General features: G+C 63.0%; 44 protein-coding genes and 2 pseudogenes (2 of these 46 only partly in view). 20 read left to right on the top strand and 26 right to left on the bottom strand.

Annotated features, from left to right (window positions below; translation table 11 throughout):
• Positions 1-4,257, bottom strand: partial view of a DUF637 domain-containing protein gene (locus QCL65_RS18150; protein WP_407311137.1) — the 5' portion only. 2,385 nt of this gene lie to the left of the window's left edge; only the first 4,257 of its 6,642 coding nucleotides appear in the window; it begins with the start codon at positions 4,255-4,257; the stop codon falls past the left edge of the window.
• 24 nt (positions 4,258-4,281) lie between these two features.
• On the bottom strand, positions 4,282-5,994 hold the full coding sequence (locus QCL65_RS18155) for a ShlB/FhaC/HecB family hemolysin secretion/activation protein (RefSeq protein ID WP_407311139.1): 1,713 nt from the start codon (positions 5,992-5,994) through the stop codon (positions 4,282-4,284).
• Positions 5,995-6,204: 210 nt separating this feature from the next.
• Between QCL65_RS18155 and QCL65_RS18160 the strand changes: the two genes are divergently transcribed.
• Positions 6,205-7,446, top strand: a complete 1,242-nt coding sequence (locus tag QCL65_RS18160; RefSeq protein WP_407311141.1) for an exonuclease SbcCD subunit D C-terminal domain-containing protein — start codon at positions 6,205-6,207, stop codon at positions 7,444-7,446.
• Positions 7,443-11,075 carry an AAA family ATPase gene (locus QCL65_RS18165; protein ID WP_407311143.1) on the top strand — a complete coding sequence of 1,211 codons (3,633 nt, stop codon included), beginning with the start codon at positions 7,443-7,445 and terminating at the stop codon, positions 11,073-11,075. Before QCL65_RS18160 ends, QCL65_RS18165 begins: the two co-directional genes overlap by 4 nt.
• A gap of 196 nt (positions 11,076-11,271) precedes the next feature.
• Here the strand turns inward: QCL65_RS18165 and QCL65_RS18170 are convergent, their stop codons facing one another.
• The 5 genes from QCL65_RS18170 to QCL65_RS18190 form a co-directional block, all read right to left on the bottom strand.
• The gene (locus tag QCL65_RS18170) at positions 11,272-12,444 is read right to left on the bottom strand and encodes a lactonase family protein (RefSeq protein ID WP_407311145.1); all 1,173 of its coding nucleotides are present in this window, start codon (positions 12,442-12,444) and stop codon (positions 11,272-11,274) included.
• A 67-nt stretch (positions 12,445-12,511) separates the two neighbouring features.
• Positions 12,512-12,778 (bottom strand): DUF5629 family protein, encoded by a 267-nt coding sequence (locus QCL65_RS18175; protein WP_407311147.1) that lies wholly within the window; start codon positions 12,776-12,778, stop codon positions 12,512-12,514.
• A 58-nt stretch (positions 12,779-12,836) separates the two neighbouring features.
• Positions 12,837-14,417, bottom strand: coding sequence for an aldehyde dehydrogenase (NADP(+)) (locus QCL65_RS18180; protein ID WP_407311149.1), 1,581 nt, complete (start codon positions 14,415-14,417; stop codon positions 12,837-12,839).
• A 13-nt stretch (positions 14,418-14,430) separates the two neighbouring features.
• Positions 14,431-15,423 (bottom strand): AraD1 family protein, encoded by a 993-nt coding sequence (gene araD1, locus QCL65_RS18185; protein ID WP_407311151.1) that lies wholly within the window; start codon positions 15,421-15,423, stop codon positions 14,431-14,433.
• A 22-nt stretch (positions 15,424-15,445) separates the two neighbouring features.
• Positions 15,446-16,756: an MFS transporter gene (locus tag QCL65_RS18190; protein WP_407311153.1), complete on the bottom strand. Its 1,311-nt coding sequence runs from the start codon at positions 16,754-16,756 to the stop codon at positions 15,446-15,448.
• Between the two features lie 169 nt (positions 16,757-16,925).
• Here QCL65_RS18190 and QCL65_RS18195 point away from each other — a divergent pair, with 169 nt between their 5' ends.
• Entirely contained in the window at positions 16,926-18,665 is a 1,740-nt protein-coding gene (locus QCL65_RS18195; RefSeq protein WP_407311155.1) for an IlvD/Edd family dehydratase, read from the top strand.
• A 206-nt stretch (positions 18,666-18,871) separates the two neighbouring features.
• Positions 18,872-19,585: a FadR/GntR family transcriptional regulator gene (locus QCL65_RS18200; RefSeq protein ID WP_407311157.1), complete on the top strand. Its 714-nt coding sequence runs from the start codon at positions 18,872-18,874 to the stop codon at positions 19,583-19,585.
• 14 nt (positions 19,586-19,599) lie between these two features.
• On the opposite strand, the gene QCL65_RS18205 is transcribed toward QCL65_RS18200, so the two are convergent.
• The 8 genes from QCL65_RS18205 to QCL65_RS18240 form a co-directional block, all read right to left on the bottom strand.
• Positions 19,600-21,933, bottom strand: a complete 2,334-nt coding sequence (locus QCL65_RS18205; protein WP_407311159.1) for an efflux RND transporter permease subunit — start codon at positions 21,931-21,933, stop codon at positions 19,600-19,602.
• Positions 21,930-22,874 (bottom strand): WD40/YVTN/BNR-like repeat-containing protein, encoded by a 945-nt coding sequence (locus tag QCL65_RS18210; RefSeq protein WP_407311161.1) that lies wholly within the window; start codon positions 22,872-22,874, stop codon positions 21,930-21,932. The genes QCL65_RS18205 and QCL65_RS18210 overlap by 4 nt, the downstream gene beginning before the upstream one ends.
• A 68-nt stretch (positions 22,875-22,942) precedes the next feature.
• Positions 22,943-25,600 carry an aminopeptidase N gene (gene pepN, locus QCL65_RS18215; protein ID WP_407311163.1) on the bottom strand — a complete coding sequence of 886 codons (2,658 nt, stop codon included), beginning with the start codon at positions 25,598-25,600 and terminating at the stop codon, positions 22,943-22,945.
• A 13-nt stretch (positions 25,601-25,613) separates the two neighbouring features.
• Positions 25,614-26,444, bottom strand: coding sequence for a DUF2797 domain-containing protein (locus QCL65_RS18220; RefSeq protein ID WP_407311165.1), 831 nt, complete (start codon positions 26,442-26,444; stop codon positions 25,614-25,616).
• On the bottom strand, positions 26,441-26,701 hold the full coding sequence (locus QCL65_RS18225) for a YeaC family protein (protein WP_407311167.1): 261 nt from the start codon (positions 26,699-26,701) through the stop codon (positions 26,441-26,443). The genes QCL65_RS18220 and QCL65_RS18225 overlap by 4 nt, the downstream gene beginning before the upstream one ends.
• A gap of 14 nt (positions 26,702-26,715) precedes the next feature.
• Positions 26,716-27,591 carry a rhomboid family intramembrane serine protease gene (locus QCL65_RS18230; RefSeq protein WP_407311169.1) on the bottom strand — a complete coding sequence of 292 codons (876 nt, stop codon included), beginning with the start codon at positions 27,589-27,591 and terminating at the stop codon, positions 26,716-26,718.
• Positions 27,588-28,559, bottom strand: a complete 972-nt coding sequence (locus tag QCL65_RS18235; protein WP_407311171.1) for a metallophosphoesterase — start codon at positions 28,557-28,559, stop codon at positions 27,588-27,590. Before QCL65_RS18235 ends, QCL65_RS18230 begins: the two co-directional genes overlap by 4 nt.
• A complete protein-coding gene (locus QCL65_RS18240; RefSeq protein WP_407311173.1) occupies positions 28,559-29,449 on the bottom strand; it encodes an NAD(+) kinase in 891 nt (296 codons plus the stop codon). Before QCL65_RS18240 ends, QCL65_RS18235 begins: the two co-directional genes overlap by 1 nt.
• Positions 29,450-29,592: 143 nt before the next feature.
• On the opposite strand from QCL65_RS18240, the gene QCL65_RS18245 reads away from it, so the two are divergent.
• Positions 29,593-30,549 (top strand): DUF1853 family protein, encoded by a 957-nt coding sequence (locus tag QCL65_RS18245; protein WP_407311175.1) that lies wholly within the window; start codon positions 29,593-29,595, stop codon positions 30,547-30,549.
• A 22-nt stretch (positions 30,550-30,571) separates the two neighbouring features.
• Here QCL65_RS18245 and QCL65_RS18250 read toward each other — a convergent pair whose 3' ends face one another.
• Positions 30,572-31,507, bottom strand: coding sequence for a helix-turn-helix domain-containing protein (locus tag QCL65_RS18250; protein ID WP_407311177.1), 936 nt, complete (start codon positions 31,505-31,507; stop codon positions 30,572-30,574).
• Positions 31,508-32,074: 567 nt separating this feature from the next.
• Between QCL65_RS18250 and QCL65_RS18255 the strand changes: the two genes are divergently transcribed.
• The 10 genes and pseudogenes from QCL65_RS18255 to QCL65_RS18300 all read left to right on the top strand — a co-directional run bounded on the left by QCL65_RS18255 (position 32,075) and on the right by QCL65_RS18300 (position 42,044).
• The gene (locus QCL65_RS18255; RefSeq protein WP_407311179.1) at positions 32,075-33,133 is read left to right on the top strand and encodes a phenylacetaldoxime dehydratase family protein; all 1,059 of its coding nucleotides are present in this window, start codon (positions 32,075-32,077) and stop codon (positions 33,131-33,133) included.
• Between the two features lie 83 nt (positions 33,134-33,216).
• Entirely contained in the window at positions 33,217-34,083 is an 867-nt protein-coding gene (locus QCL65_RS18260) for a transporter (RefSeq protein WP_407311181.1), read from the top strand.
• 180 nt (positions 34,084-34,263) lie between these two features.
• Complete coding sequence (locus tag QCL65_RS18265; protein WP_407311183.1) at positions 34,264-35,778, top strand: amidase; 1,515 nt, start codon at positions 34,264-34,266, stop codon at positions 35,776-35,778.
• A 71-nt stretch (positions 35,779-35,849) separates the two neighbouring features.
• Positions 35,850-36,443, top strand: coding sequence for a nitrile hydratase subunit alpha (gene nthA, locus QCL65_RS18270; RefSeq protein WP_407311185.1), 594 nt, complete (start codon positions 35,850-35,852; stop codon positions 36,441-36,443).
• 53 nt (positions 36,444-36,496) lie between these two features.
• Positions 36,497-37,159, top strand: coding sequence for a nitrile hydratase subunit beta (nthB, locus tag QCL65_RS18275; RefSeq protein ID WP_407311187.1), 663 nt, complete (start codon positions 36,497-36,499; stop codon positions 37,157-37,159).
• Positions 37,156-38,412: a GTP-binding protein gene (locus tag QCL65_RS18280; RefSeq protein ID WP_407311189.1), complete on the top strand. Its 1,257-nt coding sequence runs from the start codon at positions 37,156-37,158 to the stop codon at positions 38,410-38,412. Before nthB ends, QCL65_RS18280 begins: the two co-directional genes overlap by 4 nt.
• A 393-nt stretch (positions 38,413-38,805) precedes the next feature.
• A pseudogene (locus QCL65_RS18285) lies at positions 38,806-39,429 on the top strand (PAS domain-containing protein); the annotation flags it as partial.
• Between the two features lie 24 nt (positions 39,430-39,453).
• Positions 39,454-39,714, top strand: a pseudogene (locus QCL65_RS18290) (methyl-accepting chemotaxis protein); the annotation flags it as partial.
• Positions 39,715-39,899: 185 nt separating this feature from the next.
• Complete coding sequence (locus QCL65_RS18295) at positions 39,900-40,460, top strand: cytochrome b (RefSeq protein WP_407311191.1); 561 nt, start codon at positions 39,900-39,902, stop codon at positions 40,458-40,460.
• Between the two features lie 381 nt (positions 40,461-40,841).
• Positions 40,842-42,044 (top strand): MFS transporter, encoded by a 1,203-nt coding sequence (locus QCL65_RS18300; RefSeq protein ID WP_407311193.1) that lies wholly within the window; start codon positions 40,842-40,844, stop codon positions 42,042-42,044.
• Here the strand turns inward: QCL65_RS18300 and arfB are convergent.
• The 7 genes from arfB to QCL65_RS18335 form a co-directional block, all read right to left on the bottom strand.
• Complete coding sequence (gene arfB / locus QCL65_RS18305) at positions 42,041-42,454, bottom strand: alternative ribosome rescue aminoacyl-tRNA hydrolase ArfB (protein ID WP_407311195.1); 414 nt, start codon at positions 42,452-42,454, stop codon at positions 42,041-42,043. The two genes, QCL65_RS18300 and arfB, sit on opposite strands and share 4 nt — an antisense overlap.
• Positions 42,455-42,465: 11 nt before the next feature.
• Entirely contained in the window at positions 42,466-43,665 is a 1,200-nt protein-coding gene (gene rluB, locus QCL65_RS18310; RefSeq protein WP_407311197.1) for a 23S rRNA pseudouridine(2605) synthase RluB, read from the bottom strand.
• 114 nt (positions 43,666-43,779) lie between these two features.
• Positions 43,780-43,965 carry a DUF1289 domain-containing protein gene (locus tag QCL65_RS18315; protein ID WP_407311199.1) on the bottom strand — a complete coding sequence of 62 codons (186 nt, stop codon included), beginning with the start codon at positions 43,963-43,965 and terminating at the stop codon, positions 43,780-43,782.
• Positions 43,966-43,972: 7 nt separating this feature from the next.
• Positions 43,973-44,758 carry an SMC-Scp complex subunit ScpB gene (gene scpB / locus QCL65_RS18320; RefSeq protein ID WP_407311201.1) on the bottom strand — a complete coding sequence of 262 codons (786 nt, stop codon included), beginning with the start codon at positions 44,756-44,758 and terminating at the stop codon, positions 43,973-43,975.
• Positions 44,755-45,516, bottom strand: a complete 762-nt coding sequence (locus QCL65_RS18325; RefSeq protein WP_407316921.1) for a segregation and condensation protein A — start codon at positions 45,514-45,516, stop codon at positions 44,755-44,757. Before QCL65_RS18325 ends, scpB begins: the two co-directional genes overlap by 4 nt.
• A gap of 68 nt (positions 45,517-45,584) precedes the next feature.
• Complete coding sequence (locus QCL65_RS18330; protein ID WP_407311203.1) at positions 45,585-46,214, bottom strand: L-threonylcarbamoyladenylate synthase; 630 nt, start codon at positions 46,212-46,214, stop codon at positions 45,585-45,587.
• A gap of 13 nt (positions 46,215-46,227) precedes the next feature.
• Complete coding sequence (locus QCL65_RS18335) at positions 46,228-47,088, bottom strand: PHP domain-containing protein (RefSeq protein WP_407311205.1); 861 nt, start codon at positions 47,086-47,088, stop codon at positions 46,228-46,230.
• Between the two features lie 66 nt (positions 47,089-47,154).
• Between QCL65_RS18335 and QCL65_RS18340 the strand changes: the two genes are divergently transcribed.
• From QCL65_RS18340 to QCL65_RS18360, 5 genes are all read left to right on the top strand, one after another.
• Positions 47,155-47,751, top strand: a complete 597-nt coding sequence (locus tag QCL65_RS18340) for a septation protein A (RefSeq protein ID WP_407311207.1) — start codon at positions 47,155-47,157, stop codon at positions 47,749-47,751.
• Between the two features lies 1 nt (position 47,752).
• Entirely contained in the window at positions 47,753-48,052 is a 300-nt protein-coding gene (locus QCL65_RS18345; protein ID WP_407311209.1) for a YciI family protein, read from the top strand.
• A gap of 18 nt (positions 48,053-48,070) precedes the next feature.
• On the top strand, positions 48,071-48,748 hold the full coding sequence (locus QCL65_RS18350) for a response regulator transcription factor (RefSeq protein WP_407311211.1): 678 nt from the start codon (positions 48,071-48,073) through the stop codon (positions 48,746-48,748).
• A 130-nt stretch (positions 48,749-48,878) separates the two neighbouring features.
• A complete protein-coding gene (locus tag QCL65_RS18355; RefSeq protein WP_407311213.1) occupies positions 48,879-49,313 on the top strand; it encodes an LTXXQ domain protein in 435 nt (144 codons plus the stop codon).
• Positions 49,314-49,382: 69 nt separating this feature from the next.
• Positions 49,383-50,723 carry an ATP-binding protein gene (locus tag QCL65_RS18360; protein WP_407311215.1) on the top strand — a complete coding sequence of 447 codons (1,341 nt, stop codon included), beginning with the start codon at positions 49,383-49,385 and terminating at the stop codon, positions 50,721-50,723.
• 12 nt (positions 50,724-50,735) lie between these two features.
• Here QCL65_RS18360 and QCL65_RS18365 read toward each other — a convergent pair whose 3' ends face one another.
• From QCL65_RS18365 to QCL65_RS18375, 3 genes are all read right to left on the bottom strand, one after another.
• Complete coding sequence (locus QCL65_RS18365) at positions 50,736-52,238, bottom strand: YdgA family protein (RefSeq protein ID WP_407311217.1); 1,503 nt, start codon at positions 52,236-52,238, stop codon at positions 50,736-50,738.
• A gap of 220 nt (positions 52,239-52,458) precedes the next feature.
• On the bottom strand, positions 52,459-52,671 hold the full coding sequence (locus tag QCL65_RS18370) for a hypothetical protein (protein ID WP_407311219.1): 213 nt from the start codon (positions 52,669-52,671) through the stop codon (positions 52,459-52,461).
• A 199-nt stretch (positions 52,672-52,870) separates the two neighbouring features.
• A protein-coding gene (locus tag QCL65_RS18375; RefSeq protein WP_407311222.1) for an NAD-glutamate dehydrogenase crosses the window boundary here: on the bottom strand, positions 52,871-57,671 show its 3' portion. Its footprint extends 59 nt past the window's final position; 4,801 of the gene's 4,860 nt are visible here — the last part of the coding sequence; the start codon falls outside the window, past its right edge; it ends in the stop codon at positions 52,871-52,873.

Here is a 57,671-nt window from a genome sequence, read left to right on the forward strand (position 1 = left end):
GGTTTGGCTGGCGCTCCAACGGGCGCGTTTTTGTTGGCCGCTGCTGCTGTCGACTTCTGCGGCGGCGGCGATGGCCAGGTCGCGGCCGGCGGTCAGGGTGGCGTTGTTGCCGGCCTGCAAGGCGCCGCCGATGTTGAGCAGGTCGCGGCCGGCGTTGAGGGTTAGATCGCGACTGGCCTCGATGCGCGCCGCGTTATCAGCCCCGGCCTGGCTCCAGCTGTATTGCCCGGTGTGTTCGCTGTAGCCGATGGAGCGCTCGTTGACGATATCGCCGTTCATGGCCACCAGGCTGACGTCTTGGCCGCTGATCACGCCGCCTTTGGCGTTGCGGATGCTCTCGCTGGCCAGTAGGGCGATGCGTTGGTTGGCTTGCATCAGGCCGCTGTTGTCGATGTTTTTCGCGGTGGCGCTGAGGCTGGCGCTGGCGCGCAGGGTGCCGCTGTTTTCCAGGCGTTCGCCGCTGATCAGGGCGACGTCGCTGCCTTGGATCAGCGCGCCGGTGGGCGCCAGGCGGTCGTTGGCGTGGGCCAGGTAAAGCACCGGGACCAGCACGGCCTGGCCGTCGACTTGCTGTTCTTGCATCCAGACGATGTCGTGGGTCAGGGCCGCGACCTGTTCGTCGCTCAGGGCCACGCCGGGGCTCAGGTTCAAGGCGGTCTTGCTGGCGACGGCGTTGTCCATCAGGTACTTGAACTGCGCTTCATCGCTGGCCAGGCCGTCGAGCAGGCGCTTGCCGGTCTGGGCCACGATCGCCTCGCGCACCAGGCGCTGCTCGTAGAGCCCATCGCCCAGGCGGCGCTGGGTTTGCGCGGGGTTGTAGCCGATGCGCTCGAGCAGGTAGCTGGAGTTCATGAATGAATTGAGGTTGGTCAGCGCCGGGTTGGTCTCGACCAAATAAGGGTGGCTGGCGTCAGTGTTGACGTGGAACAGGCCGTTTTGCCCTTCAGGCAGGCTGAAGCCGGGCAGGTCCAGGGGGTTGACGCCTTGTTGTGCCAGGTCGGGGGGCAATTGCGCGTTCAAGGTGGCGATGGGTTTGGCGGTGCTGCTGACGGCGGTGGCTTGGACTCGGCTGGTGCCGGTTTCAATCGCCTGGTCGGGGCGCAGCACGGCGTTTTGCACGGTCTGCGAACCTTCGATGGTAATGCTGCCGCCGGCTTGGACCACCGCGTTGATCACCTGGCCATCCCCCGAGGTCTGGGTGACGCGCGAGCCGCGCAAGCTGCCGATGGCGATGCTGCTCAGCGGCATGGCTTTGGGGTCGTAACTGGGAGAGGACGGGTTGTGGTAGGCGTTGTAGCGGTCGATGTTGGCGACGAGGCCGTAGTACTGGCCCTCGTCCTTGGTGTAGACGTAATAGTCGTAGAAGCGCTTCTCGCCGCCGGCTGCACCAGTGTTGAAGAACTGTTGGGTCTTGAGGCTGATGGGGCCGTTCGCTGAGACCGTACTGAGGCGGTTGTCGAAGGTGCCGCCGACAAAGCTCAGGTTACCGCCAGCGATAATGTTGCCGCGGGCCGAATCTTGGGTGATGTCGAGGCCGAACTCTTCGTTGACCACGTAGGAAGCTTCGCAGTGTTCCCCTTTGCAGTTGTCGGTGCCGGTGAGCTGCATCTGGCCGCTGGTCTGGCGGGTGGTGGCTGTGAAGACTTCTTTGCGGTTGATCAGCGAGACGGCGGCCAGGCTCATGTCCCCGGCGCTTTCCAGGGTGGCGGAGATGTTTTCCAGGCTGGTCAGTTGCGCGCCGGTATCGTCTTTTGCAATGTCGAGTTTGCCGAGGCTGTAGACATCGCCCTTGAGGTTGGTCAGCCGGTCGCTGCGCAGCGTCATGTCGGCGCCGCTGAAGATCAGGCCCTGGTTGAGCAACGTCGGCGCTTCGATGCGCAGTTTCTGGCGACTGCCCAGGGTGCCTCGGTTATCCAGGTCACCGGCGATCACCAGCAGGTCGCCTGCGGCGCTGAGCTTGCCGCCGTTGGCCAGCCGTTCGAGCACGCGCACGGTGCCCTGCCCGGCGCTTTGAATGCTTGCCTGCTGGCCAAGTTCGACGTTCTGGGCGCGCAGGTCTAAATCGCCCTGGCTCTGCAGCGCACCGTTGCCTGTGTAGTTGCCCGCCAGGGTGAGTTTCAGTTTACCGTCGGTTTCGATGCGGCCGTCGTTGAGCCAGTTGTGCCCAGTGGCTTCGATGTCTTCGACTGAAATCAACTGGCCGCTGGCCGTCTGGGTGAAGGTACCGACGTTGAGGTTGAGTTTTTGTGCTTGCAGCAGGCTGCTGTTGGACCAGGTGTCGACGTCGAGGGTCAGTTCGCCCAGGGTGGTAAAGGTGCCACCGGCCTGGCCCGCGTCGGCCAGGCTTACGGCGAAGCGTTGCGCGCCGGCATGGCGCAGGGTGCCCTGCTGGTTGCTCAAGCCGCCGCTGACCAGGCCGAAACGGGCATTGCCGATTTCCACCAGGCCCTGGTCATTGTTCAGCAGCCCGCTCACGCGCAGGGTGCTTTCGCCGTCGCGCCCCAACGCACGCAATTTACCCTTGGCGTTGCTGGCGGAGCCCAGGTCGAGGGCCATGGACTGGCCCACCTCAAGCAAGCCGCCGTCATTGTCGAAAGCACCGCTCAAGGTGATGTCGGCCTGCTCGGCACTGACGGTTCCCGAGTGGTTTTGCAAACTGGCGGCGTCGATGCGCAGGGTTTTCTCGGCAATCAGCAGGCCGCCGTCGTTGACCAGGCGGCCACCGTTGAGCTGTAAATCGGATTCGGTCGCGACGATCTGCCCCAGGCTGTTGTCCAGGCCCGTGACGCTGGTGAGGGTGACGCTGTCGCCCTGCAGCCGGCCCTGGTTGTTGACCACCGGGGCAGTGATGGTCAACCCGCCGGACTCGGCCAGGAGCAAACCGTCGGCCGTGTTGGTCAGGGTATCGGACGCCTTGACGGTGAGCGCCTTGCGGCTGGCGATAGTGCCGCCCTGGTTGTTCAGCACCGCCGCGTTGATCTCGCTAGCCGCAACCGCCACTATCGCCGCGCCACGGTTGTCGAGCTGGGCCAGGTCGGTGCGCAAGGTGCCTTGGGCGAGTACTTTGCCGCTGTTTTCCAAGCGCCCGCCCTTGAGGGTCAAGGTGCTGGCTGGGTTGGCGCTGCCATCGGCACGGGCGCCGGCTTCCAGGTGGCCGCGGTTGTCGATATGGCGCGCGGTTATCTGCAGGTCGCCACCTGCGGCGAGGCGTTCCTGTACGGTTACGCTGCCGTCTTTAGCGGTCACCCGGGCGTCGCCGGTGGCATACACGCTTCGGCTGAGGTCCACGGCTTGGGCCTGAATGTCGATGTTGCCCGTGGCCGTGGTGCGCGCCAGGCTCAGCACGCCATTGCTGTCGATCTGGATATCGCCGCCGCTGGCCACCATGTCGCCGGCCACCTTCACGCCCACCCCGGCTTCGGTGCCGACCAAACGGATCGCACCGGCATACATACCGCCAAGCGCCGTGGAGTCGATCGCTACCTGCGGCGCGTCGGCCGCTGTGGCCAGGCGTGGAGTGGCGTTCAGCGTGCTGGCGTCGACATCGTTGGCCCCGGCGACCACGGTGAGGTCACGCGCCTGGATCCGGGCATTGATGCGCGTGGCGCGGGTGATGATTTCGAAGCGGTCGACGTTGCCTGCGTTAAGCCCAGCGCCGTCGATGTCGATGCTGCCGCCGTCGACCTGGTAATGGTCGAGGCGGCCGTGGTCGAGCACCGGTTTGCCGGTGGTCAGGGTCGCCTGCGGGGTGTTGATAAAGCCACAGCCGTTGCAACTGACCCCGTAGGGGTTGGCCACGATGACATGGGCCGATTGCCCCGCCACTTCGGTGTAGCCGCGCAGCTGGCTCGGGCTGCCGCCGCTGACTTCGTTGAGGATGATGCGCGCGGCGGTGCCATTGAGGTTGGCGTTGCCGAGGATCTGCCCAGCCAATTGGGTCGATTGGGTGGCCTGGGTGGCGTTGTTGAGAATCAGCCCCTGGCTGCCGACGTTGTAGTCTTTGAAATGGTTGTGCGACAAGCCGCTGCCGTTGGGGGCCGCAATGTTCACGATCGGCACGCCGTTGGCGGCTTGATCCACACGGGTGGAACCGCCGCTAACCACAATGCCTTCAGCCTGGGCCCACAGCGGTTGCCAGAACATCGCATTGGCCAGAATCAGCGCCACACCGCGCTTGGGCAGCCCGCAGAAACGCGCCCGAGCCTGCACCTGGGCAGACGGTTGGCGGGCGAGAAAAGCGAAGTGTTTAACGTCCATTTTAGGCAGTCCTGGTGACGAATTTCAGAGCAAAAAGTCGAGCCGGAAGTAGATCGGTGCTTCGCGTTCACTGAGGGCCCGGGGGCGCTCCAGCGAATGGGCCATGGTCACGCTGGCGGCCACATGCTGGCCGCGGGCGAACAGCTCCAGCGAATGGCTGGAGACGCGTCCGCTCTGGCCTTTATTGTGGCGGTCGTGGCGGATCACCCCTTGGTCGTAGCCGACCCCCAGGCCATATTGCTGCACCACCGGGCGCAACCAGGCCCAGCCCACCTGGCGGGTCCAACGCAGGTCGTTGCGCCAATAACCGCCGCTGTCGCCGGAGAGGTACTGCTCCTTGTAGCCACGTACCGCCGACTGGCCGCTGAGGCTCAGGCGCTGGCTGGGATAGAGCATGTCTTCGCTGCGCTGGCCGGTGGCCAGGCTGCTGAACGTGAAGTTCTCGCCCCACCACTGCAACGGCTGCAAATAGCTCAGGGTGGCGGTGTACTTGCGGTAACGGGCAGTGGGGGAGTTGCCTCTGGGGCGGTCTTCATCCATGGCGTCGAGGGCGCCGAGGCCCTGTTGCATCCCCAGTTCCAGGTTGGCAAACGCGCGGCCCACCAGGCGGCCGTGGTTAACGCCGAACTGCGCTTCGGTGATGCGCTGGGTGCCTTCGCGCAGTCGGCTGTTGTTGACAAAGTTACGTGCGCGCATGTGACTCAGGCCGGCGCTCAGCGAGGTTTTGCCCTGGCTGTCGCGCTGGATCACGCGTTCGGCAAGCCCCCGGTGGCTCTGGCTCTCGCCGCTGTACCTGAAATTCACACCGGTGCCCTGGCCACGGGTGCGGTATTCGCTGTCGCTGTAGCTGTAGCTGAAGTTCCACCAGCCCCAGGGCACGTTGTAGCTGAGCATCTGGCTGCGCGAGCTGTGCTGATGGTCGCTCAAGGCATCGCGACCGCCGCGCAGGCTCAGTTGGTCAGCCAGGCCCAAGGGGCTGTCCCACGCCAGGCCAGCGCCCCACTGCTGCTCGCCGGTGCTGCGTTGGCCATCGTTATGCCGGCTGAGGGAGGCGCGCCAGGGTTTTTGCCAGTCGTTCTTGACCAGCACCTGGCTGCCGCCTATCGCCTGGCCGGGGGCCAACTCCATTCGCGTACGGTTGGAAGGCAGGCGGTTGAGCTGCTCGAGCAACTGTTCGATCTCGCGTAGGTTGAGCAGCTCGCCTTCGCGGCCAGGAAAGCCCATGGCCAACTCCCTTGGCGATAGGCCGCTGCCGGGGGCGGCCTTCAGGCTTTCCAGGCGCCCTTCCACTACTTGGATAATCAGCGTGCCGCTGGCCAGGTCCTGCTGCGGCAGGTAGGCGCGGCTGGTCACCAGGCCCAATTGCAGGTAACGGTCGGTGACCGCCTTGAGCAAGCCATTGAGCTGCGTGACCCCCAGGCATTGGCCGTTGTAGGGGGCTAGCAGGCTGGCCTGCTCGGCGGCGGACAATTGCTCGGCGCCACGCAACTGCACTTCGCGGATAGGGAAGCAGCGGGTGTCGGCCGGGTTCGCCGGGGCGCTGGATTGGGCGGGATTACCCGGCAGTTGCTGGAGTTCCTGCAAGCGCCGTTGCTGGTCGTCGAGCAAGCGGTTCTGACGTTCGCGGATGAGGTCTTGGTCGCCGGGGGTGGGGATGGGGGCGCTGTGCACGTTAAACGCTAACAGACCAAGCAGCAGAGCGAGTGCACACCTTGTCCCTAAGGTAGAGCTGTCCATGGGAATAACCTGAAATAACAGACGTGTTGTCCTCGCACCGTAAACAGTCATTTTGTTGGCGTCAAATTTTATTTTTCAAGCTGCGGAACTTTTCCTACATTCTGTAAAACGCTGTTTAAGCCGCCAGCTAGCAACCCTGCAGCGCGTCAAACCGCCCAACCAGTTACCATGCGCCCTATTGATTGCCACCCCCGCGCCCAGAGACCCTCCATGCGATTGCTGCACACCTCAGACTGGCACCTCGGCCAAAGCCTGCATGGCCAAGACCGCGACTACGAACACGCCTGTTTCTTGCGCTGGCTATTGGGCCAACTGGACAAACGTCGGCCCGATGCGCTGCTGATCGCCGGTGACGTGTTCGACACGGTCAACCCTACGGTCAAGGCCCAAGAGCGCCTGTATGACTTTATCGTGCAGGCCCACGAACGCCTGCCGGCGCTGACCATTGTGATGATCGCCGGCAATCACGATTCGGGTTCGCGCATCGAGTTGCCTGGGCCGTTGATGCGGCGTTTGCGTACCCATGCGCTGGGCCGGGTGATGTGGCTGGACGACGGTGTACTCGACAGCGAACGCCTGCTGATCGGCCTGCCGGGCGCCAATGGCGAGGTGCAGGCTTGGTGCCTGGCCCTGCCCTTTCTGCGCCCCGCCGAGGTGACCGGTGCCCATCTGGGCGACGACTATTTGCAGGGCATCGGCCAAGTGCATGGGGCGCTGATTGCCGCCGCTGAAGCCAAACGCACGCCCGACCAAGCCTTGATTGCCATCAGCCACGCCCACATGGCGGGCGGCTCGGTGTCGATGGACTCTGAGCGCAGCCTGATTATCGGCAGCGCCGAGGCCCTGCCGGCCAGCCTGTTTGGCCAGAGCATCAGCTACGTGGCCCTGGGGCATTTGCACAAGCCGCAAAAGGTCAACGGTGAAACCCGCATTCGTTATTGCGGTTCGCCGATTCCGTTGTCGTTCTCGGAAATCGACTACCCACACCAGATTCTGGAAGTCGAACTGCAAGGCGCTGAGCTGCTCAGCGTCGAGCCACTGCTGGTGCCGCGCGCGGTCGGCCTGCTGCGCCTGGGCCCTGCCCCGCTGGCTACACTGCTGGCGCGCATCGCTGAGTTGCCGGAAGTGGATCTGCTGGCCGATGCCCTGACCCAACCCTGGCTGGAAGTGCGCGTAGTGCTCGACGAACCTCAGCCCGACCTGCGCCAGCAACTGGAAACCGCCTTACAGGGCAAGGCCGTACGCCTGGTGCGCATCGGTGCCGAGTATGCCGGGCGCCAAGGCCAGGATGAAGAAGACGGCCTAGCCTTGCTCGACCTCGATCAACTGACCCCACAGGAGCTGTTCAGCCGGGTGTGGCTGGACAATTACGGCACGGCCGTGGATGCGCCCACCCTCGAGGATTTCGAGCAATTGCTGCAGGAAGTCCACAACGAAGAGGCGCAGCCATGAAGATCCTCGCCATTCGCTTGAAAAACCTCGCCTCCCTGGCCGGCCCGTTCGAGCTGGACTTTACCGCTGAGCCCCTGGCCAGTGCCGGCCTGTTCGCCATTACCGGGCCCACTGGCGCAGGCAAAAGCACCTTGCTCGATGCCTTGTGCCTGGCCCTGTTCGGTGCGGTGCCGCGCTTGAGTAAAGCTTCGCAAAGCGCCAAGGTGCCGGACGCCGACGGCGAAATCGGCAGTTATGACGCGCGCACCCTGTTGCGCCGAGGCACCGGCTCGGGCTATGCCGAAGTGGATTTCGTCGGCGTCGACGGGCGCCGCTATCGCGCGCGCTGGGAAGCCAACCGCGCCCGCGACAAGGCCGCCGGCAAACTGCAAAGCAGCCGCCAGTCGCTGCGCGACCTGGACAACGACCAACTGCTGGCCAGCCAGAAGAACGAATACAAGGCCGCGCTGGAGGCGCGCCTGGGCTTGAACTTCGAACAGTTCACCCGTGCCGTGCTGTTGGCCCAGAGCGAGTTCAGCGCCTTTCTCAAAGCCGACGACAACGAGCGCAGCGAACTGCTGGAAAAGCTCACCGACACGGCGCTGTACACGCGCCTGGGCAAGCAGGCGTTCGACAAGGCCCGGCAGGCGCGCGAGCGCTTGCGCCAGTTGCAGGAGCAGTCGGGTAACGTCGCGCCGCTGGCTACAGAAGAGCGCCAGGCGCTGGAAGAGCAATTCGCCGAGGCGCAACTGCAGCTGAAAAACAGCCAGTTGCAACTGCGTGAATTGGAACGGCAACAGCAGTGGCATGTGCAGGCCGCCAGCCTGGCCGAAGCGGTGCACGCGGCGCGCAGCGAAGGCCAACAGGCCGGACAGGCCTGGCAAGCGCTCAGTACCGAGCAGCAGACCCTGCAGCAACTCGAACAACTGGCCCCGCAACGCCACCTGTTCAGCCAGCAGGCCGAGCTGCGCAGCCAGTTGCAACCCTTGGCGGCGCAAATCACTGGCCAGCAAGCACAACACCAGCAACTGGAAGCCGAACAGCGCCGCCTGCACACCCAAGTGGAACACGCCAGCCAGGCCCTGCAAGGGGCGTTGAGCGAACAGGCTGACAGCGCCGACCTGTTGCGCCAAGCGTTCGACGAACACAGCCATCTGGGCCGCCTGGCCGAGCAACTGCTGCCGCTGCAAAACAGCCTTGAAGCCGCCGAACAGGCTGACCAACAGGCTCAGCAAGCTTTGCAGCAACTCAGCGAGCAACACACCCAGGGCGAGCAAGCCCGCCAGGCGCTGGTTCAGGCCCTGACCCGCAGCGAGCATTTACAGGCCCTCGACGAGGCCTGGACGGCCCACCGGCCACGTCTGCAACAGAGCGTGCTGGTGAGCAACCGCTTAAGCCAGGGCCAGGCCGAATGGCCGGCGCTGGAGCAACGCCTGGCCCAGGCCAACGCCCAGGTGGACGCGTTGCGCAACCAATTGAACGAGGCCCATCGGCACGCCGACTGCCCGCCTGCGGCGCTACCCGAACGCCTGCATGAATTGACCCAACGCTTGCACAGCCATCGCCAGCAGCAGCGTGCGCTGGAGAGCCTGCAACGCCACTGGCAGCAACGCCAACAGGGCGAACAGCAAAAGCTCGCCCTGGCGCAACGTCACCAGGACCTCAGCAGCCAACTGCAACAGCGCACCGACGCCGGCCTGCGCTTGAAAGCCGAACATGACCAGGCCCGGCAAGCCCTGGACGTTACCCTAAAAGTGCTGGAGCGCCAGCGCCTGGCCCGTGGCGCCACGGTTGAGCAATTGCGCGCTAGCTTACAGCCCGAGCAGCCCTGCCCCGTGTGCGGCAGCCAGGAGCACCCCTATCAGCACGCCGAGGTGCTGCTGCAGGCGCTCGCGGGCGATGACGAGCAAGCCGCCGCCGAGGCGCGCCAGCACGTCGAACAACTGGCCGAACAACTGGGCCAATTGCGCGAAGTCTTCAGCGCCCTGCGTGAGCAGCTCAAGGCTGTGACGCAGCAGCAGGCGCAGTTGCAGGCTGAGCAGCAGGACACCCACCTGCACGACCACCCGCTGTACGCCCAGCTTCAGGCCCAAGCCGAGCCCGACCAGTGGCTGCACGACGAGCTGGCGCGCCTCGCCCAAGCCCTGGCCGAGGACGAGGGCCAACAGCAACGGCTACTCGACCTGCAACGCCAGGCCGGCCAGTTGCAACAACAACTGCAACTGGCCGAGCCTGAGTATCAGGCCGCCAGCCAAGTGCTGGATAAGCAACGCAGCCAGCTGCAGCATGACCGCGAGCGCCTGGATGAAGACCTGCAAGCTTTCGCCAGCCTGCTGCCGTCGGCGCTGCTGGACGGCTTGCGCGAGCAACCGGGTGCCACCTTCATGGCCTTGGACCAAGCCATGGGCGAGCGCGCAAGCCTGCTCGATGACCTGCACGAGCAAGGCCAGGCACTGGAGCAGCGGCAACGCCAGATCGAACAACAGCGGCACGTCAGCGTGGCCCGCGCCCAGGCCCTGGAAGCCGCGCGCCAGCGGCATGCCGAGCTCGCCAGCCAGCACCAGGCGGTCGCCCTCAGCTTGGGCCAACGCCTGGGCGAGTATCCCGACCCAACCAGCTGGCAGCGCGCCCAGCAACAGCGCATCGACACCGCCCGCAGCGAACAGGCCGATGCCCAACAGGCCCTGCAAAACGTGCACACCCAAGCGCTGCAACTGGCGGCCGAATTGCACAGCAGCAGCGCACAATCGAGCAGCCTGCAGCAGGCGCTGGCCCAGGTAGATACACGCATTCAAGCCTGGCGCGAGCGCCAGCCGCAGGTCAGCGACGAAGCCTTGAACAGCTTGCTGGCCTACACCGAAGAACAGGTGGCCGCCTTGCGCCAGCGCTTGCAGGCCGCGCAAAAAGCCATCGAACAGGCCCAGGTGCGCTTGCAAGAACGCGAGCAGCGCCAAGCCAGCCACCAGGCCGACGCCAATGGCGTGCTCGACGCCGACGCCTTGCAAACCGCGCATGCCACCCTGCAAAGCACATGCGCCGCCGCCGAACAGCGCTGCGCCGAACTGCGCGCGCAGCAGGCCGAAGACCAGCGCCGGGTGTTGGCGAGCCAGGCGTTGCTGGCCTCGATTAGCCTGGCAGAGGCCGACTACCGGCGCTGGGCACGCCTGTCAGACCTGATCGGCTCGGCCGATGGCGCCCAGTTCCGCCGCCTGGCCCAGGCCTACAACTTGGACCTGCTGGTGCACCACGCCAATGTGCAACTGCGCCAGTTGGTCAAACGCTACCGGCTCAAACGCGGCGGCAGTACCTTGGGCCTGTTGGTGCTGGACACGGAAATGGGCGATGAACTGCGTTCGGTGCATTCGTTGTCGGGGGGCGAGACGTTTCTGGTGTCGCTGGCCCTGGCGTTGGGGCTGGCATCGATGGCATCGAGCACCTTGCGCATCGAGTCGTTGTTTATCGACGAAGGCTTCGGCAGCCTCGACCCCGAGTCGCTGCAATTGGCCATGGACGCTTTGGATGGCCTGCAGGCACAAGGGCGCAAAGTGGCGGTGATCTCCCATGTGCAGGAAATGCACGAGCGTATCCCGGTGCAGATCCAGGTGCGGCGCCAGGGCAATGGGTTAAGTACGGTTGAGGTGTGCGGTTGATTTTGGCAGTTGGCTCGGCGGCGCGTTTGAAACCGGCCGCGTTGCGGCCTCTCGGGGCCAAGGCCCCTCCTACGATTGGCGACATGTTTGAATCGCAAACCGGCCGCGTTGCGGCCTCTCGGGGCCAAGGCCCCTCCTACACGATTGGCGACATATTTCAGTCGCAACGTGTAGGAGGGGCCTTGGCCCCGATCTTTTAACCGTTGGGCTGCAAAAATTTCACGTCCGAAGGCGAGTCCATCGGAAACTTCTGCACCGTCTCGCCCAGCACGCCTGTGCGTGGGTCGCGTTTGATCACCACGATTTGGTTGCTTTTCTGGTTTGCCACCAGCACGAACTGGCCACTGGGGTCGAAGGTGAACTCCCGCGGGTGGTCGCCTTCCACGGAGCGCCGCTGCACGAAGGTCAACTGGCCGTTGCCCGCGTTCACGGCGAACACCACCAGCTCATTGGCCTTGCCGCGGTTGCTGACATACAGAAAGCGCCCGTCCGGCGACAGGTGTAACGCGCCCGCCGCCTTCTGCTCGGCCGCCTGCCGGTCGGTGAGGTCAACCAACTGGCGGCGCACCAAAGTGCCGTCCTGGTAATCGAACACCGCCACTTGGGCACTCATTTCCATGCTCAGGTAAGCGCGTTTGGCGTCTGCGCTGAACAGCAGATGGCGTGGGCCACTGCCGGCCGGCAGGTCGACTTGTGCCGGGTCGGCGGCGGTCAAAGGCGCTGCGCTGGCCGCAGCGTCGTAGCGGTAGGCGAATACCTTGTCGGCACCCAGGTCGGTGGCGAACACGCGATCGCCTGCGGGCGCTACCACCACCGAGTGCACGTGGCCACCAGCCTGGCGCTCTGGGTTGACCTTGCTCGGCGTGTAGCGCATTTGCTGGGTCACCTGGCTGGCCAGACGGCCTTGGGGGTCCACCGCGATCACCGCCAGGCTGCCGCCTGGGTTGGGGCTCACGCCGTAGTTGGCGATAAACAGAAAGCGCCCATCGTGGCTCAAGCTTGAATGGGTGGGCTCATCGCCCTGGGTCTGCACTTGGTTGATCGGGCTGATGGCGTGGGTTTTGGGGTCGAGGGCAAAGCTACTGACTTTGCCCACCACGTCTTTCTGCCCAGGGCCGTTCTCGTTTACCACGAACAGCCGGGTTTGATCCGGGGACAGGGTCAGCCACGATGGGTTGTCGCTTTTCACCACTTGCAGGGTTTTATGCTCGATCAACCCGCTCTGGGCGTCGAAGCGGTAGCGGTACAGGCCTTGGCTGTTGGCCTGGGTGTAGGTGCCAACCAGCAGCTCGTACTGCGGGGCGGCGGCGTGGGCATTCAGGGCGCCGAAGGCGCCAGCAAACAAAAGGGGCAAAATAATACGCTTCATGGTCGGTTCCTGCGCCACCGGCTCGTTGGGGTCCGCAAGGACGTTGAGTGAACTCAACAGACAGCGTTCAGGCAGGGTCGGTTTCGTCGTCGCTGGCAGAAAAGGCATTCAGGCAAACAATCTTCTGCTGCCCGGCTTCGCCTTCTACGCTCCAGGTATCACCGTCGAGCGTCGCCGCAGCGACCGCCTGCGCGCTAAACGACCAGCGCTTGGGCTCGCGGCCGTCCATGGCCTCAGCGCGCAGGGCGCCCGCTTCGTCCAGGCTGAAGTCGAACACATGGAGGCCGTCGATCAGCAGCATCGGGTGGGTTTGCAAGGTTTCGAGAAAGGTCATGGGGCACCGGTTACCAAGTCAGGGGCCGCAGATGATAGCAGCCCTGACCTGGCAAGGCTTACAGCGCCTCGCGTGTGCTGACGCCATCGACCAAGCGCTGGATCGCCAATGGGTTGGCGTTGCGCAAGGCTTCCGGCAGGGCTTCGTCGGGGTAGTTCTGGAAACACACTGGGCGCAGGAAGCGATCGATGGCCAGGGTTCCCACCGAGGTGCCGCGGGGGTCGGAGGTCGCCGGGTAAGGCCCACCGTGGACCATCGCGTCACACACCTCGACCCCGGTGGGGTAGCCGTTGAGCAGAATCCGCCCAACCTTTTGCTCTAACAGCGCACTCAGCTCCGCGAACTGGCGCAGGTCCTGGGGCTCGGCGATCAAGGTGGCGGTCAGTTGGCCATGCAAGCCGTGCAGGGCTGCGCAAAGCTCGGCCTGATCGGCGACTTCGATCACCACCGTGGTTGGCCCAAAGACCTCTTCCTGCAAGACCTCGTGGCCTTCGAGCAACAGCCGCACGTCAGCCTTGAACAGCTGAGGCTGAGCCTGGTTGCCCTGCTGCTGGCTACCGGCCAAATGCGCGATGCCTTGTTGCTCGGCCAGGGCCTGCAAGCCGCGCCCATAACTGCGCAGGGTGCCGGCATTGAGCATGGTCTGGGCGGGCTGTGCGGCCAGATTGTCAGCCAGCTGTTGGACGAAAGCGTCAAAAGCCGGCGAGCGAATACCTAGGACCAGACCGGGGTTGGTGCAGAACTGCCCGCAACCCTGTACCACCGACGCACACAAGTCGCGGGCGATGGCCTCGCTGCGGGCGGCCAGGGCCTGCGGCAAGACGATCACCGGGTTAATACTGGACATCTCGGCGAACACCGGTATCGGCTGCGGGCGTGCGGCGGCCATGTCACACAATGCGCGGCCACCCTTGAGCGAACCGGTGAAGCCGACCGCCTGAATCGCCGGGTGTTTGACCAACCACTCACCCACGCCACCGCCATAAATCATATTGAACACACCGGCCGGCATGTCGGTGCGCTCAGCGGCGCGCAGCAAGGCATCGGCCACCCCTTCGGCGGTCGCCATATGACCGCTGTGGGCCTTGAACACCACCGGGCAACCGGCTGCCAGCGCTGCGGCGGTATCACCGCCGGCGGTGGAAAACGCCAAGGGGAAGTTGCTCGCGCCAAACACCGCCACCGGCCCCAGGCCAATGCGGTACTGGCGTAGGTCCGGGCGCGGCAATGGCTGGCGCTCGGGCAAGGCCCGGTCGATCCGTGCGCCATAGAAGTCGCCACGGCGCAGGACCTTGGCGAATAGGCGCATTTGCCCACTGGTGCGAGCGCGCTCGCCCTGGATACGCGCGGCGGGCAACGCCGTTTCGCGGCACACCGTGGCGACGAAATCGTCGCCCAGGGCGTCCAGCTCATCGGCGATCGCTTCAAGAAACTCAGCCCGGCGCGCAGCGCTCAGGCTGCGATACTCCGGGTAGGCCGCCGCTGCGGCAGTGGCCGCCTGGTCGACCTCCTGCTCGGTGGCTTGGTAAAACGTATAGGGCAAATTCTCGCCGGTGCTGGCGTCAACGCTGTAGACCAGGGTCGAACCGTTGGCGCTGCGTTGCCCGCCGATGTAGTTATGGCCTTGGATTTGGGACATGAACTGCCTCCTCTTAGAGTGTGCCAACCGTACCCGGCGCAAATGCCGCCGCAGCCGAACCTACGCTGTTGATCAATGGCGCGCCGAACTCGTTCAGGCTGATTTCAAAGCGGTCGCCCGGCTGCGTGGCGATGCCGTCGGCAAAAGACAGCGTCGCAGTGCCGAAGAAATGAATGTGCACATCGCCAGGGCGCAAGAACTGCGCGTACTTGAAATGGTGGTACTCCAAGTTGTCGAAGCTGTGGCACATGTTCGCTTCGCCACTGAGAAACTCTTTTTCCCAGAGCAATTCGCCGCCCCGATGAATACGGCTAGTCCCGGCCAGGTGCGAAGGCAATTCACCCACCCGCAGCTCCGGCCCATAGGCACAAGCGCGCAATTTCGAATGGGCCAGGTAGAGATAGTTCTGGCGCTCCATCACGTGGTCGGAAAACTCGTTGCCCAAGGCGTACCCCAGTCGATAGGGGCGTGAATCCGGGCCAATCACATACAAGCCCGCCAGCTCCGGTTCTTCGCCGGCGTCTTCGGCGAAGGGCGGCACCGGGAACGCGGCACCGGGTGCCACGACAATGCTGCCGTCGCCTTTGTAGAACCATTCGGGCTGCACACCGGCCTGGCCAGCGGCGGGTTTACCGCCCTCCACGCCCCATTTGAATATTTTCATGCTGTCGGTAATGGCCGCTTCGTCGCCCAGCTGCTGGTGCATCTTGTCGCGCGTGGCGGCGCTGCCCAGGTGAGTCAGGCCGGTGCCGGTGATCAGCATGTGCGCCGGGTCGCTGTGGTCCAGGGGCGGCAAAATGCGCTGTTGCTCCAGCAACTGCGGGTAGTCGTAATGGGTGCCCAAGCCCAGGGCATCGACCTGGCGAGCCAAACCACCACCGGCGGCAATCGCGGCCAGGGCCAGTTCGCGGACACTCTGGGTGCCCAATACTTCATGCACACGGTCGCCGTCGACCAGGCCGACCCGGCGCTCGCCGTTTTCCAACTGAAACTGTACTAAACGCATAGCAAAGCTCTCTCTGGCTAATTCAGGAACGGGCGCTGGCGGCGAACTTGTCGGCAGGCAGCACGTGGCGCCGTTCCAGCAATTGATAGACCACCCCGGTCAGGATGAAACCGAACACCAGCACCCCTGACAGGAAGTACAAACCACTGGCCAGGCTGCCGGTGTATTCCTTCAGCGCACCAATGACGAACGGGCCGATGTAGCCACCCAAGTTGCCCACCGAATTGATCAAGGCAATCCCGGCCGCCGCGCTGGCGCCGGCGAAAAAGCGCCCAGGCAGGGTCCAGAACACCGCCGTGCAGGAAAACAGCGCGAACGCCACCAGGCTTAGGGCCGCCAATTGCAGCACCGGCGTGCTCAACCAGGCGCTGAGAAACAGGCCCACGGCGCCCAGCACGTACAGCACAGCCAGGTGCCCGTAGCGGTCGTTGAGGCGGTCGGAGCTGCGCGGGATCAGCAGCAGGCCGATGATGCCGAACACGTAAGGCACGGCCGAGACAAAGCCGGTGGTCAGGTCGCTACCGCCGAATTGTTTGATCAGCGTCGGCAACCACAAGCCTAGCCCATAGATGCTCAAAGTGACGGGCAGGTAGAACAGCGCCAGCAGCAGCACGCGTTTGTCTTTCAGCGCATGTAGAGGGTTGCCATGGCGGGTCTGGCCGTATTGCTCCAGGTCCTTGTTCAGCTCCGCGGCCAGCCAGGTTTTTTCCTCGGCGCTGAGCCAGGTGACCTGCTGCGGGCTGTCGGGCAGCCAGCGCAGCACCGGCCAAGTCAGCAAAATAGCTGGGGTGCCGATGACGATGAACAGCCACTGCCACCCGTGCAGGCCGAAAATACCTTCCATGCCGAGCAAGCCGCCCGACACGGGGCCGGTGATCATCATGGCGATGGGTTGCGAAAGGATGAACAAGCCCAGGATCTTGCCGCGATGGCGCACTGGGAACCATTGGGTAATGTAGTAGAGCACGCCGGGAAAGAACCCCGCCTCGGCCGCGCCCAACAGAAAGCGCATCACATAGAAGCTGTGCGGGCCCTGCACGAAGGCCATGCCGATGGTGATCGCGCCCCAGGTCAGCATGATGCGGGCGAACCAGCGGCGCGCACCGAAGCGGTCGAGCATCAGGTTGCTGGGGATTTCGAAGAGGAAGTAACCGATGAAAAACAGCCCGGCGCCCAACCCGTAGGCGGCGTCGCCAATGCCGATGTCGGCGCCCATGTGCAGCTTGGCGAAGCCCACGGCGGAGCGGTCGACGTAGGCGATGAGGTACAGCAGGATCAAAAAAGGGATCAATTTCAGGGTGATGCGGCGTATTAACGCCAGTTCCTGGCTCATGGTGCGGTCTCCATATTGTTGTTGTTATGGAAGTACCAGGAGGTCTTTGCCGCCTGTGAATCGACTATATAGTAATACTATTTAACCGACAACGACTTCACACGGCGGCTTTTTAGGCCTATTTTATCCATCGGCGCCATAATTAAGTCTTACAATAAGAGAGCCTCCCATGCCAGATAAGAAACCCGTCCTGCGCTCAGCCGAATGGTTCGGCACGGCCGACAAGAACGGCTTTATGTACCGCAGCTGGATGAAAAACCAAGGCATTGCCGACCACCAGTTCCAAGGCAAGCCGATCATTGGCATTTGCAACACTTGGTCTGAGCTGACGCCGTGCAACGCCCACTTTCGTACCATTGCCGAGCACGTCAAACGGGGTGTTCTCGAAGCGGGTGGCTTTCCTGTCGAATTTCCAGTGTTCTCCAGCGGCGAATCGAACCTGCGCCCCACCGCCATGCTCACCCGCAACCTGGCCAGCATGGACGTCGAAGAGGCGATCCGCGGCAACCCCATCGACGGCGTGGTGTTGCTCACCGGCTGCGATAAAACCACCCCCGCCCTGTTGATGGGCGCCGCCAGTTGCGACGTGCCGGCCATCGTGGTCACCGGTGGGCCGATGCTCAACGGCAAGCACCATGGCAAAGACATCGGCGCCGGGACGATCGTCTGGCAGATGCATGAATCCTATAAAGCCGGGCAGATCAGCCTCGACGAATTCCTCTCGGCCGAAGCCGGCATGTCGCGCTCGGCCGGCACTTGCAACACCATGGGCACCGCCTCGACCATGGCTTGCATGGCCGAAGCCCTGGGCACCTCGCTGCCGCATAACGCGGCGATTCCGGCGGTGGATTCACGTCGCTATGTACTGGCCCATATGTCCGGCATGCGTGCGGTGGAAATGGTCCGCGAAGACCTGCGGCTGTCGAAAATCCTCACCCGCGAAGCGTTTGAAAACGCCATTCGGGTCAATGCCGCGATTGGCGGCTCGACCAACGCCGTGATCCATCTCAAGGCTATCGCCGGGCGCATTGGGGTTGATCTGGAACTGGACGACTGGACCCGCATTGGCCGCGGCACACCGACCTTGGTCGACCTACAACCGTCAGGGCGTTTCCTGATGGAAGAGTTTTACTACGCCGGTGGGCTACCCGCCGTGCTGCGCCGCCTGGGTGAACATCAGTTGATCCCCCACCCCCATGCGTTGACGGTGAACGGTAAGAGCCTGTGGGACAACGTCAAGAGCTCGCCTATTTATGGCGACGACGAAGTGATCCGCGCCCTCGACAACCCGCTGGTGGCGGACGGCGGTATCTGCGTCCTGCGCGGCAACCTGGCGCCACTGGGCGCAGTGCTCAAACCTTCCGCCGCCACGCCTGCATTGATGCGCCATCGTGGCCCGGCGGTGGTGTTCGAAAACTTCGACGAGTACAAGGCGCGCATCAACGACCCTGAGCTGGACGTCACGGCCGACTCGATCCTGGTGATGAAAAACTGCGGGCCCAAGGGCTACCCCGGCATGGCCGAGGTCGGCAACATGGGCCTGCCCGCCAAGCTGTTGGCCCAGGGCGTCACCGACATGGTGCGCATCTCCGACGCGCGCATGAGTGGCACGGCCTACGGCACCGTGGTCCTGCACGTGGCCCCGGAGGCCGCTGCGGGCGGGCCGTTGGCGGCTGTGCGCGAAGGGGACATGATCGAACTCGATTGCAGCACCGGGCGTCTGCACCTGGACGTAACCGATGCCGAGCTCCAGGCGCGGCTGGCGGATTGGCAACCCCCGGCCCCCGCGTTATTGGCGGGCGGCTACCGCCAGCTGTACATTGACCATGTGATGCAGGCCGACCAAGGCTGTGATTTCGACTTCCTGGTGGGCTGCCGGGGTTCGGAGGTGCCGCGGCATTCCCATTGACCTCCCGAGGGGCCTCAGCCCTGTAGGAGGGGCCCTGTAGGAGGGGCCTCAGCCCCGAGCTCTTAACGTTCAATGGTGAAGTGAAGAAAGAGCAAAAGATCGGGGGCAAGCGGAACGCCGCCCGGCCCCCTCCTACGCGTTGCCGTAGGGGGGGCTTGCCCCCGATCTTTTTGCTATCATCGCTGCTCCCCGCGACAGGATCACCCATGGACTACCGCCAACCCTCCGAACGCAAAAGCATGCACGCGCGCATCGTTCAGGACCTCGGCATGCAGATCGTCTCTGGGCGCTTCAAACCGGACGATAAGCTACCCGCCGAAACCCTGTTATGCGAAGAGTACGCGGTCAGCCGGCCCGTGCTGCGCGAGGCCACGCGGGTTTTGGTGGCCAAGGGCTTGGTCTATTCCAAGCCGAGGGTCGGCTCAGTGGTCAAGGCCCGGCGCGAGTGGCACATGCTCGACCCCGACGTGCTGCACTGGCTGATGCAGAGCTCGCCGCAGAACGAATTTTTCGCCCTGCTCACCAGTGTCCGCAGCATTATCGAGCCGGCAGCCGCAGCGCTGGCCGCGCAGCACGCCAGCGACGCCGAAGTGGCCTCGATCGGTGAAGCCTTCGCGCGCATGGAAGCGGCCGACTCGCCCGAAGCCATCTTGCAGCCCGACCTGGACTTCCACAGCCGTATTGCCGATGCCACCCATAACGACCTGCTGGCGCACCTGTGCAACATGCTCTCGCTGGCCCTGCGCGAAGCGCTGAAACACTCCAACCGGCGGCCGAACCTGCATGAATTGGCGCTGCCGCGGCACAAGGCGATCCTTACGGCGATCGAAAACCGCGATGCATTGGGCGCCCGCCATGCCACCCTGGTGCAGTTGGACGACGCCCGCAATGCCTTGAGCGTGGTCTTGGGCCGTGACTGAAGCGCCCACGGCCGCTAGCGCTTGTGCAGCAGCCACGCCAAAGCCGGCAGTAACCACAAGGCCCCCAGCATGTTCCACAGCAACAAAAAGGTCAGCATCAGGCCCATGTCAGCCTGAAACTTGATCGGTGAAAACACCCAGGTCGCCACGCCTGCGGCCAGGCACAAGCCGGTGAACAGCACCGCGCGGCCGGTGGAGCGCAGCGCCTGATAATAGGCTTGCTGCAGGGGCAACCGGCTGCGCAGCAAGCCTTGCAGACGGCTGTACAGGTAGATGCCGTAGTCGACCCCAATGCCCACGCCCAAGGCCACCACCGGCAGGGTCGCCACCTTCACGCCGATACCCAGCCACGCCATCAGGGCGTTGCCCAGCACCGACGTCAGCAGCAACGGCAACACGATGCATAGCATGGCCGCCAGTGAACGAAAGGTTACCAGGCACATCAAGCCCACACACCCGTACACCCACAACAGCACCGCCCACTCGGCGTTTTTGATCACCTCGTTGATGGCGGCTTCGATGCCGGCATTGCCTGCCGCCAGCATGAACGCCAGGCCCTCGCGGTCATGGCTGGCGGCGAAGGTTTGCACGACCTGCACCACCCGTTCCAGGGTGTCGGCCTTGTGGTCATCGAGCAATACCAACAGCGGCGCCAGCGAACAGTCGCTGTTGTACAGGCCATCGGCGCGGGCGACGGCGCTATCGAGCAAGGCTTGGTTGCGCGACAGGCTTTGCCATTTCAGGTTGCCCTCGTTCAGGCCTTTGATCGCCTGCTTGGCGACCGTCACCAGGGACTGGGTCGACTGCACGCCGGGGGTGCCTTCCAGCTCCGCCATTAGCTCATCCATGGCCGCCAGGGTGGCGTACTGCGAACAACCGTCGGCCGCCGTCTTGACCATCACCACCAGCACATCCGAGCGGGTCGAATAGTGCTCGAGCATAAAGGCGTTGTCTTGGTTATAGCGCGAGCTTGGACGCAGCTCCGGGGCCCCTGGGTCGAGGTCACCCACCTGCAACCGCTGGCCGTACCACAGCCCCGCGCCCAACGCGAGCAATGCAATGCCCAGCGACCACGGCGCTACCCGTGGGCTGGCAGCGTGAGCCAAGCCCCGCCAGAACGGCTGCTCACGCCCGGCGTCGCGCTGGCGACGGGCGATGGCGCGGTGGCTGATGCCCACATAGGAGATCGCCACCGGCAGCACGATCAGGTTGCTGAGGATAATCACGGCGACGCCCATCGAGGCCCCCAAGGCCAACTCACGGATCACCCCGATGTCGATCACCAGCAAGCTGGCAAACCCTATGGCGTCCACCAGGATCGCCACCATTCCCGGCCAGAATAACTGCGCAAACGCCTGCCGAGCGGCCGTCAGCGGGCTGTCGGCAGTGCCCGCCTGCAGGGTGATGACGTTAATTTTTTGCACACCGTGGGAGATGCCGATGGCAAAGATCAGAAACGGCACCAGCATCGAGTACGGGTCCAGGCCCAAACCCGCCAGGTGCATCAGGCCCAATTGCCAAACCACGGCCATCAGCGTGGTCGCGAGCACCGCGACGGTACTGCGCAGGCAGCGGGTAAACCCATAGAGCAACGCCAGGGTAATCAAGACCACGCCAGCAAAGAACAGCGTGACCACAGCCAGGCCATCGATCAGGTCGCCGACCTTTTTCGCAAAGCCGGTAATGTGCACTTCAACGTTGGGGTTCTGCGCCTGGGCCCGTTGGCGGATGCGGCTCTCCATCTGCTGCGATAACCTCTGGTAGTCGAGGGTTAGCAGTTGCCCTGGGGATTGCGGGTCTGGGTAAGCCTCCAGCAACGGCACTTCGACGATGCTCGAGCGCAAATCATTGGCCACCAGGCGGCCGACCTCACCCGACCTGAGCAGGTTATCGCGCAGCTGTTGCAGGCTGTCCGGGGAGCCGTCGTAGGTGTGGGGAATCACCGTGCCACCGGCGAAACCGGCCTCGGTCACCTCGTTCCAGCGCACGCCGGGGCTCCACAGCGAACGCAGCCCTGCGCGTTCGGCCCCAGGCAGGTAAAAGGCCTCGTCGTGCACCTGGCGCAGGGTCTCCAGGTACGCAGGGTCGAACATATCCCCCTGGCGGGCCGCTACGCCGATACGCACGGTATTGCCTAGGTTGGCCAAGTCGTCGCGGTGCTCCAGCATGCGCTGGATGAACGGATGCTGCAGGGGGATCATTTTTTCGAAACTGGCAGACGGCCGAAGCAAACTGGCCTGGTAAAACAACAACAAGCTGAGCACACCGCACAGGGCGATCACCCAAAGCCGATGGCCGAAGATCAGCCGCTCCAGGGCTGAACCGCGCGGGTCGTGGGCCGCGCTCATGGTGGGCTGGCCTGGCCGGCGGTCACCTGCACCCCGCCCTCCCCGGCCAGCGCCAGCCCACCCGCAGGCAAGCCCACCACGGCGGCCAGGGCGCGGCGGTCCGAGCGCTGCACGGCGGTAAAATGCACGCCGTCGTCGTCACTGCGCAACAGCGTGCCTGCATTGCCCACCACCACCAGGCTACCTGCAGCCAGACGGGTAGCGCCTGCCAGGCTGGCTGTCGCGCTTCCCTCTACCCTCACCGGCTGCCAGCGGTCGCCGAAATCATCGGAGCGCCACAAGTTGCCCTGCAAGCCGTAAACGAGCAACGTGCGCGGCCGCCCTGTGGCGATCACGCCAAACAGCGAGCCCGCATAGGGGCTGGCCACGGCGACCCAGCTGCGCCCGGCGTCGCGGGAGCGGAACAGGCTACCCTGCTCACCCACCAACACCAGGCCGGCGTCCTTGACCTCAGCCAGGCCGTTGAGGTGCAGTTGCTCGGGGTTGTCGAGGCGCTCACTGACGTCCTGCCAATGGGCACCGCCGTCGTGGGTTTCCAGCAACGCCCCATAGGCCCCCACGGCCAGGCCGTGGTGAGCATCCTGAAACCACACGTCGAGCAGCGGCGCCTCACGCTGGCGGTCTTCGTATTGGCGCGCCCAGGTGGCGCCGGCATCGGCGCTGTACAAGATTTGCGCGTCGTGGCCCACGGCCCAGCCGTGTTGCCCATCGACAAAATACACCGCCGTGAGCATCTGCCGGGTCGGCACCTGGGCCGCCTGCCAACTGGCGCCTTGGTCGTCAGAGTAAAGAATGCGCCCACGCTCGCCCACCGCCACCAGGCGCTCGCCGACCACGGCGAGGTCCAATAGCAGGGTATGGGCGGGGGGTGGTGCGGCGAGGTTGGGTAGGCTGACCAGGGCCAGGGCCAACCCCAGTACGGCAATCAGGGCCCTGGCCATAGCTGTCCTCGGGCATCGGGTTTATCGAGACAAACCCTCGCGAGCGGGCGCCCGCGAGGGTTCAGACGTCACGCCAAGCTCTTGCTCACCACCTCAAAGACATCTGCCGACAGCTTGCCGGACGCCAGAATGCGTTCCAGCTCGCCCTTCATCAACGCCTGTCGAGCGCTGTCGTACTTGCGCCAGCGGGTCAGCGGCGACAGTTGCCGTGAGGCGATTTGCGGGTTGAGCGCGTTGAGCTCGATCACCAGGTCGGCGAGGAAGCGATAACCCGAACCGTCGGCGGCGTGGAAGTTGATCAGGTTTTGCCCGGCAAAGGCGCCGATCAGGGCACGTACTTTGTTGGGGTTCTTCAGGGTGAAGGCTGGGTGTTGCATCAACGCCTTGACCCGCTCCAAGCCACCTGGCAAGCCGCTGGCGGCTTGCACGCTGAACCACTGGTCCATGACCAACGGGTTGGCCTTGAAGCGCTCGGCGAACTCGGCCAGCACCTGGGCGCGCTCGGCTTCGAACGGCGAGTTGACCAACACCGCCAGGGCGGTCAGGCGCTCGGTCATGTTGTCGCAGTGTTCGTATTGGTCGAGGGTAGCCGCCACGACCTCAGCCTTGCCGGTGAGCATCAGGTACGACAGCGCGATGTTCTGCAGCGCGCGGCGGGCAAAGTGCTCGGCCTCGGCCACGTACGGGGTCACCTTGGACACCTCGCGGTTAGCCGTGTAGCGCGCCCACAGCGGTTCGAACAACTGTTCGGCGAGTTGCTGGCGGGCGAATTCGCGGGCCGCGTGGATGGCCTCGACATCGGCCACTTCGCTGATTTCCGCCAAGTAGGCTTCGCTCGGCAACGACAGCATTTCAGCCACCATCGCCTGGTCCAGGCTGGCATCTTCGAGCAGGGTGCGCAGCGCGGTCGCCAGGCGTGGGTCGAACACCAAGGCTTCGCCGCGCTGGTGCTGGCCGATCAGTTCTTGCAGCACCTGCACCGACAACTGCTGGCCAGCGTCCCAGCGGTTGAAGCCATCGCTGTCGTGCTGCATGAGGAACATCAACTGGTCGCGGTCGTAGGGGAAGCTCAAGCGTACCGGTGCGCTAAAGCCACGCAGCAGGGACGGCAACGGCTGCTCGCGAACGTCGACAAAGGTGAAGGTTTGCTCGGCCTCGGTCACCGAGAGCACCCGGCTGGTGCCGCTGGCGCTGGCTTCGCCTTGCAGGCGCAACGGGATCTCCCCGCCCTGGGCGTTGAGCAGGCCCAGTTCCACCGGGATCACCAAGGGCAGTTTTTCGCCGTTGTCCGGGGTCGGTGGGCAGCTTTGGCGGAAGGTCAGGCGGTATTCGCCCTGGGCCGCATCGTACGCCTCACTGACCGCCAGGCGCGGTGTGCCGGCCTGGCTGTACCAGCGCTTGAACTGGGTCAGGTCAGCGCCGTTGGCGTCTTCCATGGCCTTGATAAAGTCGTCGCAGGTCACGGCCTGGCCGTCATGGCGCTCGAAGTACAGGTCGCTGCCGCGGCGGAACCCGTCGGCGCCCAGCAGGGTGTGGAGCATGCCGACCACTTCCGAGCCCTTCTCATACACAGTGAGGGTGTAGAAGTTGGAAATCTCGATAAAGCTGTCCGGGCGCACAGCGTGGGCCATGGGCCCGGCGTCTTCGGCGAATTGGTGGGTGCGCAGGTAGGCAACGTCCTGGATCCGTTTGACCGTGGCCGAGTTCATGTCGGCCGAGAAGCCGGCATCGCGGAACACGGTGAAACCTTCTTTAAGCGACAGCTGGAACCAGTCGCGGCAGGTGACGCGGTTACCCGACCAGTTGTGGAAGTATTCGTGGGCCACGATGGCCTCGACCCGCTGGTGCGCCGCGTCGGTGGCGGTTTCGGCGCGGGCCAGCACGGCACTGGAGTTGAAGATATTCAACCCTTTGTTTTCCATGGCGCCCATGTTGAAGTCGTTGACCGCGACGATCATAAAGATGTCCAGGTCGTACTCGCGGCCGTAGGCTTGTTCATCCCAACGCATGGATTTTTTCAGGCTGTCCATGGCGTGCTGGCATTTGTCGATGTTTTCTGGCTCGACGTAAATGCGCAGCGCCACTTCCCGCGCGGACTGGGTGGTGAAGGTGTCTTCCACGCACCAGAGGTCACCGGCTACCAGGGCGAACAGGTAGGCAGGCTTCTTGAACGGGTCTTCCCAGGTCGCCCAGTGCCGGTCTTCACCTTCTGGCCCACTGGCCACCGGGTTGCCGTTGGAGAGCAGGATCGGGTAAGCCTGCTTCGCCGCACTCAGGGTGGTGGTGAAGCGGCTCATCACGTCGGGGCGGTCAAGGTAGTAGGTGATCTTGCGAAAGCCTTCGGCTTCGCATTGGGTACAGAACATACCGCCAGACTTGTACAGGCCTTCGAGCGCCGTGTTGGTTTCCGGGTGGATACGCACGCTGGTGTCGACCGTGAAATTCTCGGCCGTAGGTTGCAGGGTCAGGTGGCTGTCATCCAGCTGGTAGTCGGCCGGTTGCAGTTGCACGTCGCCCAGGCTCACCGACAACAGCTCCAGGGCTTGGCCGTCGAGCACCAAAGGTGGCAGGCCAGCGCCGCGCTCCGGGTTGCGGCGCATCACCAACTGGGTGTGGACCAAGCTGTGGTCGTCGAACAACTCGAAGGTCAGGTGGGTTTCGTCGATCAGGTAGTCGGGCGCCTGATAGTCTTTGAGGTAAATCATTTTCGGCTGGTCGGTACGCATGGGGGCATCCTGTTTAGTGATGCACGGCGAGCTGGTACGCCGTGTATTTGCGAATATTGATCACGCCGGTATCGAAGATCAGGTACTGGCCCTTGATGCCCAGCAGCGTGCCTTCGGCCACTGGATTTTTATCGAGATTGAAGCTGACGATCTTGCTCGGGTACGCCGCCACCGGGTAGCGGATATCGAGCGGCGCCACCTCGACAATGGGCTGAATGGCCTGCAGGCCGAAACGCGCTTGCAATGCGCTGACGCCCTGGGCACAGCTGTCGAAGAGTTGCTCGCGCACCGCTAGCAGGTCCACCGCCGCCGCGTCGCCCTTGAGCAAGGCCCGCCAGTTGGTGCGGTCCGCCACTTGCGAGCGAAACAGGTCTTCGACCAGCCCGGACTGCTGCCGAGTGGCGACGCGCATGATCGGTAGCGCCTGGATAGCGCCCTGGTCGAGCCAACGGGTCGGCAGTTGGGTGGCGCGGGTAATGCCCACTTTGATACCCGATGAATTGGCCAGGTACACCACGTGGTCCGTCATGCAGAACTGCTCGCCCCAACTCGGCTCACGGCAGGTGCCGTGCTCGTAGTGGCAGCGTTCGGGGCTCATGATGCACAGGTCGCACTGGGCCAGCTTGGTCATGCAGGGGTAGCAATAGCCCTGGCTGAAACTGGTTTTGGTGCGGCGCCCGCAATGGCTGCAATGGATCGCACCGAGAAATTCCAGGCGTAAGGTTTGGCCGATCAGCGGGTTGACCGCCACTTCGCTGTCGCCCACGCGCAGGGTGTACTGCACGGTGGGGCCTTCCAGGCGGGTCGACATTTTGCTAACCGCGCCGCGAGCGATCTCGTTCAATGGATCGCATCCGACTTGAACAGAATATTGGCCACCGGCGCAGATTTTGAGCTGCACTCCTGCGGGCCCATATACCCGGTGCGCTGGTCTTCCGGCAGGTTCTTCGCTTCCCAGGCGATCAACGCCTGCAACGACAGGGCTTTCTGCTCGGCGGAGAGCTTGCGGCCGTCGGACCATTTACCGATTTCCACCGCCAGTTTCAGGCTTTCGTAGATCTCGGGGGTGATGTTTTCGATCATGTGAGCAAACGAGGTCATGGCGACTCCAGAAATTAACGGCTTAGTCTACGGCGTGCGAGGGCGCCACCCAAGAGGCCAGTCAAGCAACCGGCCAATAATCCGCCGACGTGGGCGGCATTGGCGATTTCGCCGAAGCCCAGCGCCCCCACCACCCCACTCATGCACACCAGCAACCACACCAACATCATAACCAACACGCCACGGGGCAGATGGTAATGGGCATTGGGCGCCAACCATTGGTACAACCAGCAGTGCCCGAGCAGGCCATACAGCACACCCGACAAACCGCCGAACAGGCTTGGCCCGCCCACCGCATACTGGGCATAGTTGGACACCAGGCTGAATATGAGGGTCAGCCCCACCAAGCTCAAGTGGCCCTGGCGTTGCTCGATGCGCCTGCCCAGCTCCCAGTACCACAGCCCATTCATGGCCAGGTGGAGGATGCCGAAATGCACCAGCATCGGCGTGATCAGGCGCCACCATTGGCCGCCGGCCAGGCTACTGGCCAGGCTGTCGAAATAGATGTATTCACCTTCGACGTGGAAGTCCAGAAACGTCAGCCAGCGCAAATGCGCCAGGTCTTCACCGAGCCAGGTGAGGGCCGCCACCACCACACTGAGCAACAGCACCACCGCCGTGACCGGGTTGCTCCGGGCCTGGGCGAGCAAGCTCGGCCGCGCCGCCGGGGCCAAGGCCGGCAAGGCGCTGGTGTCGACCTCGGCGTTGCCGTCGGGGTAGCGCTGGTACAGCTCGCGCACGCTGTCGGCGCTCCAGCGCGGGTCGATCCACAGCACTTGGGCGTCGCCCTCTTCGGTGACCCGGTGCGGCACCTGCAGGCGGCGTAACAGGCCAACGAAGCCGCTGAGGTCGATACTTAACGGCTGACGAAATACTTCTAACTTGCTCATCGCAGGGCTTCCGGGCGTTCAACGTCGACCCAGACGAATTTACCAGGGTCGATACGGGTTTCCTGGTCCAGCCGGTAGGCCACCAGCTTGCCGTAGAGTACGGCGCTGTAGTCGAGGCAGGCCAGGTTGGGGCGAATCGGTGCAGGCCGGCCGCTGCGCCAGTAGTGGCCGACGAATAACAGCGGCTCATCGACGCCATAGCGCAGCAGCGCGTTCTTCTGCCCGGTACTCAGCGGCGTACTGGCCACCGCTTCCGGCAGCGCGTCGGGCTGGAAGACAATGTCGCCATAGGTCTGCGGGTTGTCTTCCCAGAACTTAGTGCGGAAAAACGAGCGGGTCAGGCCATCGCCGCCGGTTAGGGTCAGGCCATCGGGCAGGCGCATATCGGTGCCGCGCAGCAGGCGGTCAAACACATTGCAGGCGTAACTGCCCGGCACTGCAGCGGCCTGGACGAAATGCTCATCGACGCAGCCACTGGGGAACGGCCCGCGCAGGCTGGCGATCAGGGTGTTGTCCCAGCAGGCATGAACCACACGAAAGCGCCCGGCGTCGATGAACAGCGGCATCTGGTAAAACCATTGCACGAACTCGTCCCATTCCAGCGGGTGATGGGCGAACTGGGTCAGCGTGGCTTCGATCAAGCGCTCATGGCGTGGCGTGTGTTCGCGCACGTACTGCTTGCCACTGCCCGGCGGCGCGGGGGTCGCCCAGCCCAGGGCATTGAATTCATGGTTGCCCATGATGCAATGGGCCTGGCCGGCCTCGGCCATGTCGTGGACGATGTGCAACGCTTCGCGAATGCGCGGGCCGCGGTCGATGATATCGCCGAGGAACAGCGCCTGGCGCCAGGGGTGCCGCCACACCCCGGCCTGGCGCCGATAGCCGAGGGTGTCCAGCAGGTGCTCGAGGGTGTGCGCACAGCCGTGCACATCACCGATCAAGTCATAACTGCGTGCCGGGTCGAGCATCAGTCGCCCCCGCCCCCGAGGCGGCTGCCCCAGCCGAGTTTGGTGCGGCACACCTCATAGTAGTTGTGGTCCAGAGGGTGAATCAGGCGCAGTTTCTGCGGTTTTTTGCTGACGGTGATGGTGTCGCCGGGGGCACAGGTGAAATGGTTCTGGCCGTCGCACGAGACCTGCGGGTAGATGGTCATGTCGCGGGCAACAACGATCTTCAGTTCACTGTTGCCGTCGACCACGATGGGCCGGCCCGATAAGGTGTGCGGGTACATCGGCACGATGACGATGGCGTCCAGCTTGGGGTGCATGATGGGGCCGCCCGCCGACAGCGCATAGGCGGTGGAGCCGGTCGGGGTGGCGACGATCAGGCCGTCGGCCTTCTGGCTGCAGACGAACTGGCCATCGATGTAGATCTCGAATTCGATCATGCGGGTCGACTTGCCGGGGTGCAGCACCACATCGTTCAAGGCATCGCCCTGGCCGATGGCCTCCCCGTGACGGCGCACTTCGGCCTGAAGTAAAAAGCGGTTTTCCACCAGGTAGTGGCCGTCGAGCACCTCAGCCACCTTGACTTCCAGTTCGTCGGGGCGAATGTCGGTGAGAAAACCCAGGCTGCCGCGGTTGATACCCAGCACCGGAATATTGTGCCGAGCCAACGCGCGAGCGGCCCCGAGCAAGCTGCCATCACCGCCGACGACGATGACCAGGTCGCACACCTCGCCGAGCATTTTGCGTGACGAGGTCTGCAGGCTATGGCCTGGCAACACTTCGGCAATGGTGTCCTCGAGAATCACGTGCAACTGACGCTCCAGCAGAAACTTTTTCAAGCGCCGGATGGTGTCGAGGACCTGGGAGCTGCCGAGGCGGCCAATGATGCCAATATTGCGAAACTGCTCCATGGGGCTCCCGCCTAATTCTGGAATACGGTTGAAAGGTATTAACCCGTACTCTTTTTGCATTCTGATGTGACAGCGATTATGGGGTAAAGCGCCAGGCAGGACAAAAAGCTTTGCACCGGCGAGCAAACCGTTATGCTCGCAGCATGAACCTGTTCCCTACCCTGCACGCCCTGCCCCGCCTGCTGCACCAGCCTGAAGTGCGCGATTTGGCGTGGGCGATCCTGGCCCCACCGATGCTGGCCCAGGCGCCGTGGCGGCAACGCCACCCGCTGGCCGCCAGCGACTGGGCCAGCGCGCCTGAAGCGCTGGAGGCCTGGCTCTGGGCGCTGGACGCCGAGCCGCAACCGCTCCGCGACTGGCTGGCCCGTGGCCCGACCCGGCGCCTGGGGCTGTATTACGAGCGGCTGTGGCAGTTCGCCTTGGACCAGGCCCCGGGGGTGGAGCTGCTGGCGGCCAATCTGCCGATCCGCCAAGGCAACCTGACGCTCGGCGAATTGGACATCCTGCTGCGCGACCGTGAAGGCGAGCACCATATCGAGCTGGCCATCAAGCTCTATTTGGGCCCGCTGGTGGGCGGCGAGGACCCCGCCCAGTGGCTGGGGCCGGGCTGCCAGGACCGCCTGGGGCGCAAGCTGAGCCACCTGGCCGAGCATCAGTTGCCCATCTCGGCGCGCCCGCAAAGCCGCGCAGCCCTGGCAGGGCTAGGCCTCGAACAGCCCCAGGCGCACCTGTGGCTGGCGGGCTATCTGTTTTACCCCTGGCCTGGCGCTGGTGCCGCTGCCCCCGCGGGCGCTCACCCTCAGCACCTGCAAGGCGCCTGGTTGTTCCAGCGGCAATGGCGGCAGTTCGCCGGGCAATGCCCGCCCGGGCGTTGGCAACCCTTGCCGCGCCAGGCCTGGCTGGCGCCTGCGCGGTGCAGCGCGGCAGAGGTTTGGACAGCTGAGCAATTCGAGGCCTGGCTAACCGAACTCGACCCGCTGGCCCCTGCGCAACTGTTGGTGCGGCTGGTCGAGGGCAAAGACAGTGACTGGCACGAGGCCCAGCGATTGTTTTTAGTCGCCGATGTGTGGCCGAATCTACCGGGTAAGCCTCGCCATTAGTGGCGCTGAGGCCTGGGCAAAGTCAATTGCGGCGTAAAAGCGTATTCGGCGCCACACCAAATGCTTTGCGAAACGCATGGCTGAAATGGGAAAAGTCAGAAAACCCGAAATCCAGGGCCGCCTCGGACACGCTGCGCACCTGGCCGCGTTCGATCGCTTCTCGGCTGGCATTCAGGCGCTCTTTCCAAATCTCTGCAACGGGGGTTTTCTGGTAGCGGGCGAAGGCCCGCGTAACGGTCCGGGTGGACACATTGTGCGCCTTGGCGATGGCATCGATCGACAGGTCGGGCTCGCTCAAGTGTCGTTGGATGTACTTCATGATGCGGCCGTAGAGGTCCATCTCTTGGTGGCTGGTTTTCAGGTCCTGGAGTTCCAGGCTGATCACCAGCAGATCCAACAAAGCACTTGAGTACCGATTCGAGATCCGCTCGTTCTGCAGCGATGCAGGCGTGCTCGCGGCCTGATGCAGCAATTCGCGTAAGGGAACGACACCCGGGCGCCGGTCGTCGAGGACCAGCGCGGTGTACTCGGCAATACGCGGCAGGCGCTCGGTGAGCAACGCTCTGGGAATACGGATCAAGTGGTTTTCGGTACCGCCCAGGCTGAAACGAAACGTCTGAGTTGCGTCATAAAGAAACAAATCGCCCGTTGCCAGGCTTGCTTTTCTTGAGCCTTGTTCTATCTGCCCGTGGCCATTTCGAGCGAAACCCAACCATAAATCTTCGGCCGGGCCGCTGCGCAGGTGCTGCGCGGAACGCTCCCAGTAATGCAACGGCGAAGACAGCGAGCAGATGTCCAGCTCGCCGACGGTATTAACCGTGAGCGAGCCATCGAAACTGCCCTGGGACAAGTGTTTGCTATCGGCCGCCAGGCAGTGGCGACAGACCACTTCTTTCCAATAATCAAACCGACGGGGTGGCGAAACAGCTAGGGTCGAATACTGAGAGCTTGGGTTCATGACACTGACCTCGACAATGATCCAAGAGACGCTCGAGAAGTTGTAGCGTGCGACCAGTTTTCACCCATGAAAAGCAATTAACAGGCCAAGCGCAGTGGCAGGCCTGCTCGAATACGCTGCCATGGCATTTGCAGCGCAACTTCCAGCTGCCTTCGGCGGCTGTGCCCCGCCGCATCCGTCACCATTTAAGGGCACAGCACATTACTCAGGCGGCTCACGCGCACCAGCGCGGTTCACGGTGGAACTTGCGCCTGGGCCATGTCTTTTCCAACCAAATGGTTGTCTCGCCGAACAAAGCGCACCCTCCTCGCCCAGCCTAATTTCCACCCCACAGCAGCTCAATCCCCGCTGATGAGGTACGCCATGCATCGACACTATTCCCAACGATTCGCTGATTCCTACTGGTTTCTGCAACGGCGCGACCTTGCACCTGAAGAGTCGGCTTATTGGCTGATTGAATGTTGTGCCATGCATCTGCTGCAGCGCCGGCAGATCGCCAAACGCAACCTCCCAGCGCCGCGCTGACGCCCACCCGTAGGCCTGAACGATAATAACCAGGAGCTCAATATGGAATCTGCAATCGACACACATCTCAAATGCCCACGCACCCTGTCCCGCCGTGTACCGGACGAGTATCAACCGCCGTTCCCTATGTGGGTCGCGCGCGCTGACCAGCAGCTGGAACAAGTGGTGATGGCTTATCTGGGCGTGCAATATCGCGGCGACGCCCAGCGCGAGCCCGCATTGCAGGCGATGCGTCACATCGTTGGCAGTTTCAGCCTGCCAGATGGCCCGCAGAGTTATGATTTGACCCACCACACCGACAGCAGCGGCTTTGATAATTTGATTGTGGTCGGCTACTGGAAAGACCCGGCCGCCCACTGTCGCTGGTTGCGCTCACCCCAAGTGAATGACTGGTGGAGTTCGCCGGATCGGCTCGCTGAAAGCCTGGGTTATTTCCGCGAAATCACCGCGCCGCGCAGCGAGCAGTTCGAGACGCTGTACGCGTTTCAGGAGAACCTACCGGGTGTCGGCGCGGTAATGGACACAACCAGTGGAGAGATCGAAGAACACGGCTACTGGGGTTCGATGCGCGACCGTTTCCCGATCTCCCAGACTGACTGGATGAAGCCCACCAGCGAGCTGCAAGTGATCGCGGGTGACCCGGCCCAGGGCGGACGGGTTGTGGTTCTGGGGCATGACAACCTTACCCTGATTCGTTCCGGCCAGGACTGGGCAGATGCTGAAGCAGAGGAGCGCTCGCTCTACCTCGACGAAATCTTGCCGACGTTACAGGACGGCATGGACTTCCTGCGGGACAACGGCCAGGCGTTGGGCTGCTACAGCAACAGGTTCGTGCGCAATATCGACCTGGACGGCAACTTTCTCGACCTGAGCTACAACATCGGTCACTGGCGCTCGGTGGAGAAACTCGAGCGCTGGGCTGAATCGCACCCGACCCACCTGCGTATTTTCGTAACGTTTTTCCGGGTGGCCGCCGGTTTGAAGAAGTTAAGGCTGTACCACGAAGTGTCCGTGTCAGACGCCAAGAGTCAGGTGTTCGAGTACATCAACTGCCATGCGCAGACCGGCATGTTACGCGACGCGCTGCCGCCAACCACCTGATCGCCATCGGCGCTTACCTCCCCCATCTCTGCCGCCTTGCCACCCTCGTCGGGTGGCCGGCTTCCCTGTGCGAGGAATAAATGATGCATAAGATCCGCCTGCTGACCCTCTCTACCCTATTGCCCGCGCTTCACGCCAACGCCGGCGAAGTGGCGCCCGGCGATTATGAGCAATACCCAATCGGCGCGACTATCGGGGCGATTTATTACCAGCACGCCACCACGGACTCGGCCTATAACGATGGACGCAAGATCAGCTCTGACTTCAAGGTGCGCTCTGACGTCGGCATCCTGCGTCTGCTGCATGTGTACGCACTCTCTGACACCGTCACCATCGACCCGCAGTTTCTGTTGCCTTTCGGGTACGTCTCCGGCGCAAGCGACGCCTCAGCGCTGGGTAGTACCCGCGGCGTTGGCGACTTGATCCTCACCGCGCCGGTCAAATGGCGGCTCAACGAAGCCCGCGACACCCTCAGTATCGCCCCCTATCTGTATGTGCCTACGGGTACGTACGACAAGGAGGACGCGCTCAATCTCGGCGAGAACCGCTGGAAATTCGAACTGCAGAGTGCCTACGTCAAACACTTCGGCGAAAAATGGGCGGTGGACCTGGTTGGCGGCGCGACCTGGTATGGCGACAACACGGATTTCGGTGCAAATGCCGACCGTATGGAGCAGGACGTTTCTTACGCAGCACAGATCATGGGGCGTTACATGCCAGACGCCAGCACCGCGTTGGGTATCGGCTTCGGGCGCACCTGGGGCGGCGAGACGAACGTTGAGCAGGTCGATCAGAACAACGAGCTGGGCACCACCAACTTCCGCCTCACCGCGACTAAATTCGTCACCCCCCAAGATCAGCTCCAACTGCAACTGGGTAGGGACCTCTCGGTGGACAACGGCACCAAGGAAGACTTGCGCATTAACCTGCGTTACGCGCGCATTTTTTAACCCAAGGTGCTGCGGCTACCTGCCCTTTGCGGCTTTACCCAGCGGTGTCCGCCTCAGCCAAATCGATGTCTTGCTCAACCAAGCCCGCGACTGGCAGCGCGGACTATCTTGAGCGCCAGGCCCACTTGTATTGATGAGCAGCAGTGCTCTTCGGCCATTTACGATAAGGACAGCCCAACCATGCCCATTGTTCGCCCCAGCCTTGAACAGCTATTGGACGTATCGAGCAGCCTGCACATGCAGATCACTGCCGAGCAAGCCCACGAATACCTGGCGCTCATGCAGCCTAGCTTCGATGCTTATGACCTGATTGACGAGCAGCCTGACTTCATTCCACCGGTGCGTTACCAACGCAGCTCGGGCTATCGACCCTCGGCTGCCAACAACCCGTTGAACGCCTGGTACTACCGAACGGAAGTCTGCGGTGCCGGTGAAGGCAAGCTGGCCAATAGAACAGTCGCACTCAAGGACAATATTTCACTCGCGGGCGTACCCATGATGAACGGTGCAAAGCCCCTTGAGGGCTTCGTCCCATCATTCGATGCCACGGTTGTCTCCCGATTGCTCGATGCCGGCGCAACCATTCTCGGCAAGGCCACCTGCGAGCATTACTGCCTATCCGGTGGTAGTCACACGAGTGATCCGGCGCCGGTGCACAACCCCTATCGCCACGGATTTGCCTCGGGAGGGTCGTCTTCCGGCAGCGCAGCACTGGTTGCCGCGGGCGAGGTCGACCTGGCAGTCGGCGGCGACCAAGGCGGGTCAATCCGAATTCCTTCGGCCTTCTGCGGCACGTACGGGATGAAGCCGACCCACGGCCTGGTGCCTTACAGCGGGATCATGGCCATCGAAGCGACTATCGATCATGCCGGGCCCATTACGGCAAACGTACGGGACAACGCTCTGATGCTGGAGGTCATGGCGGGAGCCGATGGCCTCGACCCGCGCCAGGCCGCGCCTCAGGTCGACGCTTACAGTGATTACCTGGAACGCGGTGTAAGCGGGCTAAGGATCGGCGTCCTGCGCGAAGGCTTTGAATTGGCCAACCAGGACCCGCGTGTCGCCTCCTCTGTACGCAATGCCATCGATGCATTGGCTCGGCTGGGCGCGCACGTCGAAGAGGTGTCGGTGCCTGAGCACAAGCTGGCAGGTTCGTTGTGGCACCCCATCGGCTGTGAGGGCCTGACGATGCAGATGATGCACGGCAATGGAGCCGGCTTTAACTGGCAAGGGTTATATGACCTGGGGTTGTTGGACAAACAGGCCGGCTGGCGCGATCAGGCCAATGACCTGTCCGCCTCGCTCAAGCTGTGCATGTTCGTCGGGCAATACGGTCTGCAGCGCTACAACGGCCGTTTCTACGCCAAGGCACAAAACCTCAGACGCCTGGCCCGTGCCGGTTATGACGCGGCATTGGCGCGCTACGACCTGCTGGTCATGCCGACCGTGCCGATCATTGCCCAGCCGCACCCGCAGCCCGGTTGCTCGATCACCGAGTACGTGGCCCGGGCGCTGGAAATGATCGGCAATGCCTCTGCACAGGACATCACGGGCCATCCGGCCATGTCGATTCCCTGCGGCCTGGTAGACGGTTTACCTGTCGGGCTGATGCTGGTGGGCAAACACTATGCCGAAGGCACGATTTACCAGGCTGCCGCAGCGTTCGAGGCGTCTGTCGACTGGAAAAACTGTTAGCCGGCCCTGCAGCGCAAAAAAGACCAAGCCGCCAGGCGCTGCCTTGAAGCTCAACGATGAGGAACCCACCGATGACCACCGCAGAAAAAAAACCATCAACCCCAGGCGAACGCGCGCAGGCGCTACTGCAAGTGCTCAAGCAGAAGGACCTGATCCCCGATGGCTATATCGAGCATATGACACAGCTGATGGCACACCAATGGAGCCCGGATAACGGCGCCCGGGTTGTGGCCAAGGCCTGGGTAGACCCGCAGTTTCGTGAACTCCTGCTCAGAGATGGCACCGCCGCGTGCGCCCAATTCGGTTACACCGGCCCGCAGGGTGAATACATTGTTGCGCTGGAGGACACGCCCAGTGTGAAAAACGTGATTGTGTGCAGCCTCTGCTCCTGCACCAATTGGCCCGTCCTGGGCCTGCCGCCGGAGTGGTACAAGGGCTTCGAGTTCCGCGCCCGCCTGGTTCGCGAAGGGCGCACCGTGCTGCGGGAGTTGGGCACGGAGCTGCCAGACGAGGTGGCCATCAAGGTGTGGGACACCAGCGCCGAAAGCCGCTATCTGGTGCTGCCTATGCGGCCAAAGGGCAGCGAAGCCATGGATGAAGAGGCGCTTCGAAAATTGATTACCAAGGATGTCCTTATTGGCGTAGCGCTACCGTACGTCGCGTAGCCGGGGATCTCTGTTTATTTCAATTTTCATTCACCACTACAGAGGTATTCACAATGGATGGCTTTCACGATCTCGGCGGTTTCCAAGGCTTTGGCAAAGTCCCGCACACCATCAACAGCCTGAGCTACCAACCCGTGTTCAAGCAGGACTGGGAACACCTGGCGTACAGCTTGATGTTCATCGGCGCCGATCACTTGAAAAAGTTCAGCGTGGACGAAGTGCGCCACGCGGTCGAGCGCCTGGACGTGCGCCAGCATGTCGGCACCCAGTACTACGAACGCTATGTCATCGCTACCGCCACCCTGCTGGTGGAAACCGGTGTCATCACCCAGGCGGAGCTCGATCAGGCCCTGGGTTCGCACTTCAAGCTGGCGAACCCCGCCCATGCCCAAGGTCGCCCGGCGATCACTGGCCGAGCACCTTTTGAAGTCGGCGACCGGGTTGTCGTGCGCGACGAGTATGTAGCGGGGCATATCCGCATGCCGGCTTATGTGCGAGGCAAGGAAGGTGTGGTCTTGCACCGTACTTCAGAAAAATGGCCATTCCCGGACGCCATTGGCCATGGCGACCTGACCGCTGCGCATCAGCCCACCTACCACGTCGAGTTTCGTGTGAAGGACCTGTGGGGGGATGCAGCCGATGACGGCTTCGTGGTGGTCGACCTGTTCGAAAGCTACCTGGACAAGGCCGCCAGCTCGCCAGCGGTGAACCTATGATTGATGGCGACCCTGCGGGCCGACTGCCGGTAACCGTGCTTTCTGGCTTCCTCGGCGCCGGTAAAACCACCCTGCTCAATCACCTACTGCGCAATCGCGACGGCCTGAGAGTGGCAGTCATCGTCAATGACATGAGCGACGTCAACATCGATGCCCAAGAGGTGCAGCGCGACGTGGCGCTGCACCGGGGTCGGGATGAGTTGATCGAGATGAGCAATGGCTGTATCTGCTGCACGCTGCGCGCCGATTTGCTCGAGCAGATCAGTGCCCTGGCACGCCAGCAACGTTTTGACTACCTGCTCATTGAATCTACGGGGATCTCCGAACCGATGCCGGTTGCCGAGACCTTCGCATTCCTGGACGCAGAAGGCTTCAGCCTCAGCGAACTGGCGCGGCTCGATACCTTGGTGACGGTGGTCGATGGCAGTGGTTTTCAGGCACTGCTCGAATCGCCAGACATCGCGCCCCGCGACGACGCACAAACGGACACACCCAAACGCCTTCTGGCAGATCTGCTGATTGAGCAGGTGGAGTACGCCAACGTCATTCTCGTCAACAAACTGGACCTGATCGACGAGCCCGGTTATCAGGCCGTGCACGGAATCCTCCGCGGCCTTAACCCGACCGCGCGAATCATGCCGATGACCCACGGCAAGGTTGAGCTAGCAAGCATTCTCGGCACCCATCTGTTCGATTTACCCAGCCTGGCGGCATCGCCCGGCTGGATGAAAAAAATGCAGGCCGACGACACACCGGCCTCCGAGTCGGACACCTATGGCGTGACTTCATGGGTGTACCGCGAGCGGGCTCCCTTTCACCCACAGCGTTTTCTCGATTTTCTGCAGCGGCCCTGGCGCAACGGGCGCTTGTTGCGCAGCAAGGGTTACTGCTGGCTGGCCAACCGGCACCTGGAAACCGGCCTGTTGGTGCACAGCGGCGGGCAGTTCCAGTGGGACTATGTGGGGCACTGGTGGAACTTCATCGAGCAGTCGCAATGGCCGAGGGATGAATATCGGTTGCAAAGCATCATGACCAAGTGGGACAGCATTGTCGGCGATTGCCGGCAGGAGTTGGTCTTTATCGGCCAGGATCTGGATACCCACGCGTTACAGCGCGCCCTCGACGACTGCCTGCTCAGTGCCGAGGAAATAGCCGCCGGCCCATCAACCTGGCAAACGCTGCCGGGGGCGAAAGTCTTTGACGCCCAGGCGTTGTCGGCCCCGACGCAGCCCTCGCAGGCTGTTCCCATTTGACCGAGGTAGAGGTGCTCCATGCTTTTTTTTAGCCGATCCACACGCCGGGTATTGGCGCATCTGGCCGACCGGCTGGAGCAGCCTGACCAGGCGAGCCGGCCATTGTCATCGAACAACCGGTTAGTGCGGGCCATTCTGGCTAGCGTCGAACAGCTGCTGCAGGAGCGGCAAGCCGCTAAGGAGCAAGCCAGCGCATTAACCTGCCGCGTCAGCCAAGTGGAAGCGGACCTGGCCTGCCGTGACAAGTTGTTGCGGCAATGGGAGGCGCGCTGGGCACTGATGGTTCAAGGCGCAGGTGAGCAATTCTGGGAGCTGCAACTGGATGGAACCGCTGCACCTGGGCCGCAGTGTGCGATGACGTGGACCAGGCCTGCGGCGGACTCGGCCCAGGCTATGGGTCGGCTCGGCGCGTGGAGCGAACAGTTGCATCCGGACGACCGGCAAGCCCATCTGGCAGCGCTCGCCAGGCACCTTGCCGACCGTAGCGGGCGGACGGCATTTGCCCTCCAGGCGCGAATGAAGGCCGCGCCCGGCGACGACTATCGCTGGTGCAGCATCAGCGGTACATCGCAGCGCGATGGGCAAGGCGCCGCGCTGTGCATGGCGGGGACCGTTCGCGACATCCATGAACAATACCGGCACAACCAGGCGCTCGAACTGGCGGCTACACGCTTCGACATTTCCCGGGAGATGCTGCATGACGGGCTCTGGGATATCGAGGTGGTGGCAGGCGACCCGGCAAACCCGAAAAATACCATTTGGTGGTCTTCACAAATGCGCCGGCTGCTGGGCTGCAACACGGTCGAGGAATTCCCCAACACCCTGGAAAGCTGGACCTCGCGCTTGCATCCCGACGATAGCGCACGGGCCATCGGCGCCTTCGTCGCCCATGTGGACGACCGCAGCGGCAAGACGCCCTTCGATGTGGATTATCGACTCAAACACACAAACGGCACTTACCGCTGGTTTCGCGGCCGCGGGCAAACGCGCCGCGCGCAGGACGGCGCCCCGCAACGGGTGGTAGGTGCGATCACCGACATCCATGCCCACCATGAAGAAAGCACCCTGCGCGAGGCGCAAGCGCGACAACATCGGGAGATGCAAGAAACCCTCAACAGGCTGACGCAGATTGTGACCACCATCCAGGGCATTGCCAGCCAGACCAACCTGCTGGCGTTGAATGCCGCCATTGAGGCGGCGCGAGCCGGCGAAGCCGGTCGCGGATTTGCAGTGGTCGCCGATGAAGTGCGCAAGCTCGCCACGCGAACCAGCCAGGCGACCCAGCAAGCGGCCGAGATGATGGACAACTAGGTTCTGTAGGTAAAATGCCTGCGCGTCGACCCTGCTGCGTTGGAACCAGGCTGGCACAAAAAAAACGGGTAATTTTCTGGGTTCGGTGGTTTCTGCAGCAACATTAGGTAATTAGTTTTATCTTTTGCTTGTGAAAGACCACACTAGAAACGGATAGATACCCTGAGCCCGGATCCATGACCTGGAAAAATACCGAAGCACGCTATGGCAGCCTGTCGATTACCCTGCATTGGCTGATGTTGGTGATGCTCGCGGCCGTTTATGCCTGCATCGAACTGCGCGGGCAGTTCGCCCGCGGCTCCGATAGCCGCCTGCTGATCGTGCAGCTGCATTTTATGTTGGGCCTGAGCGTGTTTGCGTTGGTCTGGTTGCGGTTGCTGGCACGCAGCCTGGGCGTCACCCCGAAAATCGAGCCGACACCGGCTTTGTGGCAACGCTTGGGCGCCAGTGCCATGCATTGGGCGCTTTATGCCCTGATGATTGCCATGCCGGTGCTCGGCTGGTTGATCCTCAGCGGCGAAGGCAAGCCCGTACCGTTCTGGGGCTTGCAACTGCCCCACCTGATCGCGCCCAACCGCGAGCTGGCCGCGCAGATTCAAGACTGGCATATCAGCGTCGGCACCTGGGGCTATTGGCTGATTGGCTTGCATGCAGTGGCTGGGCTGTTCCATCACTACGTCATACGGGATAACACCCTGCGACGGATATTGCCCGGCCCTGCGCCTGAACGGCATTGAGCCTGCGCGAAGGACCTGTGACAAAATATTAAAACCGTCATCCACTCTAGGGTATCCTGCCCCGGCTTTGCACCGAGGCGGTCAATACGATCACCCGTCAACCAGCACTTGCGAGGAGCGCCCAAGATGCACGAAATCCCAAACCTCCCTTTCCCAAGCCTGCACACGCCCAAGCCTGAACAGCCGGCTCAATCGGCAGACTCCAAGCCGGCTGAGCACAGCTCGCAGCCTGGCAAAGAACGCGACAAGTAGAGGTACCTAAACGGCATGGGCACCCCCGCGATCACGCGCCGCCCATGTCGCCAATAAATGGCTTCACCTCGCGTCACCACCCGCTATCATTCTTATCTCGCCTTCTCTACCCGCTACTCGGATTCTTCAATGCCTGATCACCCGCGCCCCATGGCGGTTACCCTGCAAGTCGTGGCAATCGTTCTGTTCACCTTCATCGGCTACCTCAACATCGGCATCCCCCTGGCCGTATTGCCGGGCTATGTCCACAGCGACCTGGGGTTTGGCGCCGTCATCGCCGGGCTGGTGATGAGCGTGCAGTATCTGGCGACCCTGCTCAGCCGCCCCTATGCCAGCCGCATCATCGACAACCTGGGCAGCAAAAAAGCCGTGATCTACGGCCTGTCCGGTTGCGGCCTGAGCGGGGTATTCATGCTGCTGTCGGCCGCCCTGACCAGCCTGCCCCACTGGAGCCTGGCCAGCCTCCTCATCGGCCGCGTGGTGCTGGGCAGTGCAGAAAGCCTGGTGGGTTCAGGCTCCATCGGTTGGGGGATCGGCCGGGTGGGTGCGCAGAACACCGCCAAGGTGATTTCCTGGAACGGTATTGCCAGCTACGGCGCACTGGCCATCGGCGCACCGTTGGGGGTGCTGCTGGTGCAGTATCTGGGGCTATGGAGCATGGGCGTGAGCATTATCCTGCTGGCGGCGCTGGGCCTGCGCCTGGCCTGGCACAAACCGGCAGCGCCGGTGGTCAGCGGCGAGCGCCTGCCGTTTCTTCACGTATTGGGCCGGGTATTGCCCCACGGCATGGGTTTGGCGCTGGGCTCGATTGGCTTTGGCACCATCGCCACGTTCATCACTTTGTATTACGCCAGCCATCAATGGGGCAACGCCGCCATTTGCCTAAGCTTGTTCGGCGCCAGTTTTATCTGCGCCCGGCTGCTGTTCGGCGGCCTGATCAATCGCATAGGTGGCTTTCGGGTGGCCATTGCCTGCCTTTCGGTGGAAACCCTCGGGCTGCTATTGCTGTGGCTCGCCCCTAGCCAGGAATTGGCCCTGGCCGGCGCTGCGTTGACCGGCTTTGGCTTTTCCCTGGTGTTCCCGGCCTTGAGCGTGGAGGCGGTCAACCTGGTGCCGGCGTCCAGCCGCGGGGCCGCCGTGGGCGCGTACTCGCTGTTTATCGACTTATCCCTGGGGATTACCGGGCCACTGGCGGGCGCCATCGCCGCCGGGTTCGGCTTTGCTTCGATCTTTCTGTTCGCGGCGCTGGCGGCCATCGGCGGCTTAGCGCTGAGCGTCTACCTGTACAAACAGGCCACCCGCAACCCGCTTCGGCATGAAGAGATCGTTTAAAAGTCGATCTTGCCGCGCCCGGCCTTGATCGCGCCACGCTGGGTCTTACTTTCCAGGCGGCGTGTGCGCGAACCGAGGGTCGGTTTGGTGGGGCGGCGTTTCTTTTCTACCTTGCCCGCAGCCAGGATCAACTCGCGCAAACGCTCCAGGGCATCGGCGCGGTTTTGCTCTTGGGTACGGTATTGCTGGGCCTTGATCACCAGCACCCCTTCGCGGGTGATCCGGCTGTCACGCAAGGCCAGCAGCCGCTCTTTGTAGAACGGCGGCAGAGAGGAAGCATTGATATCGAAGCGCAGATGCATCGCGCTGGAAACCTTATTGACGTTCTGGCCACCCGCGCCTTGCGCGCGAATGGCTGTTAGCTCGATTTCATGGTCGGGCAAGTGAACGTCGTTGGAGATTTCCAGCATATCCGGCAGCCTTACTCCGGCTTGGGCTTGCGCCGACCAAAGCCAGGGCGCTGGCCGCTACCGGCAGGCGGGCCGCGGCGCTTGCCGGATGGGCCGTCGTCGACCAGCTTGATGCCAGGGCGCTTTTGCACCGGCTTGGCCGGGCGCTTGTTCATCTCGCTTGGGCGCTCGGCCACTGGCGTACCACCGGCTTTCGGGGCGCCACGTGGAGCCTCGCGGCGCGGGTTTTCCGTACGTGCGGCGTCTTGACGCGGGGCATTGTCGCCACGCGGCTGGCGTGCAGGGCGCTCTTCGCGAGCAGGGGCCGCGCCATCGTGGGCCGGGCGCAGGTTACGGACCCGCTCGCCACGGCCCAATGGGCGCGACGACTTACGCTGCAGGCGGTCGAGCTTTTCTTTGGACTTGGTGCTCATCGCCACCTGGGCCACGGCAGTCAGGCCCACTTCGGCCGCCAGGATATCCACTTCGCCCTGGGTCAGTTCGCGCCAGCGGCCCATGGGCAGATCGGAATTGAGGAACACCGGGCCAAAGCGCACGCGCTTCAGGCGGCTGACCACCAGCCCTTGGGACTCCCACAGGCGCCGCACTTCACGGTTACGACCTTCCATCACCACGCAGTGGTACCAGTGGTTGAAGCCTTCGCCGCCAGGGGCTTGCTGGATGTCGGTGAAACGCGCCGGGCCGTCTTCGAGCAGCACGCCGTTTTTCAGGCGCAACAGCATGTCTTCGTCGACTTCGCCGCGTACCCGCACCGCGTATTCACGGTCCATTTCATAGGAGGGGTGCATCAGACGGTTGGCCAGCTCACCGTCGGTGGTGAACATCAGCAGGCCCGTGGTGTTGATGTCGAGGCGGCCAATGTTGATCCAGCGGCCTTCCCGTGGGCGAGGCAGGCGGTCGAACACCGTAGGGCGGCCTTCTGGGTCGTCACGGGTGCAAATCTCACCGTCGGGCTTGTTGTAGATAATCACGCGGCGCACGGTTTCGGCCGCTTCTTCGCGCTTGATCACTTTACCGTCAACGGTAATGGCGTCGTGCAGGTCGACGCGCAGGCCGAGGGTGGCGGCAACGCCGTTGACTTTGATGCGGCCTTCGCCGATCCAGGCTTCTACGTCGCGACGCGAGCCTACGCCAATGCGCGCCAGCACTTTCTGCAGTTTTTCGCCTGCTGGGCCAATTTCCTGGCTGTCTGGCGTGTCGTGTTCACTCATGTTAAGCACCTCCCGGTGGGTCGAATTACTCAATCGCTAACGAGCAGGTCGCTCGAGGGTCGCGAATCATACGCTGATCGCGGGCTTTACGCAGCATAGTCGAGCCCGGCGCGGCTATTTCTTTTTCCGCCGACCGGCGCCCTTGAGCTTGGCCAGGCGTGCCTGAGCCACGGCGGCCGCGGCCTTGCGCTCGCTCTTGTCGAGCTTTTTCCAGCTTTTGATCTCACGTTTACTACGGCCGCAACCGAGGCAAATTTCGTCGTCAAACTTACAAAGGCCGATACACGGGCTCTTGCTCATGGGCCTTTCACTCCTGGCGCGGTGGCTGAATGTCCTCGATGGGGGATTCGTCATCGGCGCCCGTAGGCTCCGGCAAATCATCGAAGTCAGTTTTCAGACCCTCCTCCATGGAGTCGAGTTCGACCAGAAGGCTGCGGAAGCTGGTTTCATTGCGCGGTTCACTGGCCTCAGCCTGGGGATCGCTGGCGTCGGCCAGTGCCTGCAGGTGCGCGGGCACGGGCAGGTCGTCATCGGGCTCGTCGACTGACGGTGCCGGTTCCAGTTCGCGCAGCTCGGCCAAAGGCGGCAAGTTGTCGAGGTTCTTCAGGTTGAAATGGTCAAGAAACGCCTTGGTGGTGGCAAACATGGCCGGCCGCCCAGGCACGTCGCGGTAGCCCACCACCCGCACCCACTCCCGTTCGAGCAAGGTCTTGACGATGTTGCTGTTGACCGCCACACCGCGCACGTCTTCGATCTCGCCCCGAGTGATGGGCTGGCGGTAGGCGATCAAGGCGAGGGTTTCCAGGAGTGCACGGGAGTAGCGCTGTGGACGCTCTTCCCACAGGCGCCCGACCCACGGGGCGAATTTTTCACGGATCTGCAAGCGGTAACCCGAGGCCACCTCAACCAGTTCGAAAGCACGTTTGTCGCAGGACTTGCGCAATAACTCCAGGGCCTTTTTGAACACTTCGGGCTCTGGCCGCTCACCTTCTTCGAATAGTTCGTAAAGGTGGTTTAGGGCTTGCGGCTTTCCTGAAGCCAGCAGAAAAGCTTCGAGCAGGGGGGCCAGCTCGCGGGGTTCGTTGAGGTTCATGATTCGGCTCGGGCGCGGACGTGGATAGCGGCAAACGGCTCATTTTGCACCAGTTCCACCAGGGATTCCTTGACCAATTCAAGAATCGCCATAAAGGTCACCACCACCCCCAGCTTGCCTTCTTCGGCACGGAACAGCTCAACGAAGGGGACAAACCCACCGCCTTTGAGGCGCTCCAGCACCTCGCTCATGCGTTCACGGGTGGACAAGGCTTCGCGGCTGACCTGGTGGCTTTCGAACATGTCGCCACGGCGCAAGACTTCGGCCATGGACATCAGCAGTTCTTCCAGGCTGACGTCAGGCAGTAACTTGCGCACCTTGGCCTGGGGCGCGTCGAGCTGCGGTACATAAATGTCGCGGCCTACCCGCTTGAGGCCGTCGATGCCTTCGGCGGCCGCCTTGAAGCGCTCGTATTGCTGCAGGCGACGGATCAACTCGGCGCGCGGATCGTCCTCTTCCTCCTCCACGTGTACCGAGCGCGGCAACAACATGCGCGACTTGATCTCGGCCAGCATGGCCGCCATCACCAGGTACTCGGCCGCTAATTCCAGGCGCACGGTTTTCATCAACTCGACGTAGCCCATGTACTGGCGGGTGATTTCCGCCACGGGAATATCGAGGATGTCGACGTTCTGCTTGCGGATCAGGTAGAGCAGCAAATCCAGCGGGCCCTCGAACGCTTCGAGGAATACCTCTAGGGCGTCCGGAGGAATGTACAGGTCCACCGGCAACTGGGTGACGGCCTGCCCGTACACCAGCGCCAACTGCAATTGCTGGGGGGCGCTGAACGGCCCGTCGGCCAGGGGCTCGGCGGCCGCCTCTGCACTCACGCCTGGGCCATGAACGGCGATGGGTCGCCGCAGCCCACCCGGACCACTTGGGGTTCGTCGTCGGTCAGGTTGATCACCGTCGAGGCCTCAAGGCCACCGTACCCGCCATCGATCACCAGATCGACCTGATGCTCCAGAACCTGGCGCATTTCGTAGGGATCGTTCATGGGCTCCTGCTCACCCGGCATGATCAGGGTGACGCTCATCAACGGCTCGCCCAGTTCTTCCAGCAGGGCCAGAGCGATGGGGTGGCTGGGCACGCGCACACCGATGGTGCGGCGCTTGGGGTGCAGCAACAGGCGCGGCACCTCGCGCGTCGCATTGAGGATAAAGGTGTAAGGCCCTGGGGTGTGGGCCTTGAGCAGGCGGAACGCGCCCGTATCGACCTTGGCGAACAGGCCCAATTGCGATAGGTCTGAGCAGATCAAGGTGAAGTTATGCTTGTCGTCCAGCTGGCGCAGACGGCGCACGCGCTCGATGGCGCTCTTGTCACCGATCTGGCAACCCACAGCGTAGGATGAGTCGGTGGGGTAAACCACGACCCCACCCTTGCGGATGATCTCCACGGCCTGTTTGATCAGGCGCGCCTGGGGATTTTCCGGATGGATCTGGAAAAATTGACTCACGTGCTGTTCCTGTTCAAACCGTGGAAGGCTGTTCATGTTTGAATCGGCACCACAAGGGTGGCAGATCCTCGGGCAGAGGCCGCCAGGCGCCGATTTCGCCCCAGGCGCCGGGGCCGTGAAAATCACTGCCAGCACTGGCCAGCAGACCGAACTCGCGGGCAAGGATGGACAGAGTCCCCACCTGCTCCGCCGGCTGCATGCCGTTGACCACCTCGATGGCATGGCCGCCGGCCTGAAGAAAGTCGCCGACCAATTTGCGCCGCTTGCTGCGGGTGAAATCATAATGCAGGGGGTGCGCCAAACTGACCCATGCATTAGACCGCCGCAGAGTCGCTACGGTTTCCTCCAGGGTCGGCCAATGTTGTTTGACGTCACCCAGCTTGCCTGCCCCCAGCCATTTGCGGAAGGCTTCGGCGCGGTCTTTGACGTAGCCCGCGCGCACCAGGAAATCAGCAAAGTGCGGCCGCGCCGGGGCGTTGCCGCTGTCACCGAGCTCCATTTGCAGGGCTCGGGCGCCGTCGAGCGCGCCAGGCATGCCTTTGATCGCCAGTTTGCGGTCGATTTCTTCCGCCCGCAGCCAGCGCCCATGGTGCAATTGCTCGATGGCCGCCTGCAAGGGCGGCGCATCCAGGGCGAAACCATAGCCCAGTACATGGATGGTAGCACCGCCCCAAGTGCAGGACATTTCGACCCCACTGACCCACTGCATGCCCAGCGCAGCCGCGGCCGCGCGGGCCTCGAGCTGGCCTTCGAGGGTATCGTGGTCGGTCAGCGCCAGGGTCCGCACGCCGTGTTCGAAGGCACGGTTGACCAGTACAGTGGGCGCCAGCGCCCCGTCGGAGGCCGTGCTGTGGCAATGCAGATCAACATTCATAGGTGGCGCTTTCGCTGTCTTTGATGTTTGTTATTATGCCCGCACATCCCGCTCCTGGCTGCCATTGTGAAACAACTCATCGATTTCATCCCGCTCATCCTGTTTTTCATCGTTTACAAGACCGACCCACGCACGCTCGACATCGCTGGCCACAGCGTCAATGTGGGCGGCATTTTCAGCGCCACGGCGGTGTTGATCATCAGCTCGGTAGTGGTCTACGGCATTCTGTTCGCCCTGCAGCGCAAGCTGGAAAAGAGCCAGTGGTTCACCCTGCTCGCCTGCCTGGTGTTCGGCAGCCTGACCCTGGCCTTTCACAGCGAAACCTTCCTCAAATGGAAAGCGCCGGTGGTCAACTGGGTGTTCGCCGCCGTGTTCGCTGGCAGCCACTTCATTCGCGGCCCAGTGTTGATCAAGCGCATCATGGGCCACGCGCTGACCCTGGCCGACCCTATCTGGACCCGGCTCAACGTGGCCTGGATCATCTTTTTCCTGTTTTGCGGCGCGGCCAACCTGTTCGTCGCCTTTACCTTTCAGGAATTCTGGGTCGACTTCAAAGTGTTCGGCAGCCTCGGCATGACCGTGCTGTTCCTGGTCGGCCAGGGCGTCTACCTTTCCCGCCACATGCAAGACAGCACCCCTTCCACTCCGAAAGCCGAGGATTGACATGCTCTACGCCATCGTTGCTACCGACGTCGCCAACTCGCTGGAAAAACGCCTGGAACTGCGCCCACCTCACCTGGACCGCTTGCAGCAACTGCAACGCGAAGGCCGCCTGGTACTGGCCGGCCCTAACCCGGCCATCGACAACGACGAACCCGGCGAGGCGGGTTTCAGCGGCAGCCTGATCGTGGCCGAGTTCGATTCCCTCGACGCTGCCCAGGCCTGGGCCAAGGACGATCCCTTTATGCTCGGCGGGGTGTATGCCGACGTCAGCGTCAAGCCGTTCCGCAAGACCCTGCCCTGAGCTGCGCAAGAGCCCCCCATGAGCGACCTGCTGTTAATTGACGACGATGTTGAACTCTGCGAACTGTTAGCCAGTTGGTTGAGCCAGGAGGGCTTTGTGGTCCGCGCGTGCCATGACGGCGCTAGCGCTCGCCAGGCGCTGGCCAACCAGGCCCCGTCGGCGGTAGTGCTAGATGTCATGCTTCCCGATGGCAGCGGCCTGGAGGTGCTCAAGCAACTGCGCAACGAGCACCCTGAGCTGCCGGTGCTCATGCTGTCGGCGCGGGGCGAACCGCTGGATCGCATCCTTGGCCTGGAGTTGGGCGCCGACGACTACCTGGCCAAGCCTTGTGATCCGCGCGAGTTGACTGCGCGCCTGCGCGCCGTGCTGCGCCGTAGCCACCCGGTCGCCAGCAGTGGCCAGCTGGAATTGGGCGATCTGTGCTTCAGCCCGGCCCGTGGGGTGGTCAGCATCGATCAACTCGACATCAACCTGACCATCTCCGAAAGCCGCATCCTCGAAGCCCTGATCCGCCAACCCGGCGAGCCCCTGGACAAACAGGAATTGGCGCAGCTGGCCCTGGGGCGCAAGCTGACCCTGTACGACCGCAGCCTGGATATGCACGTGAGCAACTTGCGGAAAAAGATCGGCCCGCACGCCGATGGGCGCCCGCGCATCGTCGCCTTGCGCAGCCGTGGTTACTTCTATGCGCAGTGAAACTGTGTAAATCGTTGTACGAATTGCCTTTACTCAAGCTTTACGCTCACCTGACCGCCGCTGACTTTGATCTCCCTAAACTGAGCTCATCCGGTAAACACCCGCCGGGAACGAGACAAGGAGATTCACCATGCGCAAGACCCTGACCGCCCTGCTGTTCGCCGCTGCCCTGCCCACCGTTGCCATGGCCATGCCGCCCGCCGGTCCCGGTGAAGGCTTCGACAAAGGCCCCGGCATGGGCCCACGCCACGGCCCAGCGCCTTTCGAACAACTGGACCTGGACCGCGAGCAGCGCCTGCAGATTGGCAAGCTGGTCGGTGAAGACCGCCACGGCGACCGCGAAATCACTCGCAAATACCTGGAAAAACTGCCAGCGGCTGATCAGAAGGCCATGAAAGACGAAATCCAGGCGCGCCACGATAAAACCCGCGCCGAGATCCGCGCATTGCTCAAGCCGGACCAGCAGAAACGTTTTGACGAGATGAACAAAGAAAAAGACCAGCGTCGCGCTGAGTGGGCTGAATTCCAGGCCTGGAAAGCCCAAAAGGCTGGCAAAACCCAGTAACCTGAGGCCCCAGTACTGCACCCGACCTACACCAGTAGGTCGGGTTTTTTAATTAAGGGGGTATTGACCTTGCGTTCACTGTTCTGGCGCATTCTGGCCAGCTTCTGGCTTGCCATCGCCTTGGTTGCCGGGCTGTCGGTATTGATGGGGCATGTACTTAACCAGGACGGCTGGGTGCTCAGCCGTCACCCCGCCATTCGCGGTTTCGCCCAGGCCTGGACCGAGCGCTATGAAAAGGACGGCGCCGACGCGGCTCAGCAGATGCTCGAGCGGCGTAAACGCAAGTACCGTATCGACACCCAGGTGCTTAACGAGAATGGCGACGCTGTGGTGCCGGGCACTTTTGCGCCGCGCGCGGCCGCCTTCGAGGCTCGTCAGGACCGCAAGGACGGTGGCCCGCCCCTGCCCTGGCGGCGCCTCACCGCCGAGTACACCAGCCCGACCACGGGCGATACCTTTCTGTTGATTTACCGCATCCCCCATCCGGAGCTGGAAGCCTGGCAGCGCCATAGCCTGATGTGGCCCATCGGCGCATTGGCTATTGCCCTGGTGGTGCTCACCCTGTTCAGTCTGTTCGTGACCCTGTCGATCACCCGCCCCTTGAGCCGCCTGCGCACCGCCGTGCACGACCTGGGGCAAACCACCTACCAACAGAACAGCCTGGCGCAATTGGCCGGGCGCCGGGATGAGTTCGGCGTGCTGGCCAATGACTTCAACCGCATGGGCTCGCGCCTGCAAAGCATGATCGGCAGCCAGCGCCAATTGCTGCGGGACGTCTCACACGAATTGCGTTCGCCCTTGGCGCGCCTGCGCATCGCGTTAGCGTTGGCCGAGCGCGCGGAGCCTGAACAACGGGAAAAACTCTGGCCGCGCCTGAGCCTGGAATGTGATCGCCTGGAAGCGCTGATCAGTGAGATTCTGGCCCTGGCCCGGGTCGATGCCGAGCAAGCCACCGCCGAGCCGGTGTCGATCAACGCGCTTTTGGATAGCGTGGCCCGAGACACCCAGTTGAGCGCCGCCGAACAACGCATCAGCGTGGTGGCTGAGCCCAACCTGAACCTGCACGGCTGGCCGACCATGATCGAACGCGCGGTGGATAACCTGTTGCGCAACGCAGTGCGTTTCAACCCGGCCGAGCAACCCATCGTGCTGGCTGCGCGACATGCCGACAACCGTATCGAGCTAAGCGTGCGCGACCATGGCCCGGGCGTTGCTGAAGCACACCTGGCGCAACTGGGCGAGCCGTTCTACCGCGCCCCAGGCCAGACCGCACCCGGCCATGGCCTGGGCCTGGCCATCGCCCGCCGTGCTGCCGAGCGCCACGGCGGTAGTTTGCGCCTGGCCAACCACCCTGAGGGGGGCTTTATCGCCACCCTCATTTTGCCCCTGGTGCCCAGCGCCACCTTGTGACTCGCCCGGTATTTACGGGGCGGGCCGCACCAGGCCCGCGAAGTTGTTCATCAACAAGCCCAGGAATTGCTCCAGTGGAATGTCTTTACCGTTCAGGTTGACCTGACCATTGGCGTAGCGCAGGCGGCTGACGACATCAGCGCCTTCGAGCACCGCCATCTGCGACGAGAGCGCCAGAATACTGGTCATTTCGCTGACCAGGTTGGCCTGCTGAAGGATACGTTGCGGGTCGCTCTGCCCTTGTAGGCGAGCTTGCAGCGCACCCACGTCGCTGAGCATTGGCTTGGACAACGAAACATTGGCGTCCAGGCGCTTGACCACCTGCTGGCCCAGCTCCAGCGAAGGCAGGGTGGTCGAGGTCGGGGCGTCGAGGTCGACCAGCAGGTTGATACGGCTCTCACCGTTGGCGGTCTTCAACGACAAATTGTCCAAGGCCACTTGTGGCTTGCCACTGAGGACCTTCAACAGCTGAGTTTCATAGGCCGCACGCTCGTCTGCGCTCAACTCCACCTGAAACCGCGGGGAGCCCGCAGGGGCCGCGGCCTGGCCACGATCGGCGGCCTGTTCGATGATTTTCAGGCCCGCCTGCAACGCCGGGATGTCCAAGCGCTTGGCGCTCAGCGCGAGCTGTACGTTGCCCAAGGGCTGGCCATCGAGGGTGACGTCGGCAACGCTGTAGGCCAAGCTGGCATTGAGCTTTTCGCCCTCGGCGCTGCTGTCGGTCTTTTGCTCGAATTTTTTCAGCGCCAGTACTTTCTGCGGCGCGCCGAAGGTCATGCTCGCGCTGCTCAACTCGATCAGGTTGTTACCCAGGTAGAAGCCATAGGGGCTCTGATGCAGGTGGCTGGCCAGGGTCAGACCGTTCCAGTTGACCTGCAGCGGCGGCCGGTCGGGCGCCCGCAGGTCGAGCTTGAACAGGTCCATATAGCCCTGCAACTTGAGGTTGTTGGCATCGGCGTCGGCCGAGAGGTCCAACTTCAGGCCCGAGTACTGCAGGGTAGATACTGCATCGAGTTGGATGTCGGCGGGGATCAGTTCGAGGGTGCCGTCGAACCCGTTGTCATATCCCAGGTTCACCAGCGCCCCCACCGGCGGGACGCCATGGGTCGCATCAAACCATTTGGCCGTCGCGTCGTTGCGTTCCAACTCATAATGGCTGGTCACCATGACCGGCCACAGCTTGGCCTGCTTCACCCGCGACCACGGCAGTGGGCCATGCTCGATGTGGTCGACAAAGAGCAACTCGACGGGCGCCTGGGCTTGCGCACCTGGTTTTGGAATGATCGTAAAACGATAGTGGGCGGTGCTGGTGAACCAGTGCCGCTCCACAGACAGCAACTCCAAGTGGGCCGTACTGCTGGCGCCCTGGCGGGAGGCTTTGATCTGGCTATTGATATTAGCCACCGTGCCGAGCAATACCCCTTCTACCTGCTGCCCGGTGTACCAGGCGCCGCCTGTCGCCACGGCGCCGACGACCACGGCGACACCCACCAGTGTGCTGACTATCTTATTCATGGGAAACCCGATCATGTCCGTTGGGGTATTGGCGCTCGTTATCCCTGCCGCGATGGGTAGCGAGCGAAAGTTGCGCAAGGGTAGCACTGCCTGGGGCAACGGACGAGCGGTACAGAGTAATGGCCCGGGAAAGGCCGCAGACGACTGAAGCGCCGTGCCGAGCGGCGTTGGCGCTTCATGGGCGAGTGCGACGCACACGCCTGGTTACACTAAGCTGGGTTCAATACCACAGGCCCGCCAAGTATTCATGCCCGGCTGCGGTCAAGGTAACGCGCTGCACGCGCAGACCGTCAGCGCGGCGAACCCTGTCGATCGTGACGAAACCGGCCAAAGCCAGGGCCGTCAGGGTTTGGTGGGTGCCCACCGTGAGATAGGCTTCCCCTGAAGCGATGGTAGCCAGCAGGCTGCAATGTTTTTCTTTGTAGTCGATCATGGTGTAGCCCCTATGCATGGGATCTTGTTGTCATTTGCAGTGTAGGCCCATCTGCGCAAGAAATGCAGCCCATCATGTACGACGTTTCGCTAATGGCAGCCTAGGAAATACCTACAGGCCAAAAAAAACGCCCGATGCAGCGCATCGGGCGTCCTTTGAAAGAAATGCATCAAAGCATTTCAGCGCTGCAGGCCCCAGGCTAGAGGGCTGTCGAGGTACCGCTGAGGGCCAGGTCCATCAGCTCCCGGTTGGCCACTGCATACATGGCATAGTCAGTCCCGGTGGCGGCCCTGAGTTCGTCCAACATGGCCCGCCAGCGCACCACCATCGTTTCATGCTGTGCCAGCCAGAGGTCGACCCGCTCCTCGATATCATCGGGTGCGTCCTGCATCTGCAATACCGAGATGGTGATTGCCCGCTGCTGCAGGTCGATGTCATCGCGGAACGCCTCGCGGGCCAGCGCCTGCCAGTTGTTTTCCACCGGCAGGTTGCTGATCTGTTGCAGATACCAGGTGAGGTCCAACTGGCTACCCAGGGCGAAGAACGCCTTGGCCACTTGGGCAGCGCTGTGGCCAGTGACGTCGGCGGCTTCGATGATGGGCAACAAGGTGTACAGGTGGCTGGTGCCCGCGACCATGCGCGCCAGCAGCTCCGGCACCCCGGCTTCGACATAGGCTTGGTAGCGCTCTTGCCAGCCCTCACGGGTCGGCCCTTCGAGCAGTTCGTCCAGCTTGAGCCCCAGCGCCGCGATTTGCGGGCCGAAGTGGGCGACGTCACGCCCGGCATCCAGGTCGTTACGGCGGCTGCGCAGGAACCAGCGCGTGGCGCGGCGGCCCAGGCGCATCAGCTCATCCATCAGGGCCAGTTGCACGTCGGCAGTGACCTGGTAGTCCAGCGCTTCGATCTGGCGGAACCAGTGGGGCAGATGGAAGATATCGCGCACCACCACATAAGCGCCGGCGACGTTCGCCGGGCTCATGCCCGTGGACTCCTTGAGGCGCTGGACAAAGGTAATGCCCATGTTATTGACCAGGTCGTTGGCGATCTGGGTGCTGACGATTTCGCGCTTCAGGCGGTGGCGGCGCATGGCGTCGGCGTACTGGTGCACCAACGATGGCGGGAATGCGGTTTCCATGTCGCGGGTCAGGTACTCGTCGTCGGGCACCTGAGATTTGAGCAGAGACTCCTTGAGGTCGATCTTGCTGTAGGAGATCAGCACCGAAAGCTCGGCGCGGGTCAGACCCTGATTGGCCCCGGCCCGCTCCACCAACTGTTCTTCGGAGGGCAGGAACTCGATCGCCCGGTCCAACTTGCCACGGGCTTCCAGGTCGGCCATCAGACGCTTGTACTCGGCAATCCGCTCGTAGGCACGGCGCGCCGCCAGGGACAGGGCCTGGGTCTGCTTGTAGTTGTTGCCCAATACCAGGTTGGACACCTCGTCAGTCATGCTGCCGAGCAACAGGTTGCGCTGTTTCTCGGTCATGTCGCCGGCCTGCACCACTTCGTTGAGCAGGATCTTGATGTTCACTTCATGGTCGGAGCAGTCTACGCCGCCGGCGTTGTCGATGAAGTCGGTGTTGGTCTTGCCGCCGTGCAGGCCATATTCAACCCGGCCCAGTTGGGTCAGCCCAAGGTTGCCACCCTCGCCCACCACTTTGCAGCGCAGCTCGCTGCCGTTGACCCGCAAAGAATCGTTGGCTTTGTCACCCACGTCGGCATGGCTTTCCAGGCTGGACTTCACATAGGTGCCGATACCGCCGTTCCACAACAGGTCCACCGGCGCTTTGAGCAGCGCATTGAGCAACTCGGTGGGGGCCAGGCGGTCAGCGACGATGTCGAAGCGCTCTTTCATTTGCGGGCTAATGGCGATGCTCTTGGCACTGCGCGGGAAAATCCCGCCGCCTGCGGAAATCAGGCTGGCGTTGTAATCGGTCCAGGCCGAACGCGGCAGGTCGAACAAACGCTGGCGCTCGGCGAAGCTGGCGGCGGCGTCCGGGTTAGGATCGATGAAGATATGCAGGTGGTTGAAAGCGGCCACCAGTTGCAGCTTGTCGGACATCAACAGGCCGTTGCCGAAGACGTCGCCGGCCATGTCGCCAATGCCGACGACGGTGGTGAGATCTTGCTGCACGTTGATCCCGCGTTCGCGGAAGTGGCGCTGCACGCCGACCCACGCGCCGCGCGCGGTGATGCCCATTTTCTTATGATCGTAGCCCGCCGAACCACCCGATGCGAACGCGTCGCCCAGCCAGAAACCGTAGTCAATGGCGATGCCGTTGGCGATATCGGAGAAGGTCGCCGTGCCTTTGTCCGCCGCCACCACCAGGTAGGGGTCGTCATCGTCGTGACGCACCACGTTGACAGGAGGCAATACGCCGCCGTCCTTGAGGTTGTCGGTGATGTCGAGCAAGCCCGAGATGAAGATCCGGTAGCAGGCGATGGCCTCGTTCTGCACCTCGTCACGGCTGCCGCCTAGTGGCAGGCGCCGGGGCACGAAGCCGCCCTTGGCCCCGACCGGCACGATCACCGAGTTTTTCACCTGCTGGGCCTTCACCAGGCCAAGCACCTCGGTGCGGAAGTCTTCTTCGCGGTCCGACCAGCGTAAGCCGCCGCGGGCGACGTTGCCGAAGCGTAGGTGAACGCCTTCGACTCGGGGTGAGTAGACGAATATCTCGAACTTGGGCACCGGCTTGGGCAGTTCGGGGATCAGCCGCGGGTTGAACTTGAAACTGAAGTAAGACTTGCTCTGGCCGTTAGCGTCCGGCTGATAGAAGTTGGTGCGCAGGGTCGCTTTGATCAGGTCGAGGTAGCGCCGCAGGATGCGGTCTTCGTTGAGTACCTGGACATCGTCGAGGGCGTTGAGGATGGCTTGCTCAAGGCGTTGCTGCTTGTCTTCCAAGTCGTCGCCGGCCAGTTTGCGCGCCAGGTAGAATCGCGTCTTGAACAGGCGGGTCAGCTCGCGGGCAATGTCGGTGTGGTTGTTCAGGGTGCTGGCGATGTAACCCAGGTCGAAGCCCAGGCGGATCTGCTTCAGGTAACGTGCGTAGGCCCGCAGCAGCGCGACGTCGCGCCATGGCAAGCCCGCGGTCAAGACCAGGCGGTTGAAGGCGTCGTTTTCGGCGTCGCCGCGCACGATGTGAACGAAGGCGTCCTGCAGGGTGTCGTTGAGCTGCTGAATATCCAGGCTCAAGCCTTCGCTGTAGGTAAAGGCGAAGTCGTGAATCCAGAACTCACGGCCCTTGCTGTGCCGCAAGCGGTACGGGAACTCACCCAGCACCCGCAGGCCCAGGTTCTCCAGGATCGGCAGAACATCCGACAGCGCCAGTGGCGTGTCCGCGTGGTAGAGCTTGCAGTGCAACTGCCGCTCGCCGCTCTGGGCCAATGGCTGGTAGAAGCTCATGACAATCGGGCGGGTGTCCGACAGCGCCTGCAAGTGCTGCATATCGACCACCGCCGAATGCGGGGCGAAGCGCTCGCGGTAACCTGCCGGGAAGCCTTTGGGGAAATCGGCTAGTACGTTGGTGCCCTGGGCTTCGCCGAAGCTCTCGACGGTGAGGCTGGCGTAGTCGTCCTGCCACGAACGGCAGGCCTGGATCACTTCTTTTTCCAACTGCTGGGGGTCGATGTCGATGCGGTTCTTCGGGTCGACCCGCAAGATCAACTGCACACGGGCCAGCACCGACTCGGAGAAGAAGGTCCAGAATTCGCAGTCGCTGGCTTTCAGGCGCTCCATCAGCACCTGCTGGATTTTCTGCCGCACTTCGGTGGAATAGACATCGCGCGGTACGTAGGCCAGGCAGTAACAGAAACGCCCGTAAGGATCTTTGCGCAGGAATACGCGGATCTTGTTGCGCTCCTGGATCTGCACGATCGACATCACGGTGCTGAACAGCTCATCCACGGGGGTCTGGAACAGGTCGTCGCGGGGCAACACCTCGACCACTTGCGCCAGTTCTTTACCCAGGTGCGCCTTGGCGTCGAAGCCGGAGCGGTGCTCGACCTCGGCCACCTTGCGACGGATGTAGGGGATCTGACGCACGCTTTCGCCGTACACCGCAGAGGTGTACAGGCCCATGAAGCGGCATTCCTTGATGACCTTGCCGTCGGCATCCAGTTGGCGGATGGAGACGTAGTCGGGGTAAGCCGGGCGGTGCACGCGGCTGGGGTGCGCAGCCTTGGCGAAGGACAGTAGCAACGGCAGCTGCAGGTATTGCACGGCGTAATCTTCGATTCGCAGCTCTTCGGCCGCCAGGCCGGGGCGTAGTACACGGGGCAAACCGAGGAAGGACTGCTCGTCGTAGACCAACTGGCCGCCGCTGCCGTCGGCATTGACGGTGAACTCTTCGTACCCCAGGAACGTGAAGCGATTACCCAGCAACCACTGCAGGAACGCCTGGATCTCGGCTTTTTCTTCGCTGTCGATGGGGAACGGGTTGCGCTCGACCAGTTCGACCAGCTCGCGCACCTTGGCTTTCATCGGTTCGAAATCGGCCACGGCCACGCGCACTTCACCCAACACCTGCTCGATTTCCCGCGCCAGCATGTTCAACTCGGCGGCATTGGCGCAGCGGTCGATCTCCAGATACATCAGCGATTCTTGCAGCACGTTCTCGCCCAGGCTGCCCTTGGGCAGCACTTCGAGCAATTCGCCGGCGGGGCCACGCTGCACGCTCAGTACGGTGGTTTGCAGGGTGTGGATGCTGTAACCGCGGCGGTTGAGTTCGGTGCGTACCGAGTCGACCAGGAAGGGCAAATCGTGGTGCAGCACCTCCACCGCCGTATGGGTGGACTGCCAACCATGGCGTTCGTAATCGGGGTTGTAGACCCGCACTTGGGGATGCGCGTGTTCGAAGCGCTGCATCAGCCGCCAGGCCGACAGCGTGCAGCCGACCAGGTCGGACAGCCGACGCTGGGTCAGCTCGTCCAGGGAAATGATGCCGAAGAACTGCTCCGCGAACAGGGCCACTTGTGGCAGGCCCTGTTCCCCGATGTGCTGCGCC

It is taken from the genome of Pseudomonas sp. nanlin1 (genome assembly GCF_045571515.1).
GTDB lineage: Bacteria > Pseudomonadota > Gammaproteobacteria > Pseudomonadales > Pseudomonadaceae > Aquipseudomonas.

Excerpts from the sequence above, each read along its gene's own strand:
- QCL65_RS18265 (WP_407311183.1), top strand. The coding sequence starts at position 34,264 with ATGCCCATTGTTCGCCCCAGCCTTGAACAGCTATTGGACGTATCGAGC.
- QCL65_RS18165 (WP_407311143.1), top strand. The coding sequence starts at position 7,443 with ATGAAGATCCTCGCCATTCGCTTGAAAAACCTCGCCTCCCTGGCCGGC.
- nthA (WP_407311185.1), top strand. The coding sequence starts at position 35,850 with ATGACCACCGCAGAAAAAAAACCATCAACCCCAGGCGAACGCGCGCAG.
- QCL65_RS18195 (WP_407311155.1), top strand. The coding sequence starts at position 16,926 with ATGCCAGATAAGAAACCCGTCCTGCGCTCAGCCGAATGGTTCGGCACG.
- QCL65_RS18350 (WP_407311211.1), top strand. The coding sequence starts at position 48,071 with ATGAGCGACCTGCTGTTAATTGACGACGATGTTGAACTCTGCGAACTG.
- QCL65_RS18255 (WP_407311179.1), top strand. The coding sequence starts at position 32,075 with ATGGAATCTGCAATCGACACACATCTCAAATGCCCACGCACCCTGTCC.
- QCL65_RS18205 (WP_407311159.1), bottom strand. The coding sequence starts at position 21,933 with ATGAGCGCGGCCCACGACCCGCGCGGTTCAGCCCTGGAGCGGCTGATC.
- QCL65_RS18315 (WP_407311199.1), bottom strand. The coding sequence starts at position 43,965 with ATGAGCAAGAGCCCGTGTATCGGCCTTTGTAAGTTTGACGACGAAATT.
- arfB (WP_407311195.1), bottom strand. The coding sequence starts at position 42,454 with ATGCTGGAAATCTCCAACGACGTTCACTTGCCCGACCATGAAATCGAG.
- QCL65_RS18160 (WP_407311141.1), top strand. The coding sequence starts at position 6,205 with ATGCGATTGCTGCACACCTCAGACTGGCACCTCGGCCAAAGCCTGCAT.
- QCL65_RS18155 (WP_407311139.1), bottom strand. The coding sequence starts at position 5,994 with ATGGACAGCTCTACCTTAGGGACAAGGTGTGCACTCGCTCTGCTGCTT.
- QCL65_RS18345 (WP_407311209.1), top strand. The coding sequence starts at position 47,753 with ATGCTCTACGCCATCGTTGCTACCGACGTCGCCAACTCGCTGGAAAAA.
- scpB (WP_407311201.1), bottom strand. The coding sequence starts at position 44,758 with ATGAACCTCAACGAACCCCGCGAGCTGGCCCCCCTGCTCGAAGCTTTT.
- QCL65_RS18355 (WP_407311213.1), top strand. The coding sequence starts at position 48,879 with ATGCGCAAGACCCTGACCGCCCTGCTGTTCGCCGCTGCCCTGCCCACC.
- QCL65_RS18200 (WP_407311157.1), top strand. The coding sequence starts at position 18,872 with ATGGACTACCGCCAACCCTCCGAACGCAAAAGCATGCACGCGCGCATC.
- QCL65_RS18365 (WP_407311217.1), bottom strand. The coding sequence starts at position 52,238 with ATGAATAAGATAGTCAGCACACTGGTGGGTGTCGCCGTGGTCGTCGGC.
- nthB (WP_407311187.1), top strand. The coding sequence starts at position 36,497 with ATGGATGGCTTTCACGATCTCGGCGGTTTCCAAGGCTTTGGCAAAGTC.
- QCL65_RS18250 (WP_407311177.1), bottom strand. The coding sequence starts at position 31,507 with ATGAACCCAAGCTCTCAGTATTCGACCCTAGCTGTTTCGCCACCCCGT.
- QCL65_RS18260 (WP_407311181.1), top strand. The coding sequence starts at position 33,217 with ATGCATAAGATCCGCCTGCTGACCCTCTCTACCCTATTGCCCGCGCTT.
- QCL65_RS18225 (WP_407311167.1), bottom strand. The coding sequence starts at position 26,701 with ATGACCTCGTTTGCTCACATGATCGAAAACATCACCCCCGAGATCTAC.
- QCL65_RS18335 (WP_407311205.1), bottom strand. The coding sequence starts at position 47,088 with ATGAATGTTGATCTGCATTGCCACAGCACGGCCTCCGACGGGGCGCTG.
- QCL65_RS18210 (WP_407311161.1), bottom strand. The coding sequence starts at position 22,874 with ATGGCCAGGGCCCTGATTGCCGTACTGGGGTTGGCCCTGGCCCTGGTC.
- QCL65_RS18280 (WP_407311189.1), top strand. The coding sequence starts at position 37,156 with ATGATTGATGGCGACCCTGCGGGCCGACTGCCGGTAACCGTGCTTTCT.
- QCL65_RS18230 (WP_407311169.1), bottom strand. The coding sequence starts at position 27,591 with ATGAGCAAGTTAGAAGTATTTCGTCAGCCGTTAAGTATCGACCTCAGC.
- araD1 (WP_407311151.1), bottom strand. The coding sequence starts at position 15,423 with ATGCGTTTAGTACAGTTTCAGTTGGAAAACGGCGAGCGCCGGGTCGGC.
- QCL65_RS18240 (WP_407311173.1), bottom strand. The coding sequence starts at position 29,449 with ATGGAGCAGTTTCGCAATATTGGCATCATTGGCCGCCTCGGCAGCTCC.
- QCL65_RS18235 (WP_407311171.1), bottom strand. The coding sequence starts at position 28,559 with ATGCTCGACCCGGCACGCAGTTATGACTTGATCGGTGATGTGCACGGC.
- QCL65_RS18245 (WP_407311175.1), top strand. The coding sequence starts at position 29,593 with ATGAACCTGTTCCCTACCCTGCACGCCCTGCCCCGCCTGCTGCACCAG.
- QCL65_RS18295 (WP_407311191.1), top strand. The coding sequence starts at position 39,900 with ATGACCTGGAAAAATACCGAAGCACGCTATGGCAGCCTGTCGATTACC.
- QCL65_RS18175 (WP_407311147.1), bottom strand. The coding sequence starts at position 12,778 with ATGACCTTTCTCGAAACCTTGCAAACCCACCCGATGCTGCTGATCGAC.
- QCL65_RS18370 (WP_407311219.1), bottom strand. The coding sequence starts at position 52,671 with ATGATCGACTACAAAGAAAAACATTGCAGCCTGCTGGCTACCATCGCT.
- rluB (WP_407311197.1), bottom strand. The coding sequence starts at position 43,665 with ATGAGTGAACACGACACGCCAGACAGCCAGGAAATTGGCCCAGCAGGC.
- QCL65_RS18180 (WP_407311149.1), bottom strand. The coding sequence starts at position 14,417 with ATGTCCCAAATCCAAGGCCATAACTACATCGGCGGGCAACGCAGCGCC.
- QCL65_RS18300 (WP_407311193.1), top strand. The coding sequence starts at position 40,842 with ATGCCTGATCACCCGCGCCCCATGGCGGTTACCCTGCAAGTCGTGGCA.
- QCL65_RS18190 (WP_407311153.1), bottom strand. The coding sequence starts at position 16,756 with ATGAGCCAGGAACTGGCGTTAATACGCCGCATCACCCTGAAATTGATC.
- QCL65_RS18170 (WP_407311145.1), bottom strand. The coding sequence starts at position 12,444 with ATGAAGCGTATTATTTTGCCCCTTTTGTTTGCTGGCGCCTTCGGCGCC.
- pepN (WP_407311163.1), bottom strand. The coding sequence starts at position 25,600 with ATGCGTACCGACCAGCCGAAAATGATTTACCTCAAAGACTATCAGGCG.